Source organism: Paenibacillus oryziterrae (assembly GCF_042610485.1).
In the GTDB taxonomy this organism is placed as follows: Bacteria; Bacillota; Bacilli; order Paenibacillales; family Paenibacillaceae; genus Paenibacillus_AQ.
In genome coordinates this window covers 1-55,400 of record NZ_JBGJZO010000006.1, presented here as the reverse complement: position 1 = coordinate 55,400, position 55,400 = coordinate 1, and the positions used below count along the sequence as shown (strand labels likewise).

Sequence of the window (55,400 nt, the reverse complement as noted above, 5' to 3'; positions counted from 1 at the left end):
TCTTATCCAGCAGTACCTGGATATTTCTCATCATGTGGCTCGAAGGAAGCAGCGAAATGCCGCTTTGGATTTCCGGTGTAGACCGTGTGGCGTTTATAAACATGATCCAAAAGGGAAGGATGCTCAGCAGCGCCAAAGAGATACAGACGATATAGATGATGGTCTTGTTTATTCTACGGTTAATGGTTCCACTTTCCTTGACTTTTTGCATGTCTTACACCTCCCGCACGGCTGCTTTGGCAGCTTTTTCATTTCTTTTTTTCATTTTTAGTGCTTTTTTCAATTTAGCCGCGTCCCGGTCACGCATCAGGTAGAACACGAGTCCGGACAATATCCCAGCGATCACGAACATGATCATGCTTGCTGCTGCGGCACGATTATACATATAACTTCCCTTAAATGCTTGCCCGTAGATAAACATGGAGGTGGTAAGCGTCGAATCGTCCGGTCCACCTGCCAGGAATAGCTGTGGAATATCGAACATCGTCAAGCCACCGATCATCGATGTAATCAGCGTGAACAGCATTATCGTACGAAGACTCGGCAGTGTGATGCGGAAGAAGGTTTGAAACCCGTTCGCACCATCAATCGCTGCAGATTCGAAGAGCGCCGGATTGATACCCATAACCCCTGCGATCAGGATGATCATGGTGTTCCCGTACCACATCCAGAACTGGATGAACGCCACAATGCCCCGCGCCGTCGTCTTGTCCTGCAGGAAGAATATCGGAGCATCGGTCCATCCCAGCGCTTGAAACAAACTGTTTACCGGACCCATAGGGTAGGCAAATAATGTACTGAACAACACAGCGATTGTACTGGCTGTGATAATATTCGGCATGTAGAGTAAAACTTTGAATAAGCCTTGCCCCTTGATATTGAGGCGCCGGTTCGTGAACCATGCGGTGAGCAAGAGCGCGAGAAGGATCTGGGGAACAAAGTTGGTAATCCAGAGAAGCCCGGTGTTAATTAGAGACTTACGGAATGATTCATTTTCAAAAATGAGTTGTTTAAAGTTCTGGAATGGGTCATCCAGGATATGAATCGGTTTAGGTATGAGTCCCTGCATATTGGTGAATCCGATGACCGCTGTGTATAGAATGGGATACAGCGAGAAGATCAGAAATGCCAGGACAAATGGAAAGGTAAAAATATAGCCGTATTTCGAATAGTTGACACCTTTGCGGCGCATGCTCTCACCTCATTAGTTGATATGAAGGGGCGGGATAACTCACCCGCCCCTTCTGCTACTTCTTATTCGCTATCGATGTTAAGCTGGTCTTTAACTTGTTGCTTGAAGGTTTTGATCGCATCTTCACGGGATTTGTTGCCCGCAGTGTATTCACGGGTTTGATCACGCCAGAGCTTGTTGATTGTTTCATCGTATTGAGTCAAGTTCTTACCGGAAGCGTTAGCGTTAGCCGGAACGAACACGTCGAACATGTTTTGTCCACCAAGCAGTGGAACTTCACCGTTAGATTTACCCATAACAACAGAGGATGCAACGCTATCTTTCGTGCCTTGCTCGCCTTCCTTCATAGTGCCGTTAGCCCAGTAGTACTGGAGGCCTGTTTCGGAAGTATCGAGTGTAACCCATTTGATAAAGTCGGCAACAGCTTGTTTCTTGGCCTCATCCTGAACTACGTCTTTGTGAGCCAGCAACCAAGTGCCTCCCCAGAAGAAGCCTGTTGGTGGTTCAGTAACAGCCCAGTCACCATTGGTGTCTTTCACTTGACCGTTCATAACATAGTTAATCAGCCAAGCAGGACCGAAGAATCCGAAGACCGGTTGTGCGCCAGTACCGGACATATCCGCGTACCATGCTTCAGTCCAGTCAGTCGTATCGTTGTGATAGTTATTGTCTTTCAGCTTTTTGGAAAGATCAAGGAACGCTTCACGCTTCGGATCGATATGAAGCTTACCATCAACAATCCAGCCTTTGTCGGAACTGTTCTCGATCGGGTGCCAAATATCTCCGTCACCGGAAACGATACCGTATCCTTTAGCTTTCAGCTTCGTAGCTGCTTCGAAGAACTTATCCCAGCCTGGTCCAACTTCAGCTTTGATTGCGGCCGGATCATCTGTACCGAATACATCCTTGGCAATCGAACGGCGATAGATAAAGGATCCGCCAGTCGCTTGATAGCCGAGGCCTTTAAGCTGGCCGTCTAAGCTACCGATATCAACGGAGTATTGGGCAATGCCTGCGTCCTTAACCATTTGATCGTCAAGGCCGAGATCAGCATAGTTGGCAGCATAACTGGATGCGTCGCCTTGTGTATACTTGAGTACGAATGCAGATTCAGCTGCATAAATGTCCGGAGCATCTTTGCCGCCAGCGGCCAGTGCTTGGTCAAGAGCTGGCTGATAAGCACCATCTGTGGTTGCGATAACTGTTGTTTTGAACTCAACATTCGCGTCGGGATGAGTTTCGATATACTTTTTGGTCATGTTCGGAATCTCGTCCGTGAAACTCCAGAGATTGATCGTCACTTTCTCAGTGCTTTTAGCTGGAGCCTCTGTTGCGTTTGCTGCTGGGGCATTAGTTGGGCTTGATGCGTTTGAGTTTGAGTTTGAATTGTTCCCCCCACACGCTGCGAGAGCAGATGACATCACGAGCAATGCAGAGATCCCTACTAAACTACGTTTCATACTTTTCATACTTTGCCTCCCCTTTTTATTTATTCCTCGGTTTTTTGTAACCGCATACATAGTATAAATGGAATAAACCGCTTACATAAGTAACCGCTCATTGGGAGAAACTCCACTTTTATTGGATTTTGAATGGAAGAAAGGCATAAAAAAGACACCAAGGATACTACCTGGCGTCCAATATCTCTTTCATGGATTACCCGCTTCATTGCCTATTCGAGACTGACTTTCAGCGGGTCTTTCTAGTAATTTTCACCGTTATAATAACGAACAAGCTTATGCTCTAAGTGAACGAGCTGCGCTTTTTTCTCTTCAATATCATCCAAAAGCCTTTGCTTCTGATCCTGAATAAGCTTAATTCTCTCAGGCAGAGTCGCGGTTCCGGCTTTAACCATCTCATAGTATTGTTTAATGTCCTCCACACTCATCCCGGTCTCACGAAGACATTTGATGAATACCAGCCAGCCCAGCTCATGGTTGGTATACAGACGATTATTCTGCTCGCTCCGTGCAGCCGGTTCTAACAAACCTTTTCTTTCATAGAAACGAATCGCTCCTATATTTAATCCGGCTTCCTTTGCCACTTGTCCGATCGTAAGCATGGTATCCCCACTTATTAAAAATATATTATTGACCTACACTAAGTGTAGCATAGTAACTTATAAATTGTTAAACGAAAATATACCCGAAAAGAGGAACTTATATGAACAAGACCGCATTTGTAACCGGTGCTAATAAAGGAATTGGATTTGAAATTGCCAAACAGCTTGGTGAAGCAGGCTGGAAAGTAGTTGTTGGTGCCCGTAGCCGCGAACGGGGTGAGGCTGCCGTTTCTGAACTAGCTGCCCAGGGATTAGACGTGGAATTCGTACAAGTAGATATGGCTGATTTGGAACAAATTGAGCAGGCTGCGGACATGATTAAGAAGAACTATCCGGACCTGATGCTTTTAATCAATAACGCCGGTATGCCGGGCGCTTTCTCTCGCTCTTTTACAGAAACTAAGGAAAAAGACCTGCGTAACGCCTTTGAGGTTAATTTCTTCGGAACCTTCCGTTTAAACCAGCGTTTGTTCCCGTTAATCAAGAATAACGAAGGCACTATCGTCAATGTATCGACCGACATGGCCTCCCTGGATCATATGCAAAATGCAGAATTCACGTTAAACGCCTTCGACTATAATTCGTCTAAAACAGCCAACAACGCCATGACCCTTTCGATGGCTTATGAACTAAGAAACAGCAACGCTCAAGTGTTTGCAGTAACGCCGGGTTTCACCACAACGGATCTAAACGGCAATGCTCAAGGTGGTAAATCGAAAGCAGACGCCGCTGCTATTATCGTAGGATACGCAACGGATGGTAAGGGGCACAACGGTGAATTTCTGGACGAAAATGGAGTATATGCGTGGTAATCCCTTAACAACGTTACTGCAATACAGGCAGATCACGTTTAACAATAGCACAAGAAGACAAACCGCCCATCCATACCGGATGAGCGGTTTTTTACATACTACTTCTCCTGCTCCTTTATGACCAGTTCAATCCCGAGCAGAATCAGCTTCAGGCCATTCTCAAACGCCGCGTCGCTCCCCATCAGCTGAAACGTTCCGCTCTTGTACATTCTCCCGAACAGTCCTGCGTCCGTCTCACTCATGGAATCCAGAAGGCGGATCATCTCCCATCCCGGATGCACCTCGTGGTCCTCAAGAATCGCGGAGAAACTCCGCTGATTCTGATAATCGTCCAGAACGAAGTAGAAGACATAGTTCACAAGTGTAAGAACCGCTTGCAATTTCTGTTCTTCCGCAAGCGGCGTCGATTCCACGCAGAGCAGCATACGGTTGGTGAACCGGATAATATCCGGCTCCATGGGCAGCGTCAGCATCATGATCTGAGTAGAGCAGGAATATCGGCGGAGTACATTCCGTACCGTTGTGGCAAGCTCTGCCAGCTGCTCCTTCCAGGAGCCCTCGGAGTGGAACTCTTCCAGGATGATTTTCGATACCTGGTTGGCCAGACGCTGATAGAGTTTCTGCTTGCTCTTGAAATACCAGTACAGGGAAGGAGCCTGAATGCCCAGCCGGTCGGCCAATCGTCTCATACTGAATTTCTCAATGCCCTCCTCCTCCAGAAGCGCCCACGAGGCTTCCAGAATCTTATCCTCCGAAATCTGAGGCTGCTGCTTTTTCATTGATCTCCGCCCTCTATCTAACAGTGTAAGTTTATGCTTTACAGGTTCATAGGTTCATGATATCATCTAACACTGTAAGGTTCAACCTAACACCGTTAGATTATGAGATCCCAGAAGATTAGAAGACCAAATTAAAAGAAGAAAGTAGTGATCCACATGGATACAGAAAACCTCCATTACTTTGAAAAAGCACCTGTCGCAAAAGCTATAGCCCACTTCGCTATACCGATGATGTTAGGCACATCAATGAGTGTCATATATTCCATTTTGAACGCCTTTTTTATTGGTACACTAGGCAACACTGCCATGTTAACCGCCCTCGCGCTAACCTTGCCATTATTCGCGATTATTATGGCGCTAGGCAACTTGATTGGCATGGGTAGCGGTACATTCATCTCCCGTTTGCTGGGAGAGAAAAAGCTGGATGATGTAAAGCATGTGTCTTCCTTCGCCTTTTACAGCAGTTTAGTTCTAGGAATTATTGTCATGGCTGTTGGCCTACCGCTCATCGATCCAATCGTTCATAGCCTGGGGGCAACGCCTGACTCCTTCGGATATACAAAAGACTACGTCACGATTATGCTTATGGGTTCACCAATCGTCGTATTATTCTTCACACTGGAGAATATCGTGCGCTCGGAGGGTGCAGCGATCACGTCAATGACCGGGATGATTCTCAGTGTTATCGTAAATATTATTCTTGATGCGTTAGTCATCTTCGTCTTCCATTGGGGTGTGACTGGTGTTGCGTCTGCTACGGTCATTTCTAATTTGGTTGCGAGTGTATTCTACGCCTTCCATATCGGATATAAGATCCAAGTATTAACTTTCTCTGTAAAATGGTTTAAGGTTACCAAGGACATTCTGAGCAATGTATTCAAAATCGGTGTTCCTGTCTTTATTATGAGTATCTTCATGGGGGCAATGTCGCTCATATTCAACCGTTTCCTTGTCGAATATGGGGAGCAGGCCGTGGCGGGGTTCGGGATTTCATCACGTTTATTGCAATTTCCGGAGTTTATTCTGATGGGCTTATGCGAGGGAGTCGTGCCGCTCATTGCCTTCTCTTTTACAGCGAATAAATTACGCATGAAGCATACCATTGGATTTACAATCAAAACGATTGTGGCGTTAGCAGTCGTGTTCGGCGTTATCGTCTATCTGATTTCCGATCACTTAATTGGTTTATTTACGAATGATCCGCAATTAATTGAAATGGGCAGCTACATTCTTCATGTGACGTTCCTATCCTTGTTCATTACAGGAATGACCTCTTTGTTTACCGGGATCTTCCAAGCAACAGCGCAAGGAACCGCCGCGTTTATTATGTCAATTATTCAAGGAACTACTTTGATTCCTGTCCTGTATATCGCCAATCGCATGAACGGCTTCCACGGGGTGGTCTGGTCACTCGTCATTTCGGATGCGGCCGCATTCCTTGTCGGTGCCACTATGCTGTATATTCTGCGAACCAAATTGCAGCCGGATTTGGATCATTTAGCACAGTAAACCATTTGGTCGATTAACACAAAATATAAGCCATGCGGGGGAAATCGGCGCATGGCTTATATTATATGTATTATTAATAATTAAAACTAATTGGCGGGCAGTTGGATGCCGCGCCAGCCGCTTACATGACATTGGCCATATTCATTATCGCCTACAGCAACTACTGTACCGTCCGATTTAAGTCCGAGAGTATGTGCGCAACCCGCCGCGACCGCTACAATATCCCGCCAGTCACTTACATTGCATTGTCCATGCTCATTCCAACCGACAGCCGCTACCGTACCGTTCGATTGAAGCCCGACGGTATGGTGACTGCCTGCCGCTATCGCCACAACACTGTGCCAGCCGCTAACCTCGCATTGGCCACGCTTATTCCCACCCACAGCCTCTACCGTGCCATCCGATTTAAGTCCGACTGTATGGAGGTAACCCGCCGCAACCGCCACAATGTCGTACCAGCCGCTTACCTTGCATTGACCATACCGATCATTACCTACAGCCGCCACCGTACCGCCCGATTGAAGCCCGACGGTATGCCAGTCACCCGCTGCCACCGCCACTATATCACGCCAGCCGCTTACCTCGCATTGGCCTTCATTATTCCGACCCACAGCTACCACCGTGCCATCCATTTTAACCCCGACCGTGCGACGCCAACCCGCCGCAACCGCCATAATGTTGCGCCAGCCGTTAACCTCGCATTGGTCATGCTTATTCCAACCCGCAGCCGCAACCGTGCCATCCGATTTAAGCCCGATGGTATGCGCATTGCCCGTATTCGTCGCCATATGGACGTTACCAGCCGCAACCGCCACAATATCGCGCCAGCCACTTACATCACATTGGCCACATTTATTATCACCCGCTGCCGTCACCGTACCGTCCGATTTAAGCCCAACGGTGTGACGACGACCGGCCGCTATCGTATCATTAGACCACCCTTTCAACATGTCGTTCCTCCTCGTATTCTACTCTGTCCATCTGCTCCTATTCGATCATTTCAACATTGAAACCGTTATTTGAAGCCTTAAAGACGTCATCATAACCATTTCACTACTTCCAGTTGATTCGAATTCAATATGTTGTTGCAATACCCTATATGATGTTGAACATGTCGGATCTGCATTAGGATTACATCAGTTTTGGTTAGTTCTTCGTAGAGTACACAGGGTTCCAATAATCTGTCGTCAGTAAGTTCATCAAAAAACTCACCAGCCACACTCATTATATCCTCTACGTACTTCGTCATTTCCTCTTTGGAAGGGTAGTCAGAGCACTCCTTATCTAAATCTTCTGTTACATCTTTACCGAAGTCAGGGATGTTGAATTCTTCATCCTTCTGCTGCCTAAACCAAAATTTCATACTGGTTGTAGCATGAAATATATGCTTCCAGTATTTTTGCCTGGCATCCATCCAAAAATCATCAGGACATACTTCGATAAGGTTCTTCAACATTTCTACTGTCGGTTCAAACTGTCTTCTTAAGACAGCTACCAACTTTTCACTCATATTCATCAACTCGATTCTAGTAATTTATAATTGTAACTTATTCTTGTTCTCAACAAACAAAACCTTCCCAATCTCAGTAATGCACTTGAAAAAATTGTGAATTTATGGATGGTCGAATGGAATATTTTAGGTATATATGCTCATGGAAAAATGATACGTTATTGGGGGATCAATAGCGCAGAGTGTTCGTGTTCGATATGTGTTATTGGGATAACGCGCAAACCGGGATATACGTCTAGGTTCATATTTTTCTATGGGGGATGGTTCAGGCATGGGCAACACTTCAGTTTATAGAACAAACATTATAGGGGCAGGCGAGGTTGGTAGCGCTATCTCGGTCGACATGGACAAGAATGCTATACATCAAACTAACAGCATTTTTTGGGATACAAAAGGAAATGAGGTCTTAGGCGCAACCTCACTTCCTCTCTATGGAGCATTTGTCTCAGAAGAAACATGCCGGCTTTTTGGCGATGTCTCCGGGAAAAAGCTGCTGGAAATCGGCTGTGGAAGCGGACAATCTCTGCAGTATCACGGGGAACGCAAAGCATCTGAACTATGGGGTATGGATCTGTCAGAGCAACAAATCGAAAAGACAACCGAGCTATTAACGTCATGCGGTCTTTCAGCACATTTGATCTGTTCTCCCATGGAAGAAGAATGTGGTATACCGGAGAATTATTTCGACTTCGTATATTCGGTTTATGCCATAGGCTGGACCACCGACCTTGAGGGTACCTTTTGCCGGATCGCTTCTTACCTGAAACAAGACGGCGTATTTATTTTCAGCTGGTCTCATCCTATACACAAATGCGTGGTTTCAGAGAATAATATCCTTGCCTTTAAAAAAAGTTATTTCGATGAATCCTGGTATTCGGTATCTCTTGATGAAGCTACGCTAACCTTATCAGACCGTAAGCTATCCACCTATGTGAATGCACTCGCAAAAGCGGGATTTGTCATTGAGCAAATGGTTGAGCAATCCGATGAGGAGCTGCTGCAATCGTTGGGCGATCACAGTGATTTTGCCAAAAAAGCACAGATGCTTCCTGTAACGTTTGTAATCAAAGCAAGAAAACTATAGTTTCCGGTTAGCTGAACGGCTACCACGATTTAACGCATACCCTCACTTCACCGCGACGGCCTTGAAACTGCTGAAGACGGCCCTTTGACAAATAAGTAACGCCGTCGCTAATGAAGGGACTTTAATTTGATGTTTAAGCGGCTTTCCGTTTGAACACGCGCATCGCAAAGATATAAGCCACAAGCATAATTCCGACGCACCACGCAAGTGCAATCCATATATCATTGCCCACAGGCTGATCTGACAGCAGCGCGCGGATCGTTTCCACAATTGAAGTCACTGGCTGGTTATTAGCAAAAGCGCGAACGACCCTCGGCATGGAGTCGGTCGGTACAAAGGCCGAGCTGATAAAGGGCAGGAAGATCAGCGGATAGGAAAATGCGCTTGCCCCTTCTACCGACTTCGCGGACAATCCGGCAATCGCTGCAACCCAAGTCAATGCCAGCGTAAACAGCACAAGTATACCGGCTACGGCGAGCCATGGCAGGATCCCTGCCGACGAGCGAAAACCCATAATGAGTGCTACGAGTATGATGACGACAAGAGAAATGATGTTAGATACCAGTGAGGTCAGCACATGCCCCCACAGCACGGCGGAACGCGCAATCGGCATGGATTGGAACCGCTCAATGATGCCCCGTTGTTTATCCATGAACAGACGGTAAGCCGTATAGGCTATACCACTTGCAATCGCAATCAGCAGGATACCGGGCAACAGGTAATTCACATAGTTATCTGTACCAGATTGAATCGCGCCGCCAAACACATAGACGAACAGCAGCATCATCGCAATGGGAGTGATGCAGACCGTGATAATGGTGTCCATGCTGCGGAACACATGGCGCATCGAACGCCCAAGCATCACGTTCATGTCGGTGAAAAAGTATCTATTCATGGTTAATCCCCTCCTTTTTACCAATGATTGCGAGGAAGATTTCCTCAAGTGTTGGTTGTTTTTCCACATACTCCACTTTTGCGGGCGGGAACAGCTTTTTCAGTTCCTCGAGCGTGCCACCTGCAATAATTCTGCCTTCATGCAAAATAGAAATTCGATCGGCAAGCTGTTCAGCCTCATCCAGATACTGCGTGGTTAGAAATATCGTCGTGCCGCCATCGGCAAGCTCCTTGACGGTCTTCCACACCTCAATGCGGGCCTCGGGATCAAGCCCGGTAGTCGGCTCGTCGAGGAAAATAATCTGCGGTTTACCCACAAGGCTCAAGGCAATGTCGAGCCTGCGGCGCATACCGCCCGAATAAGTAGCTGCCTTTCGGTCCGCGGCATCTGTCAAGCCGAAGCGTGTAAGCATATCATCAGCAACCTGACGCGGATTTTTAAGATGCCGCAGCTTGGCGATCATAATCAGATTTTCCCGACCGGTCAATATCTCATCCACGGCGGCAAATTGCCCGGTCAAACTGATCGCCTGCCGCACATGATCCGGCTTTGACGCAACGTCAAAACCATCTACGGTAGCGGAGCCTCCGTCTTGTTCCAGCAGGGTGGTGAGGATTCTGACAATCGTTGTTTTGCCCGCGCCGTTGGAGCCAAGCAGGGCGAAAATCTCACCCCGCTTCACTTCAAAATCGACGCCCTTTAGGACTTCGGTAGCCTTGAAAGACTTTCGCAGACCTTTCACTTCAATTGCTTTTTGCATCCCCATATCCCCCTTTTACTTTGTTTTATCACTCCACTTTTTCATGGCCTTGTTCACATCACGGTTCACAGATTCCTGATAGAGGTCGGCATACGTTTTGGAATCCTTGATTAGTTCGTCGCAGAAAGCCGCTACGTCACTGCCTGTTACTTCAAGAACGCCTTTCCCCAAGGCCGCGCCCTCCTCAAAAAGATCGACAATCCCCGAGAGCAAACCCGTTCCCTCTGTTAGTTCAACAGGACCAACCTTAAAAAGATATTTTTGAATTTCTTTGTACACAATCTGATAATCCTGCGGAAGTCCTTTCACACGAGCCACATGTGCTCTCCACTCTTTTTTGCCTTCAATAATATCTCGAATATTCATTGTATCTCCTCCTATTTCCCTAATTTTTTAGCGATATTAGTGTTGAGCTGCTCACGCCACTTGTCGCGGTAAGTCTTTGCCCCTTCTTCTCCGGCCAGTGCTGAACAGAAGCCTTTGATGTCGTCACCCAGCGCCTCCTGGACACTCTGACCGTCCGCCGCTGTTTCTTCCAGAAGCCCAAGCACACCGTCAAAGATAGGCATGAGGTTGCGACCGGTGAAATCAGAATTCTGCCAAAGATTGGCTTTAATTTGTTCCCATGCCGCTTGATAATCAGCCGGCAGCTTATGAGCCCTCGATTCAAAAAGTTTAAATTCTTTAGTCATGTCGCTGCCGGTGATTTTTTCCCAAAAGTTCATTACATTCTCTCCTTTAACTCGTTAATTTTTGAGGATACGAACTCCCACTTTTCCCAGAACTTCCGCAGCTCCTCGCGTCCCGCGTCGTTGATTGCGAAAAATTTTCGCGGCGGTCCCATATCGGAAGGCTTCTTGGTGATCTCCACCAGCTTATTTTTTTCAAGCCGGATCAGGATGGTATACACGGTTCCCTCCACAACATCTGTGAAGCCAAGGGCGTTCAGCTGCCGTGTAATTTCGTAGCCGTAGGTTTCTTGGCGACTTATAATTTCAAGGACGCAGCCCTCAAGCGACCCTTTGAGCATCTCCGTTAAGTTTTCCAGCTTAATCACTCCTCGCTATTCTGTATCACTGGTATCAAGTAATACTTACTACTGCTATAAATTAACACGTAGTAGTTGGATTGTCAACAGCATTTGCCAAGAAATGAACCATAAATTTTAATTTATAAAGTCCCGGACTGCTGCTGTTTGATTGATCAACATTACTCTTCCCATTGGGAATGAAGGACGTGATGGCAAAAGCTCGGGCGTTTATATCCCGGAAGCAGCAGTTCGCACACGTCGGCGTTAATCGTTCCGTATGTGGTTTCCGGTTTATGTTTGAAGCCTTCCAAGAAGGTATGCAGGATGTTGTGCTTGAACTGGTTGCGGGGAAAAGCCTCAATGACTTGCTGCCGTACTTCTGCTGAAATAAGATCGAAGTTCTTCCCGACCACATCATAACCGACGCCAAAATTCATAAGCGCCGCTTCGTTTTCCTTATATTCGACGATTCCGATGCTTGTATGCAGGGCAACCGTATCCCATACAAGCCTAATGGAATCTTCCGGAATACCGTGACTTTGAAGAAAATAGCGTGCAGCATTCGCCCCGTCGACCTCAAAGCGTTTGTCCGGGCTTCGGAATGCGGGAGTGAGGCCAATATCGTGGAATAGTGAACTGATATACAGCAATTCAGCATCGTATTTCATTTGATTCAGGTTCCCCTTCATGGCCGCGAACAAAAATACCCGATTCGAGTGGTTCCACAGCAGGTCGTCACCATGCTCACGCAATAATTCAGCAGCCTCAACGGCTAGTTTACTATCTGGAATCTTTATATCAGCGATTACATTAGTCATCAATAACTTCCCCTTCATTCGTTACGTTTGATCGTTCGATATCCATAAAGAAGACAACGGAAGGAACGTATTTGTGACAATGAACAATAACGCAAGACCATCATGGGCGTAGTGTTCCCTGAGAAATAGGTTTCATCAGCCGTTGCCTATGATTGAAAGCAATTTATCACTTATTAATAAATAAAGCGACTGATTAGGTGGTTCACCCCGTCAGTCGCTCTACCTGTTTAACTATATTTTTATATCCCTCTTTTATGATTAAAGCAGTTTAATCAGCTCTTCGAGCTCATCAACCAAACCTTTTGCACGTTCAAAATCAGTATTTTTTAAAGCCAATTCTATTTCCGTTTCAACTGCTTTCTTCTTCTGTTCGGTTTCTAAATAGTCTTTATCAAAATGACTGGCATAAATCATCTTTCTAAATTTACGCATACTCATTTTTCGAATCGTCTTATCGTCAAAGATTAACACATAATCCATCCCATTTACCACAGAATAGAAATCATGGGAAATCATTAGAATCGCACCTTTATAGTCCTGGATGGCTTTCTCCAGTGCGATTTGTGTATAGGTGTCTAAATGGCTCGTCGGTTCATCAAGAAGCAACACGTTTGCTTTGCTGGCAGAAACCTTAGCCAATTGAAGCACATTTTTCTCTCCACCCGATAAAGATTCTATTCTTTGATTAACGATTTCTCCTTCAAAGCCATAGTTGGATAGATGGGATCTGATCTCATCATACGTTGTAAGCCCGGCATCGATGAATTCTTCCAGGATGGTATTAGAATCCTTTAACATTTCACCTTGAAGCTGGGATAGGTAAGTCACTTTAGCATCAGGATTGATTTCAATGGAATCATGATTATTCTTAAAAATTTCCCGGAGTAACGTCGTTTTCCCTGTACCGTTTGGACCAATAAGAGCTACTTTATCCGTAGATTTGATCTCAAAGTTAACATTTTCTAAAAGCAGCTCATCAAAAGCGACACTATAATTATTGACATTTATAACAGTGGTGTCTTCAATTAGTTCATTATCCATACCTAAACTGATATTCGGTTGTTTAATATCTACGAATGGCGCTTTAATTCTACGGGCTTCCAGTCGCTCTTGAAATCTAACTCTGGCTTTTAACGCTCTTCCTCTGGAAGCTTCTGAATTATAAGTTGCGATAGCTCTAAGATTATTGACGATGTTCTCGTTTCTCGCAATTTCTTCCTCTTCAGCAACTGTGAGTTCTTGCAACTCAATCTTGGTTTGAAGCAATGAGAAGTTGTAATCAATATACCGCCCATCAAACTCTTGGATCTCCATGTTCTCCAGGTGAATGATTTTGTTGAAGCAATGATTCAATAGATAACGGTTGTGCGTAACAACCAGCAGCATGCCTTTGTGGGAATTAATAAGATTCTTAAGCGCATTTAGGTTCTCGAAGTCTAAAAATACATCGGGCTCGTCCATAATCATTAAGTCTGGATTACGAAGCATTTCCTTCATCACTTGAACAAGTTTGAATTCCCCGCCACTCAGGTCGGATACCCTAGTATCTTTTCGCTTCATGAGGTTTGCCAGATTTAGCTTCTTATTAATGTTGCTTTCAAAATCCTCCCCACCCATTGAATCAAAGGCGTCTAGAGCTAATTGATACTGCTCCAGTAGCGAGTCAATATCCGATGATGTTTCCATTTCAGTGCAGATCGATTGTATTTCATTTTGAATCTTAATAAATTCTTCGCCTACATATTCGAATACCGTTGTTTCTTTCGATTTGTCTGGTTGTGAGAACTGACTTACGAACCCGATTTTGCAAGTTGGGTCCATCTCTAACACGCCATCAAACAAATATCTTTCCGGGTCCATCAGTATATCGATCAGTGTACTTTTCCCACTGCCACTTGTTCCAATAAAAGCGCAATGCTGTGCTTCTTCAAGCGTAAATGAAATGTTTGTATATAGTTCTTTTTGCGGAAACGAGAAGGATAGGTTATCAACTTTTATCATAGTATTACCTTTCTTTATAACTAAAATGGTGACTATTATCAGCTGTATTTATGAGCATAGAATTGAGTATACCGTCAATAGATCAGAATAACACTTTTAATCACCAACTTCAATCCTTTTACAATAAAGTTGTTCGTAAAAGTGATTTGATTCAGTTTCTCTTCATTTCGCTGTAAGCATAAAAAAGCCGCTCAAAAACATGAGCGACTTAACGTAGCAGTGGAACACCTTGTATGGCACGGCTATTTCTCCAACTCATAGCGGGCCGCGATAATGCCCGACTTGAACGTTCGGCTGGACAGCAGCTTGAGCCTGATTTTTTCACCTTCGCCGTGGAATGCCGATATCCCGCCGCCTAAGATAACCGGACAAATCGTCAGCAGGAATTCGTCGATCAGGCCGAGCTCAAGTAACGTCTTCGCCGCTCCCGGGCTGCCGAAGATAACGAGATTTTTGCCAGACTGCTCCTTTAGCGCCTTGATTTCCTCTGCGATATTATCCTTGATCAGCATCGTATTGTTCCATTCCACAATGTCCATCGAGCCAGAAATGACGATCTTCTTAACATCCTGCAGCCATTTGGCATGCTCCATTTCGTGCCTCGATGCATTCGGATCGTCCAGCACCGTGGGCCAGTAGCTCTCCATCATCCGATACGTCGTGCGTCCATATACGGGAGAGCCGACTTCGGCTACGACCTCCTCGGCGTACTTCTCTAATTCCTCGTTGTACGGAATCCAATCCAGTCCCCCGTTCGAATCCGACGCATACCCGTCCAGCGACACATGCATGAACAATATAAGTTTTCTCACGTTTGCTTCTCCTCCGATTTCGAATTTAAATGTTCGATTTGTTCGTAGTAGCTATCATTCGATAATAATGTGTGAGACTAAATCTGTTTAAATAGTATTATTAATTGCTGCACGTATACTAGTGTAACATACACACCCGGAGGATATAATATCGTTATGAACCAGCTACGAAGGGGGATTTCCTCATGACCGTTGAACGCTTCCGCATTCATATCTCTGATCATATTCTTGACGATCTGCAAGAACGGCTCCACCGCGTCCGCTGGCCTGATCAATTAGTAGGCTCAGGCTGGGAGCGAGGAACTGAATTAGTTGAATTGCAGTCACTGGTCTCCTATTGGCGCGATCAGTACGATTGGCGCGCGCAGGAAGCCGAGTTGAACCGCTTGTCCCAGTATCGTTGTACGATTGACGGCATTGACGTGCATTTCGTCCATGAGCGCGGCAAAGGGCCAAACCCCATCCCTATTATTCTTACCCATGGATGGCCAGATAGTTATCTTCGTTATCAGAAAATCATTCCACTGCTGACCGATCCGGCGAGTTACGGCGGTCGTCCGGAGGACGCGTTTGATGTCATTGTCCCTTCACTTCCGGGCTTTGGCTTCTCCGGCCGCCCAACCCGGCCTGGCTTCAACAATTTGACCGTCTCTGAAATATGGGCAGAGCTCATGACATCCGTATTAGGCTACAGCAGCTTTGTCGCTGCAGGCGGGGATATCGGCTCGGGGGTTACCCGCTATCTGGCTGCCAATCATCCAGAGCTTCTATACGGCATCCATTTAACGGATGTTGGTATAATTAGAGATCTTCTGTCGGCTCCCGATGCGGAGACACTTACGGAAGAGGAACGACAGTACAAAATCGGTGCTTCCCGCTGGATTGCTGAAGAGGGAGGCTATATGTCGCTTCAGTCGACGAAGCCTCAGACGCTTGCTTATGGTCTTTCGGATTCTCCGGTAGGCTTAGCAAGCTGGATTCTCGAGAAATTTCGCGCATGGAGCGACTGTAAGGGTAACCTTCTGCAGAAATTTAGCGAGGATGAACTGCTGAATTATATTATGATCTATTGGGTGACGAACACGGTTGGCTCGTCCACGCGCATCTATTACGAGAACTCCCATACGCTGCCGCCGCTTGGACGAATAGAGGTCCCCGCCGGCATCGCCATGTTCCCAGCAGATATCGCGCCTCCGCCCAAGTCATGGATCATGCGTAATCTGAATGTGACCCGCTGGACGGAAATGTCTTCCGGTGGCCATTTCACGGCAATGGAAGAACCTGAGCAGATGGCCGATGACATTCGCGCCTTTTGCAGGCCCTTCAGGAACATTTCTTTGGACTAAGCCCTTCCCTAACGGAAGAAGCCCCATGCGTCGTCCGGCGCATGGGGCTTTGCTATAGTGGTGGCGATGGCTGTTCACAACTTTCTTAACTCATACAGAATATCCTCCGGCTCCAGACGCTTCATGAAATCCGGGTTGACGTACGCGGAACGGATAATGCCAGACTCGTCGATCATAAAGGTGGACGGAATGGGGAGTATCCACCGCTCGGTCGCGTTGTATTCCGCCAGATTCAGATTGAACTTGCTGGTCATAATCTCCTGAAAGTACGGCGGTACGTCATATAAAATATTGTAAAAGGCAGCCACCAGACCGTTCGTATCGCTCAGCACCTGGAACTGCAATCCTTCCTTCTCCTGATTGGAAAGCGTGTTGTCTGGGCTTTGCGGGCTAACGGCGATGAGTCTGGCGCCCAGCGCCTCAATCTCCGGCAGCACTTTCTGATATGCCCGGAGCTGCGAGTTGCAGTAAGGGCACCAGCCGCCGCGGTAGAAGGTGAGAACGACAGCCCCTTTGGCAAGTTCGTTGTACAAGTGAACAGGGCTGCCTAACGAATTATTCAGCTTAAAATCTTTCGCCTTCTGCCCTTCCTGCAGGCCATACTGCACTCCCGACTCCAGCTGCTCACGGATCGAACGGAACATCGCAGCCTGGACTTCTACGGGCGAATAGGAGATAAGCTGTTGTTTCATTTCTTCCAGCGTTTGATTTAATGACATGAATGATTTCCCCCGTAAATTAATATTTCATAAACGCAATAATTAGAAATACAACACCAAGCACGAGTGAAAAGTAGCCGGCAATTTTTTTCACACGTCCCTCCCATTTAGCAAATTTGCGCAGGATGGAAATGGAAAAGACTGCAACAGCCGTGAGTATCACTCCTTTACCTAACGTGTAGGTAGTCAAGAGCAGCGCTCCATGAACCGGATTTCCTTGAAGAGCAATATAGCTAATCAGCGCGAAAAAGATTGGGATTGCACAGGGCGAAATGACAAGTCCATAAGGAATTCCCAGTTTAAAAGCGGCCCACGTGCTTGGCGGAGTGTCAGGCCGGCTAAGCGACTTGTTGAACGTTGGCATTGCGAATGAAATGACACCCAGCAGCTGCAGCCCGGCAAATATGTCAAAGAAAGGCGGAATCCAGTTTTGCAGACGATATTTCTCAACAAAAGGCAGGAACTGCTGGCCGAGCAGCGCGAATACTAACCCAATCAGCAGTGAAGTGACAACCATCCCCAGGATAAAATTAATCGATATCCGAATGGCTTTTCTTCTATCGCCCGCTGCGCCTCTCTGGACATACCCCGCAAACATCGCAAGCACAGGTAAATAGCATGCCAATACCGCGCTGACAATTCCGCCGACGAACACAAGAATGTAGACAGAGGCCGAAATTCCGCCTGAGATCGTGAATTGATATAAATCTTCCATAGGTTTCTCCTTTTATTTAGCGGATTATTTAGCGGATTTTATTATTTCTGGAGCAATTCATACACACGTTCACGAAGCTTAGGCAGTGAGGGTACCGAGCCAAATTCTGCTTTCCCATTGATGAGAATCGCTCCGGCGCTGAAAATGTTCAGTTCCTGAAGACGTTCAAACTGATCAATTACACTAACCTCCTGAGACTCGATTTGCGGAAATTCCTCCGCTACTTGCTTGACTAACTTTAGCGCTTTTTGACATATGGAACACCCTGGTCCAGCTGTTACAACCTCTATTAACAAAAGAACTCCTCCTCCTTCTTCTCTATCCAGTTTGACATCCTCCACTCAATTGGGAAGATTTGATTTTGATTATAAAGCCCGGGCTGTTAAATCCTTGTTAAGTTCGCTCCGAAGAATGCTTTATTTTTCTCGTATCCCGGAGGTGTGATATGCTGTTGTCATTGAAGGAAGGAGTGGTGTTATGCGAATCCTCATTGTTGAAGATGAGGAAGACCTTTCGCGCGCATTAGCCAAGGGTTTGAAACGGGAAGGTTATGCAGTGGACAGCGCTGCTGACGGGCTAACCGGGTGGGAGCTCGCGGATACCAATGAATATGATGTGATACTCCTCGACATCAATCTTCCGGAGCTGGATGGCATTTCACTTTGTCAACGGATTCGCCAGTCATCACATCATAACGATGTGTTTATCCTCATGCTGACAGCGCGCAGCCATCCGGACGAGGTGGAAGAAGGGCTCGATTCAGGTGCAGATGACTACCTCCGTAAACCCTTTGTGTTCAATGAATTGCTTGCCCGCATCCGGGCCCTCCTCCGCCGGAGTTCATCAGCAAAAAGCCCCGTCCTGCAGTTCGATCAGCTTACCCTTGATTCGAAAACTAAGGAAGTCTGGTTCGGGAATGTTCTTATTTCATTGACGAGAAAAGAATTCGGTCTGCTCGAATATCTGATGCTGCATCCCGGCGAAGTCATTTCGTCTGAAAGACTTCTTGAGCACGTTTGGGATATCCATGCGGATCCTTTTACCTCAACGGTCCGGGTTCACATTAATTCCTTGCGCAAAAAGCTTTCACACCACGATCCGGAGGCAGGGGAAAAATATATTCAGACCGTTCAAGGCTATGGATATAAATGGGTTCTGCTCTCAGAAGGAAAGAAAGAGGAAGCGAAATGAGACCATGGAACCGTCTTTCACTGCGTGTACGATTGACCCTGTATGAAATTCTTTTTCTGGCAATACTGATTACTCTTTATACGATTATAGAGTTCTTTTTCGGCCGAATCATAAGCTTGCTTGTTGTTACAACAGGCATGGTTTTAAGCGCGCAATGGCTCGCAATGATTGTCCTGAAGCCTGTAAAACGGATGAGTGAAACAGCTGCCGGGATAACCGCAACCACCCTGAACAACCGACTGGAGATTGACGAGCTTCATGATGAATTAAAGAAGCTTGGGATCGTAATCAATACGATGTTGGATGGGCTGGAGCACTCTTTTGATCAGCAGGCCCGTTTTGTATCCGCGGCTGCGCATGAATTAAGAACACCGCTTACCATCCTGCGTACGAATCTTGAAGTGGCGGGAGACAGCAATGGTATTGATCCAGACGACTGGATAGATTACAGGGAGACAACGGAGCGGACGCTTTCGCGGCTGGAGTCATTAACGGAGGATTTGCTACTGCTGGCTGACGGAACGTACGACCCTAGTAATCAAGAGCACAATGTTGTAGATCTCGCCAACGTTCTCGCAGACATAACTTCATTCATGGAACCGCTGGCTGCCAAATATGGAGTGACGCTCCAGCCTATGGAGCCATGCACTGCTCTGGTTAAAGGGGAAGAAGGCCTCTTATTCCTGGTCTTTCGAAACTTGCTGGACAACGCCATCCGGTATAATCGGCCCAACGGGAAAGTTACGCTGCAGGTTTCGCATGAAGATGGACAGGTTGTGGTTCGGGTTTCGGACACAGGGAATGGAATATCCCTTCCATCCAAGGAGCTGGTGTTTGAGCGATTTTATCGCGTCGATTCTTCCCGGGCACGCAGGAGCGGCGGGGCTGGTCTAGGCCTGTCCATTGTTCGCCATTTGCTTGCATTCTTCCAGGGAACCGTTGAACTGGAGACGAGCTCCGAGTTAGGAAGTGTGTTTAAGGTAACGTTGATTTCAGGTTAAGAAGCTAGACTTCATGTTTATACAAGAGTTGCTTATAGAACAGTCCTACCAGTTAACGGAGAACAAGCGCGAGCAGATCCTTGACGATTGCCGATGCATTCAATTCAGCCAGTGTTCTCCGTTAACTGAATTAGGAGTTAATCCTCTAAAATTTGTACATTCTTTGCTGTTCTACGTTGAGAGTCATCTACACTCAGGAAATCGAATAAGTCGAAAGCAACCTTTTGCCCCTCTTTAAGAAACCTCATTCCATTCTGCATTCTAGCAGGGTCTGGCAGTATTTCCCTAAAGTGAACAAAAACATGATTTCCATCCTGCCCGTCCAGCCTTATCCGACCGTAACCCTTATCTTCTTTGAACCATTTGACAATCTCCCATCTTCTTTCCGCCATTTCCGGACCTCCTTTGCATTTTATTAAAGATCATGAAGAGTAAGCCTATCGATAATATCGGAGCATTAAGAGAGCTGAGAATAAGCTAGTTTTAATGCAATTTGGCAGATTAATTTACGGTTAGCAGAATCCTTCATTGATTTTTTTACCAAAAAAGGGTATTTTATAAACAGCTTAGCGATAAGCTAGTTTCTGACACGAAGGGGGATGTATTTAATGGCAACTACTTATATGGTGGTTTCGTCTTAAAAACTGAATAGCAGGCATACGCGAAAAAAAAACGGGATTACGCCCGTATTATTTGCTATGCCATCCAAAGTAACCTTTCGTGAATATTGCTGTCTGCAGATACGATGAAGGTCGTATCTTTTTTGCGTCCTGATGCCGCGCGACAGCAGCTTCTTAAGAGGCTGCTTGTCCGTGGCATTTTTGCGTCCAAAAAACAACATTAAAGGTTACACAGAAATAGAACGATGTCCATGTGGAACAATCAAACGAAGAAAAATGGAGGTTGAAAAATATTAACATTAAAATCGAAACGCTGATATATGTCTTAGGCCGATGCTTCAAGAAGGATATCATCTCGGCGGACTGCCAAACCATGCCGCTACAGGGCGGGACTGTGGGAAATGTGCATCTCGTAACGGGGATCGCCGAAACCGCAGAAGGTGAAAGAATGCCGTACCGTATCGCGTTGAAAATTCAAAAGAAATGGGAACGTTACAATGATCCGAATTCCTGGCGTCGGGAATATGATCTCTATAGGTCTGACTTGGGAACGACGTTCTCGGATACCTTCCGCTGGCCAACATGCTATCATGCGGAGATGAATGCCGAAGAAAATGAATTCCAGCTGTGGCTGGAATATATCGATGGCGTAACCGGTTTAGACTTGACCGGTGACATGTATGAACAGGCCGCGCTGGAGTTAGGACGTTATCAAGGCAAGCTGTATGCGGAGCAGCCCGCTGTGCTGCAGAGCCTGACTAACCTGAGCCATGCTGATCTCATGAAGAACACGTATCTGCATTACCGGTCATGGCCGGCTGTTTACGATTATATCCGCTCGGACGAATGCGAATTCCCGCAACACGTGCGGCAAATGCTTATCGACATCGACGAACACTCGGTCGAGATACTCTCGCGCATTGAGCAATTACCCCTCGTGCTATGCCACCGGGACTTCTGGGTGACCAACCTGATTTATGCCAACGGGACAATCGCGCTCATCGACTGGGATACATCCGGATGGGGCTACCTAGGCGAGGATCTCGCAAGCCTGATTGCAGATGAAGCGGATATCGATCTCATGGTCGAATACTACCAGCGGTGTGTTCCCGCGTATTACAAAGGCTTTTCGGAATATGCAGATGCCCCCCCTATTGCCGACCATTGCGTCTACGAGATGATCCTTCTCGTATTCGGATACAGACTTGTGGAGGGGTATCTCCACACAGAGGATGATGACGAGAAGACGAAGCAAGTCCATATGCTCCTGAAAATCTATGAAATGAAGAACAGCCCTGCGCAGGGTTGACTCTAAAAAAGACTCCGAAAACCCTTGAATGTCATGGTTCAGCAGGATGCTAACACATATTTTAATAAGGATAACGGTTTGGAGAAATATTATTTATGGTTAACACAGGAGGTGAACATAATGAGCACTAAAACCAAGCCCGAAAAAAGCACTCCAAAGAGTAACCCGTCACGGTCTGACGACCCGAGCGATCAAGGAAAACCTAGAGTGCAAAAATAATTCACAGTAAAGCAGATAGACCCAGTAACATATTATGAAAGCACCGAACCCGGTCATTTAGGCCGGGTTCTTTTATTTCGCTCATTTAGTTGATCGAAGTCTGCCAGATTCCGCGGCAGCCTCATTTTACTTCTGTATTGAGCTAACGTTTCCCGTTTGCATAGTAACCCCTTTGCCAAAAAATCGACCTTCTGATTTAACTAATTACTCCTGGAGTGTCATTGTATATGTCGGTTGCATCTATTCCGAGTGAGGTAAGAACTGTATACATCATTGCACTCAATTGTTTATTCGAATTAAGTTTTCCATTATTTCTTTTTAAGAAATCATGAAACAAAAGAACCCTTTTTCCACCCATCAAGTAAAGTGAATATCCCTTATCGTCTTTGTAATCAATTACCTTTTCCAACTTTTTATTCTCTATGTTTAACATCATCAAAAACGCTTCGCAAACGTTCTGTCCATTGCAAATGATCCATGCATTATCTTCTGTCTTTGTGAGTATGTAATGGGTTAACTTATGAAAATATTTGTCCATTCGATTCTCAATCGATAATAGCTCATGCATCTTCTCATTTGTAATCGTCAAAATCTTCTTGGATGCAAATGGGATCATTTCTATAACTGCCATCGGACTATTTTCGATCATCTTTAAGTATTTCAGTTTTTTTTGCTTATTGTTTCCTTTATTCCACTCTGACCAAGCGACATATCCATTGTTCTCTAATCCATTAACAATAGATCCTATGTTTCGGTAATAATGACCAAGTAAAACTTCGTCAAATACATTGTTTTCGTCATATATGTTTGATGGAACATGGTATTCTGCAAGTTGCCCCCAGGTATACCCATTTAACCCCTCATCAGCATGTGGGTTTAAACCCCAAATTACATACTTTGGCCTGTCTCCAGAAGAAACAACCGGACAAAACTTTGTTGAGTCCATCTTGAAGTCATCTGAATTTCTCGGGTTAAATATAGACTCGATTTTCTTAACAACTTCTTCAAAGTCCTGGTTTTGATCCACTGGTCCTATTAATTCACTAATTGTAAAGACACTCATCAAGTCTATGAAATCATTTTTCACTTTAAAGCCCCCATAATTTATGTGGTTTTTGATGAAAATTAAACACAATTCTTGTTATCATTTTAACACAAATAAATTAAACAATTCTGCCAGTTAGCTTAATGAAGCGACTGCCAGTCTAATACTTTATTTTCTCAGTCTACAACTTTATTTTCCGAGTTTAACACTTTATTTTTCAGTCTACTACATTAATTTCTTTCTACATTAAGAGTCTTTTATATGATGTACGATCGCATCTTGTACTGGTTTATCCCGTATTTTTGCAAAGCTCTTGTAGTCACCTAGGAAATATAAAAAAAGCCGAACATCTTAGGAACTATCCCAGACATTCGGCTCAAAGTTTATAGTAGGTTCCACACTTTTTTCACTGGTTCCATACTTTTAACATTGGTTACACACATTCTTTACTAGTTCCCTACTTTTTTATCATCTGACAACATTCGAATACTTCTTCTTCCCTTACTCCACCGTAACACTCTTCGCCAAGTTACGTGGTTTATCCACGTCATGGCCGAGGGCCAGTGAAGCGTAGTAAGCCAACAGCTGTGTAACTACTACGGACAGCGTTGCAGTCAGCAGCGGAATGGTCTTTGGAATTACGAATGCTTGATCGACCGATCTGAGCAGATCGTTCACATGCTCTTCATGAGTGATTGCCAGTACGTCAGCGCCGCGTGCTTTCACTTCTTTGATGTTGCTTACGGTCTTCTCCAGCACGGACTCTTGAGTTGCCAGTGCGATAACTGGAACGCCCTCTTCGATCAGAGCCAGGGTACCGTGTTTCAATTCGCCCGCAGCATAAGCCTCGGAGTGAATGTAGGAGATTTCTTTCAGCTTCAGCGATCCTTCTTGAGCTACTGCGTAGTCTACGCCGCGGCCGATGAAGAACAGGTGCTTGTGCTTGGAGATTTGCTCTGCATAGTTCTTGATAGCTTCCTTCTGTTCCAGGATCTCTTCCACTTGTTCCGGAAGGGATTGCATAGCAGCCAGAATCTCAGCAACTTCAGCTTCGGATTTAGTACCGCGCACTTCAGCCATGTACAAGCCGAGAAGTGTGAAGGCAATCAGTTGCGAAGTATATGCTTTGGTGGAAGCAACTGCGATTTCCGGTCCAGCCAAGGTAACCAGGACATCATTAGCTTCGCGGGCAATGGAGCTGCCTACAACGTTCGTGATCGCCATAACATGAGCACCGTTCGCTTGGCCTTCACGCAGGGCAGCAAGGGTATCAGCAGTTTCACCGGATTGGCTGACTACGATAACCAGCGTTTCAGGCGTCACGATTGGAGCACGGTAACGGTATTCCGAAGCGATATCATTCTCAACCGGAATACGTACCAGGGACTCGATCAGGCTGCGTCCTACAAGACCCGCATTATATGCAGTTCCGCAAGCCACGATTTGAATGTTGCGGATGTTCTTGATTTGTTCTACGGTCAGGTTCAGCTCAGGCAGAATGACTTTGTTGCCTTCAGCGTTCATACGGCCGCGCATAGTGTCGCGGTAAGCCTTAGGCTGCTCGTGAATTTCTTTCAACATGAAATGCTCGTAGCCGCCTTTTTCCGCTGTTACCGCATCCCAATCGACAGTAATCATTTCCCGAGAAATAAAGTTACCTTCAATCGTCATCAGTTCGACAGCATCCCGTGTCAGGACAGCCATTTCGCCGTCGTTCAGGATGTATACGTTGCGGGTATATTCGAGCAAAGCCGGAATATCGGATCCGATAAAGTTCTCGCCTTCACCAAGACCGATAATCAGCGGACTTGCTTGACGCACAGCCACAAGTTTATCCGGCTCGTATTCTGTAAGCACGCCCAGTGCGAATGCACCGCGCATGTAGGTAATTGCTTTTTGTACTGCTTTGACAATATCTCCGTCATATTCGCGAGCGATCAAGTGGGAGATAACTTCAGTGTCGGTTTCCGACGAGAAATGGCATCCTTCTCTCATCAGTTCTTCTTTCAGATCCAGATAGTTCTCGACAATACCGTTATGCACGACCGAGAATTTCTGGCTCTCATCCGTATGCGGGTGGGAGTTAGCATCCGAAGGTTTGCCGTGAGTGGCCCAACGTGTGTGTCCAATTCCCGCGCTGCCGGACAGCGGAGTTGTCTCTAAACGGGCTTCCAGGTTCGCAAGACGACCTTGAGCCTTAACAACTTGCAATCCTTCTTTCGTAAATACAGCAATACCTGCGGAATCATACCCACGATACTCCAGCTTCTTCAAACCTTCAACCAAGATCCCCTGCGAATTCTGACTTCCAATATATCCCACAATACCACACATATAATTGCCCCCGTCCATTTTATCGAAATGTAGATGGCAAGAGGAAAGAAACGTGCCCTAGGCATGTTTATGAGAATAGGCAAATATTCTGTTGGTCTTCACTCAACAAAATAAACTGAATTATATGAATCATATTCATGTAATGTACAGCCCTCTTCTCTGCCGGGCAGACTGCTCCTAAACCCTGTTGCACATCCATGAATAATATTTACTTGGCACCCACGAGAGCGTTGTGTGGAAGGTCGCCCTGCCATTTTCCGCTTTCGTTTACGGCTCTGGTGCATCACCGGGAGGTCCCCGCCGAACATTTCGAACACCTCCACCTCGTCAGCTTACGTCTGCCGTGATCCGGTTCAGCTTACGCCCATTCAAGCCTATTTCAAGCTGTTCCTTCTCCCCCGCGCAAGACCAAGCTCTGGCGCTTGTATTACGGTAACCTTACGATCCTCACTTTCCTTCTGGAATGACACTTAATCTATTATATGCACCTGACACGACTTTGGCAATCCTAAGCAGGTTTTTACCATATAAAAAGCCGATGGACGGAGAAGAGTTCTCCGTACCACCGGCCGTATAATAATCAAATTAGACCAATTCCCGTTGCACAACCTCAACGATTTGTCCTACAAAATAATCAAGCTCTTCTTTATCTGGACCTTCTGCCATTACACGGATTAAAGGCTCTGTCCCGGACGGACGTACAAGTACACGGCCATTGTCGCCAAGCTTGCCCTCTACTTCCATAATCGCCGCCTCGATCGCCGGATTGTTCGGATAATTGGTTTTATCTAGTACCCGTACATTTACAAGCACCTGCGGATATTTGGTCATCATAGACTTCAGCTCGCTTAGCTTCTTACCTGAAGCTTTAAGGGTGTCCACCAGTTGGATCGCTGTCAGAATACCATCACCTGTTGTGTTGTAATCCAGGAAAATCACGTGGCCGGACTGCTCGCCGCCCAGGTTATAACCCCCACGCCGCATTTCTTCCATAACATAACGGTCACCAACCGCTGTCTTGGCTGTGTTCAGTGACAATTTCTTCGTGGCTTTGTAGAAACCGATATTACTCATTACCGTCGATACAATGGTACCGTCTTTGAGTTTACCTGCGCGGTTCATGGCATCGCCGCAAATGCACAGAATGAAATCACCATCAACCTCGTCACCGTTGTTGTCGATAGCAATTAGGCGGTCAGCGTCGCCGTCGAAGGCCAGTCCCAGATCCGCATGATGGCGAAGTACCTCTTCGCGCAGTGTCTCCGGATGTGTGGATCCGAATCCGTCGTTAATATTAAGGCCATTAGGTTCTGCACCAATTGCAATAACCTCTGCACCGAGTTCTCTGAACAAACGTGGAGCCAGCTCATAAGCCGCGCCGTGGGCGCAGTCGAGCACGATTTTGACACCTTCAAAGTTTTGGGAAATGGTTGTCTTCAAGTACTCCAGATACAGATACTTGGAGTCATTATCCACAGTGACTGTACCCAGCCCTGATCCTACTGGACGGGGGAGTTCATCAACAGGTGCGTCCATCAGTTCTTCGATCCGCAGTTCTGTTTCATCTGTTAATTTGAAACCGTCTCCGCCAAAGAACTTAATTCCGTTATCTTCTACCGGATTGTGTGAAGCCGAAATCATGACACCAGCATCCGCTTTTAATAGACGTGTAATATAAGCAACTGCTGGAGTGCTCACAACCCCCAGACGGATGACCTCAGCACCAATGGACAGCATTCCTGCAACCAATGCCGATTCCAGCAATGGACCAGAAATACGAGTATCCATTCCGATGACTACCTTTGGCTTCTCCACGTTGCCAGTCAATACATATCCTCCACAGCGGCCAATGCTATATGCCATTTCTGCAGTCAATTCCCGGTTAGCGACTCCGCGCACTCCGTCAGTTCCAAAATACTTCCCCATATCAAATCAAATCTCCCTTTATCGTATGTTATCCTGAAGCTTAATGTATTATTGTATGAATCATGTTCTGCTCTGTGTCAGAGTTGCCTACGTACCTGTTTTATTGCTGGCATTACCTGAGTTACCGCTTGTACCCAAAGCTTCGCTATTCCCAGTGGAAGAAGAAGGCTCCGGCGTACCCGCACCATGGCTCGGCTGCACACTGGACGAACTGCCTTCACCGTTCACTGGCTCCGATCCGGACTCAGGGGTACTGCCGCTCTCTGTAGATGGACCTGGTGAAGGTGTTGGTAGGATAGACGTCTGCAGATTCACCGTAACAACCAGGCGCTCACTGGATTGATTCAATGTAATGAATCTAGGCAGTGAGACAAGCAGTGGCACCTCATGCGTTCCAGCGGTCAGACCGCTGACATCTGCTACTACCGTGATCTGATCCCGGTCCATTTGATCCAGCAGCGTGGAAGCTCCTGACAGTGTCAGGTTCACCGTTCCACCGGGCGGATTGTTCACCTGGGCATTAAGCCCGCTCCCCAGCCCCTGCAGAGTTACCGGAATCCCCTCGAAGGTTCGTTCGGCAATCTCAGAGGCGGATAAGGTGACTGCAACCTTGCCAGGGTCCATTTTTTCCACTCCAGCCGGAGGGGTTAAGTCAAGTTCAATCCGTTTGGTACCTGCAGACTCAATTGTACTAAGATCAATAACTGCCTCATAAGAGGTAATTGACTCCAAATTCTCTTTATACCCGTACACCACGACACTGTCGACTTCCGGCAGCACACTGGAGATCACGAGCGAATCCGGGAGCTGTCCTTTGAAGCCGATGTCGAGCGGAACGCTTTTATATGGCAGGGTAATCGGCAATTCCACCGCTACGGTAGCCGGCTCAATCACCGCACCCTTGACCTCATTACCGGCACTGTCATAGGCGACAAGCTTCAGCTTCTTCTCTTTAATCGTGTCACTCTCGCCCTCAAGCTCAATTGTTCCCTGAACCTTCTCTACCTTGCTGAGTTCACTTGCGGGCAAAGTCACCTCTGCAGCTCCGATCGGCTGGATCACTGGTGTTCCTAGCTGATAACCTTCGGCAGGCTCACCTTTGGTAGCGATCGATATCGGAAAAGATTTGGTATTCCGCAGCTCTACATGAACATTAACCTCACGAGGTGTCATGGAGATCAGCGATACGCCATCAGGCAACTCTTCATGAAGCGGCAGTCTTACCGTCCCGGGCTGAACATTGCTTAGATCCAGCGTAACCTTGTAATCATCCGAGAACACAAACTTGATATCGCTGCTCTTCCCGCCAACTTCCAATCTTACGCTATCCGTATCTACGGTAACCTCATACTTGTCCTGGTCATAACCCAGAACCTCGATCTTTACATTCTCTATAATTTTCGAGCTCATATTCGCTGCCGTCTGCGCCGTTGGCGCACTGTCGATATGAACCATCGTCCACAGTATAACACCAATAGCCAGCGCCAGGATTTTGTTGAAATTATTATTCTTCATCCATTTATCCATTGCGGCTATCCCCCTTCCGTTTCCAGAAAGCGGCGCTTTTGTCCTTGAGCTTGGAGCCGGCACTTAGTTCCTCATGAAGCTTCGAGATCAGAGATTCTTCCTTAATATCACGGACAATTTGTCCATTAAATGCGAGTGAGATCTGTCCAGTCTCCTCCGATACAACTACCGATACAGAGTCCGCTACTTCACTAATTCCGATCGCCGCACGGTGACGTGTCCCCAGCTCTTTGCTAATGAACGGATTCTCTGATAAAGGTAAATAACAGGCTGCTGCTGCAATCTGATTCCCCTGCATAATAAGCGCGCCGTCATGGAGCGGTGTGTTCGGAATAAAAATATTGATCAACAGCTCGGAGCTGACGACCGACTGCATCGGAATCCCGGATTCGGTATAATCGTTAAGACCCGTTTCTCTTTCAAAAACGATTAATGCCCCAATTTTTCTGCGTGCTAAATAATTAACCGCTTTAATGACTTCGCCGATTAATTTGTTGATCTCCTCATCATTCTCTGCCGAGCGCCCAAAGAATCGTCCCCGGCCGAGCTGCTCTAGCCCACGCCTCAGTTCCGGCTGAAAAATAATAAACACAGCCAGAACCCCAAAGGTAAACACCTGATTCATCAACCATTTGAGGGTGTATAAATCCAAGAGGGTACTCAGCGCCCAAATGACAACCAGCACTAAAATACCCTTGAGCAGCTGAATCGCCCGGGTGCCGCGAACCATATTGAGCACCTTATAAATGATGTAACTTACGATAAGAATATCGATTATATCTTTAATGGACTCTTTCCATGTCAGGTCGGTAAAATAACTCATCCAGTCGAACCCCCGTCATTTCATATTAGCTGGGTTTATGTAGCGGTTCTATTTATGTGTATCGTAACTAGGTTATAACGTTCACGCTCAGAGTGCAAGTATAGCTGCTGAAGATCATAGGAATCGGCTTCATGAACGACAAAAAAGCGCCATCTTTCCGGAAAAAGAGGCGCAGATGATATTCCGGTTAACCCATACCTGGTGCTTAACGGTAGGCGACTTCAGAGAACATATTCGTCACTTTATACCAGAGCCAGCTTACGGCTTGGTCTATGCTTTTCACTTGCCCGGAAATATGGGCGGTTGAAGCTTGGTAGAGCGATCCATCGATGATGGTTACATTCCCGTTCACATCCCCGTATACCTCCGCTTCACCGTTCTCCACGGTAAGATCGCCGGAAATGGTCTTGCCTGAAGGGACAATAACCGTATCCCCCTTAATCACAACCTGCTCCAAATCACTACCTTTAACAACGAGTTGTCCGTCCGGACTCCAAAATGTAACGGTGCTCATCAGCATAACCACAAGAAATAATGAGGCTGCTGTAAGCGCAGGATGTACTCGGATCCACGTAATCAGCCGGCGCTCCTTCTTGGCTTTCGGCAGAGCATTCATAATTCGCTCGGCCAGCGCATCCGAAGGAACCGGACTCTTATGCATCAGCGAGAACATCAGCATATCTGTCTGTTCCAATTCATTGAACTTAGCACGGCAATCCGGACAGGATATAAGATGCTCCTTCAATTCCCGTTGCTGCAGATCGGGCAAGTCGTCATCCAGGTAGTCATGCATCATAGAGACGGCCAGTTTGCATTCCATAGGAGCCAATCCTTTCATATGTGCTATTTAATTATCGTAATACATGTCAGAGTAAATCTTGCACACCATATATACGATCTTAACGAAAAGACGTTTCAGTTTAAAGAATAAAATTTTTACATTTTCGAGGACAGCTTTTTACGCAGGAATTCACGGCCCCGGTGTACTCTGGTTTTGATGGTCGTAACCGGCATGTCCAGTACATCACTGATCTCCTGAAGGGATAGATCCTGCAAATAACGTAAAATCATGACGGACCTATACTTAACAGGAAGACCATCAATCGCCTCATGAAGCAAGGCTTGGGTTTCTGACAGCAATAGCTCAGTTTCAGGAGTCACATTATCACTTGGAATCATGGAATAGCCGTCAATGCCCTCTTGATCGTTCAGCTCCGCATCCAGCGAATACACAGGTTTGCGCTTCCTCAGCCGATCGATGCACAGGTTGGTTGCAATCCGGTAAATCCATGTCGAGAATTTCTGTTTGTCATCATACCGGTCCAGGTTCCTGTAGACACGCAAAAACGTCTCCTGAACGATATCCTCCGCCTCATGGCGGTTATTCAGCATCCGGTACGCCAGATGGTATATTTTGTCTTTATATAGTTCCACAAGTTCGGCAAATGCCCGCTGATCGCCTTTTAAGGCGAGTTTTGTCAGTCTGCCTTCCACGTTCTCCACCTGTTAACTCCCCCAGACTTGCCGTCCTTGGTATACTCTTGCATACATATCCACGGTAAGCTATTAAAGCGTAAATCAAGTACGGTCAAAAATCAAGGTATGTATTGTTACCTTCTATATAAAATGGTTGAAAATTACTGGCTCGGAAAAAGAGTGGTGAATGGGTCGCTATTACGAAGAATGTTGGACTTTCGGTCGCTGTTGTACTCAGATTTCCTGATTGCAAACCGCTCTCGCGGTTGAAATCTGAGTACAAAGGCGAGCGCTTCGCTCCTACAGTTCCAAAATTCTTCTCCATGGCTCCTTCACCTATCGGTGGGAGCGGGGGTTTCTGTCACCGGAAATCATCCGGTAACAATATGGGGGGAAAGTAACTTTGTTGAAGCTGCTGCGTTGCGGCAGCTTCTTAGAACAAACCAACACAAATATAAGAGATTTAGCGTCGTAAGTCCTGCGGACTTGCCCGACACGCGGAAGGACTAGCGAATGCATCGCTGTCCTTCCTTTTTCAATATTTACTACTTTAGTGAATATCCTTGGGGTTATAGGCGATGCCGTCGATCATAAGTAGACAATCGGAGTCAAAGAACTCAGTGGTTGTGGTCATACGGGCGGGATATTTATCGGGTTCGAAATAATCCAGGAATACTTTCTCCATCTCGGGCAGGTCTGCGATGTTTTTTAGGTGTACATTGACTTTAACAATCTGCTCTAAGGAGATACTACATTGTTCCAGTGTCTTCTTGAGTTCGGCAAAAGCAGAATGAATCTGCTGGGTGAAATTATCGCCGAATCCCCGGTGCAAGCCGATAAACACATATTCCCCTGCAACCACTGCTGAAGAATAGCTAAACGGAGTCGTTACTCTTGTAATCATCCGATCTTCTCCTAACATAATGAATTAATTAACCGATCATATTCATCTTAGAACAAATGTTCGATATATTCAAGCAACTTCCATTTCAATGCATATGAGTGTTCAGGTCGGCTAATGAGGCCATTTAAATAAAAAAATGACGTATAAGCTGCTGCCAGCTATACGTCATTTTTGATGATGTTCCTATGTTATTGCCAGACAGAGTAACGACAGGGCATCAGCCCGTATTACGAAGTCCTGCGGCAATGCCGTTGATGGTCAAGAGCACCTCACGCAGAAGTTCCGGGTCATCCCCGTCACCGTCACGGATCGTGCGGAGTTCGGACAGCAGCTGCACCTGCAGATAGCTGAGCGGATCGACATAAGGATTACGCAGCCGGATGGATTCCTGAATGACAGGCACATTGTCCAGGATATCCTGCTGACCTGTGATTTTCAGGATCAGCTCTGCAGTCAGCTTGAACTCTTCTTTAATCTGGCCGAAGATCCGCAGTCGTGCTTCCTCGTTCTTGCCCATTCCCGCGTATTCCTCGGCAATGACCAAATCCGCCTTCGCGATAGCCATTTGCAGAGTATCTACCAGCGAGGAGAAGAAGGAGAAGTTCTCGTACATGTGGCGCATGATCTCCAGATTCTCTTCTTTACCGTCATAGAAGCTTTGCAGCCCTGTACCGGCAGCATACCAGGCAGGAAGCAGATAACGGCTCTGCGTCCAGGCGAATACCCACGGAATCGCCCGAAGGTCTTCGAAGCGGTCGCTGTTCTTGCGTTTGGAAGGACGGGAGCCGATGTTCAGTTCTCCCACTTCCGGCAGTGGTGTAGATTCTTTGAAATAGGTCAAGAAATCCGGATCACGGAAGATCAGATCCTGATATTTATTCCGCGAGATTTCGGAAATGCGGGCGATAATGCCTTCCCACTTGGCTTCGTACAGATCCGTTGAAGGGGTTCTGGCATGAATCGCCGCTGTTACCAGCGCAGAGGTTGCCTGCTCTAGGCTTCGGTAAGCAATGCCGCGCATGGAATACCGGGAAGAGATAACCTCACCCTGCTCGGTAATTTTGATTCCTCCTCCGATGGTCGAAGCCGGCTGCGCCAGAATGCTGCGGTTCAGCGGCATCCCGCCTCGGCCCAGTGCTCCACCGCGGCCATGGAAGAATTTCAGCTTAATGCCGAACTTATCCGCTGTAGCTGTCAGTTCCTTCAAGGCAACACGCAGCTCCCAGTTCGCGGTAACCACTCCACCGTCCTTATTGCTATCCGAGTATCCAAGCATGATTTCCTGCAGATCGTTCATCGCAGTTACAGCCTGACGGTAGATTGGCAGGTTAAGCAGCGTCTCCATAATATGCGGAGCTTCATGGAGATCGTCAATAGTCTCAAAGAGCGGCACAGCCTGCAGAGTGCAGACAACTGTTCCATCTTTGTCCTTACGGAACAAGCCTACTTCTTTGGCAAATACCATAACCTCAAGAATATCACTTGGGGCTTCTGCCATACTGATCAGGTAGCTGGTAATGCAATGCTTGCCGTACTCTTCCTGCGCCTTGAACACCGTACGGTATACTTCAAGGCATTCCTCCGTAGTCTCCGTATAGGATTGATAAGGAGAAGTAAGAGGACGTGGATCATTGAGCAAGCCTTCAAGCAGGACGATTTTATCCGCTTCACCCATACTGGAATAGTCGTCCGTAATGTTCATTTTGGCCAGGATTTCTGCCATCGCATTCTCATGCTCTTTGCTGTGCTGGCGAATGTCGAGTGTCGCGGTATGGAATCCGAACAGTTCTACCTGGCGGATCAGCTTCTTAATATAGGTATCAGCCACATAATCCGCATAATGGAAGCGCAGACTGCGGTCGATTACATCTAAGTCATGAATAAACTCTTCCGGTGAAGAATACCGTTCTGGAGTACCCTTTTTCTCATCGTCGAGAACGTTTTGAATTTTGGAGATCATATAGCTCAGCTTGATCCGGTACGGCTCGTTGTCGTTGCGCCAAGAGTCTACCCGAGTCAGGTTGATAATATCGCGGTCGGCTGAGATAGAATCCGCCAGTTCTGGCGTGATCTCTATAATGCTTGTGCTGAAGCTGAGATAACGCATGAGATCTCTCATGATGCGCTGATATTCCCGTATGACCATCTTGCGTTGCATCCGCAGAGTTTCCATGGTTACCGAAGCAGTTACCGAAGGATTACCATCCCGGTCACCACCGATCCAGGAACCGAAACGCAGATAAGTAGGTACATGCCAGTTCTGGCCCGGATAATATTTGCTCAAACACCGCTCAAGCTCCTGATAAACATCAGGCAGCACATGAAAAATCGTCTCATGGAAATAGTACATCCCGTTACGCACTTCATCGAGTACGGTTGGTTTCCGGTCACGAAGTTCGTCGGTCTGCCATAGGGTAATAACCTCATTTAACAGCTTCTCACGCAGCTGCTCGCGTTCCCGGAAGGTTAGGGTAGGATTATCCAGACCCATGACGTCCTCAGAAATCCGCTTGTGAATATCCAGAATAACACGGCGCATGGCTTCCGTTGGATGTGCTGTCATGACCAGTTCAAGGGACAAGCCTTTGATAATCTCGCGGACCTCCTCATGTGAGAAGTCACGTTCCCGAAGCTCCTGGATGGCACTCTCTATGGATCCTGGTTGAACCGTTTCCCCGGCGGACCGTTCATAATCCCGTTTTCTGCGAATACGGTGATTCTGCTCGGCGATATTCACCAATTGAAAATAAATGGCGAATGCCCGTATAACCTGATGACGGTTATCCGGATCCAGTGAACTGATCAACTCTTTGAATTCTTTGTGCAGTTCAGGCAAAAACAATGAGCGAAGCGATTTACTGGTCTCGCGGATCTTCTCCACGATATCCAGCAGTTCGTTCCCGCCTTGGTGAACCAAGACTTCGCCCAAGATATTCCCCAAGAACCGTACGTCACGCCGCAGCAGATTGTTTGAATTATTTTTGCTGACAGCAGTCGTAAGTTCGGTCATGATGCTCCCCCCATCCTCTTCCGGATCAATGTCTAAACATTGTCTATTAAAGCTTTCCTCATATCATACAATAAAACAAAACGAAAATCTAAAGCTTTATTGCGCGGTAAAGCGTTAGAGCACTTAAAGATTATACAACATTTTGGCTATTTATGTAGTTGTTAAAATTTATCTCCGTGAAAAGTTAAATTAATGGCTTAAAACAGGGGTTACTGTTCACGAAAATAATCCGGGGAGTGGATATTTATGAGTAGTATGCGGAGAGGTGACGGATTGGAACTAGGGCGGGAAGTTATTTTTATGCTGATTTGAGCGGTTTGGAGGCACAAAGACCTCCTTATTTTCTTTTAGTATGGAAGGAATTACGATTTCAAAAACCAAACGGATACTTCTTTATAATGAAGAAATACCTCCAGATGCCGAACCTTTGGCTCGTATATAAGCACCCGTTTGGACTAGTTAGCACATTATTATTTACCCCCGCCCGAGCCGGAACGGTCTTGAAAAGCCAGCTCAAATAATCCGGTTGCCGACAACCCGGCTAAAGCGCCTGACCACAATCGAAGTGTTAATCCCAAGTCGGTAAAAGGGTACGCAGCCGCTCCCACCAGCAGCCCGATAAGCAGCCCAACCGAAGGAACCGCGTTCCGCGGAATAGCAACACTGTTCTTGACCAGTTGCACAAGAGCCAACACGAACACAGCCAGTACAGAGGCAAAAGCCAACACGTGATTCAGGATATCGCTATACACTATTTCTCCTCCTCGATTTTTATTTCATTAGGTTGTAAGCATGAGGCATCTAAGAAACACAGTCCTCGGCATAAGCTTTATTGCAGCCATCCCATTTATGATTCTTACTCCGCTCTTGCTCATGGCATCTCGCTTACATTGCAGCAATAACCACTGCAGTCCTCTTACCTGTTTTCAGCCTGTCTCGTGGTTATATTGACTGTACGGGTTGCGGGGTCATAGCTGAGCTTCGCTCCAAAAGCCGTGGCCAACACCCGGATAGGCGCATAGGTTACTCCCTCCTCTGGATTCAGCAAGCCGTCAGCCACTTTAATGCCGTTCACCTGTACTGCTGCGGGCAGATATTTTGCAGCAGTTTTCATTTCGTTGTTCTTCCGGATGATTGCCTCTGCGGCTGCAATGGCGGTTTGGGAGGGCTTAGCCCCAGCTCTCAACTGATCGATCGACAAACCAAAAGTCAGCTGTAGATGCGGATAGTCCTTGAAGCCAGTCCAGTCTCCACCCCATTCGAACCCAAGCGCCTTAGCGTGCCGGACCACCTCCAGCCAATCCGCCTCCCGGTCGTTGTCGTCATCCCGTTTCATGTCCCAGGACACCGCCTTCCCGTCAGGCAGCAAGAGAGCAAAATCCACAGCCAGCCCATAGTTATGGTAGCTGCAACCGCCCTTGGCGTTGGTAACGATGCTACCTGGGGCGGTGCGCCCTTGAGCATACAGAGCATTTTGCTCGGCGATGGTTCTCAGCCCTTGCGTGATCAGAATCGGCACGCCGCTTGTATAGCAACGCTCGATCAAGAGCGTAGCAGCGTTTAGGACTACGGGGTGGAGGCCTGAGAGGCGAGTCGATGATCTACTTATTACTTGATCTTGTGTCAACATCTTTAGAAGCCTCCTCCATTTTTCGATCCAGACGCCGGAGTACGATGAACTGGTCATATCGTCCCGTCCACGTAAGTCGGGCCAGCGCGATCAATCCTACCGTTGTACCCATCTGCGCCAGCGTCCAGCCTTCCAACAGCCAATTCATAAATTCCGTACTGTTAAACCCAAAAACCTCTGAAACCCGGATCAGACAAACGATTAGCATCTTAAACAGGTATGCCGCCAAAAAAAAGAGCATCGCCAACATAAAAACGCTGACAGTACCCTTTTGAAATCGTTCGTGGTAATAACTTCGATGATGATGAATGATAAATCCAGAACACCCGATGGCCGTCAAATACAAAGCAATGAGCAAAATATTAATGAACATGAGGATTCCCCCTATCATACAGGAGATACCGCGCGAATTTGTTTCGATCAATCTCTTCTTGGATCTCCTGCGACATATCCTGATAAAGCCGGATCGCTACCGTTACCCTGCCAGATGCTTGTGCCAGCGCCTTCTCTCTCTTTTTGTGCTGGGGTGATAGACGTTTAATCAAATTACTGAGCACGTTATCCTCCCCTATCCTCATCACTACCACCACTTCCGGCAGCATGATCGATTTTGAGTCTTTGTAGTACCTCAAGCGTAGGCGCCATAAAATCAGCCCGCTCTTTGTCTAAGATGGCCTGCAACCGATCCCGGTCCTCTTCCGCAAGGTCCAGTAGCTCCCGGGGTACCAACTGCCCTTTCACAATAGCCCGTACCAACACGATGACGACCAGCAGCAATATAAGAGACACAACATAAGCCAGGCCGTATTTGTCTGCCAGTGGCAGCAATTTTTCTAGATTAGTAACATCGTTACTGTCCATTCCCCCGCTCCTTTCTTTTTATTTTTGATTGAATTTATATTTGAGGCAGCCAAAGCCGCCTCTAAGACCGCTATCTGTGTTGACATGGGTGGTTCAGGAGGCGGTGATATATGAGCATCCAGCAAATCAAGCATTTTATGTCCTCTCTGCGCGTGTCATAGATTAACTGCATAAAAAGATGCTCCTTCAATTAAGTGAAAGATACTTGACCGTTCAGTTGTGTTTCAAGCGACCGAAATCCGAAAGGGACGTTCCGGGGTTAATTTACTCAGCTACGTTCCAACCTCTTAAGTGAAGGGCCGGTTAAAAGGTTCATGTCAAATGCACACCCTGAGGAATTTTTTCCTTAACTAATAAATACAACCCCCGGATCGGCTCCGAGGGCAAAATAAAAACGCCTCTCTAGGCGCTCCCGGTTAAAGCTATGCTTTTGGAGTAATTACAATAAGTTCCTGCCATTGCGTTTCTTTCAAAGAGCCTCTTTCGTATGCTGCATCTACCTGTGCAAGCGTAAAGTTAGCCACAATATAAACTTTGATTTCTTCGTGATAAGCAGCGGGGATATCGGCAAAAGTACGGGTTCCGTCAAGGATAATCATATTTGCGTATCCTCTGACCATGCGTTGACGGGCTGTTAATATTTCGGACAAATTTTCCTACCTCCTTCCATGCGATTTATATGACATTATTTTCGCTATAGCAAGCAAGCGTTTGCCAGTACCTCAAAAACAAACATTTGGTCATCCTGCATGGTTGCGTCACGCTGCGAAAGTCTGACAACTTCCGCGCGTAAAGACTCGTTATCCGCTTCTAACATTTCCTCTCTCGTTAGCGCTCTCGGGGTTTCAGTGTAATAAACGGTGTTATTGTCAGGGTCAAACATCTGCACAAATCGAATGCCTCTCTTTTGCGGAGGCCATTCAGGAATATAGTTAACCTTTACCGCTGTTTCATCTGTATTCGGAAATACCCCAATATCTTCAGAGCATATTTTGCCTATTTCTTTTGTGTCATTTTTATAAACTACAAACATGTAAATCACTCCAGTCCATAAGTTAATTGAAATACTATAAAGTAATTTTGGTAATTGTAGAGATAAGCGCGTTTCCTACCTAGTTTGAACATGGAACGAACTTGTGGAGTAGGGATGTAGCTACTAATTCCATTGAGTTGCGTAGAGATAGGCGTCCACTCATTTAGTGTTGTAGGCATATTGTCAGCCTGAGCCGCATACATACCGTAGGTGTAAACGCCAACTAAGAGGTTTCCAAATATGTCTATCTGGAAATTGTTAGGCGCAGCCGCGAAAGTCATTGTAGCTATTATTGTTCCGGTGCTGGCATCTATTTTATATAAGCTGTTCCCTGCTGATAAGAATAAACAGCTCTTATACAAAATCAACTCCATACTAACACCGGAGCCGTGGCTTGTGTTCCAAACAGTAGTGCCAGTGCTTACATTTATTTTAGAGATACTAGAGTTACTTAGCCATACATATATCATGTTTGGATCGGAAGGGTCTGCGCACATTAGCCCGTTAGCCCAGATACTAGTACCTGTATTTATGGTTTTAACGAATGCGCCAGATGCGCTTGTTATCTCTATTACTGTTGAGTTATTAGAACCCGACACGCAAGAACCATCAGCTAAGATAATATTTTTGGCACCACTCGAAGCAGTATTAAAGACTTTAGACCACACTTGAGTGGGGTTAGCATTCCCATTCAACTTATACTTATAAAGTGTGGTGCTACTGTTAAACCAGATATAATCACCCATCCTTACAAGACCATACATCTGGCCACTGAGCGGCATTGAGAATATCTGTGTCATACCTACATAGGCTCTTAGGAAATATTGCGGACTGGTATCATGCGAAAGAGTTATGCAAAGTTCATCTAGTTCGTCATTAAATTCCAGCTGGTCTAGATAAATTAACTGGGCGGATTGCATAGCGCCGAGGTTTACATTCGAACCGCTCACCGCAGGAGCTGCTTTAAGTGCTGATAACATAGTGTCCCATGAAGCGTCATTACGAACGCTACCATTGCGAGAACGTATAGCTGCACCTATCTTAGCTTTTATACTAGGCAAAAACGTGCTATTAGTATCTTGCGCTGCCTTTGCTGTACCAACCAATGAATCACCTGCGGCGGGTATCTTGCTGAATCTATAGGTCCAAGTGTCGTCTCCCATAGTTATAGTTATTTCATTATTAAGGCGCACTTTCGAAAGCTCGGGCGCGAACACTATAACATCAGCCGGGACTATTGACATAGATGGGTTAAGTGTCAGGTTAATATAGATACGTGTGGTATTTGCGGCTGTTCTAAACTTAGTACCGGGAAGCGCCGAGAGGGTGGCAACCGTCCGCAAGCCACTACTGTCTGCTTCCATGATTGAGCTAGCTATTAGCTCTTTCTTAGTGTTGGTGGCTTTGAAGATATATTCGGTGTTAGGTTCAACTACTATTGGCGTCTTGTATCTAACAGTTAAACTACTAGCAACGGTAGTAACAGCAGTACCCACAGCACTGCCTGCATGCATTCCCTGTTCCCAATCTACAGGAAGCTGGGAGAGAAGTTGTTCAACTGCATTGTATTTACCATACTTGATAGCGTCCCACTGCTCGGCAGACAGATTGACCGCAGTACTCTCGCCGCTTGCGATATTCTTAGTGGCTACTATAACCCCGTTCACAGCTTCTGTTATCGCAGTCATAGCGGCATCGCTAGTTATGCTGTAGGTCAAAAGATTAGATTTATTAGCACCTGTCTTTGTACCAATTGAACCGGGCGCTACAGAGATGCTATTCTTTGTCCATGAACCTTTAAATCCGATGTGTAATGTTGAATTGGCGTTAAGGAAGATGTACAACGGATTGTTAAATTTAAAATTGAATAAACGATCGAAAAGTAAATGTGGCCAACGTTGACCAGACACCAGAGCTGTATGAGCAGACCACGTACCGGCATCATTTACCAAAGCTACACAGCCTGTATTACCGTCCTGATAAACTAAGAATATTCTATTCTTATGATTAGCCGTTATTGATGGGTATCTCTTGTTAGTGGCTGTCGTAGTTGAGTTGGTGATTCTAGTAACTGTCCATGATACACCTAAATTGTCGGAATAGGCCACAAAGACATTGTCGTACGTTGTTTCTACATTGTCCCTGCCATGGAAAGTAACCCAGATACGACCAAATTGTAATCCGTTGATGCTAGCAGGAACATACATGACATCATCTACTGCTTGCGCATATGAAGTACCGCTGACCCCTCCGTATACTTGGTAAACACCCCAGTATTGATCTGTTGATTGTGGTCCGCTCACTCTAAACGTGCTGTTGTTGGTGTACATCATTACGCGAATATCAGAAGTACTGATTTGTGCCATGACGAATATGCCCACATGACCATTAGGCAGAATTACTATTCTCGGGTATTGTATATGGCGTCCTATGGTATTTTCTGTTGTGACGGGGACAAAATTATTCCAAACAATCATATTGTCTTTGATAGTTCCCTTTACATAGCCAATATTTATGCTATTCGGTGTCTGGTTATTGATATTAGTGAAGGCCACGTGTAGTTCCTTGCCATCATCACTTATTTCAATAGATACATCAATAGCGCCTCCATTGACAGCATAACCTGTACCTGCTGCTAGGTCCTTATTAGCGCCTATCTGAGTACCGTCCTTTTTGTACCTTGCGAATAGGATGCTGTTTGCCTGAGACCAAACTATACCCACATCGTTACCGATAGGTACGATACTTACGTCAGCTATTGATGATAGGCCAAGTGTTGATTTTATTAAGCTCCAAGTACTACCATCTGTCGATGACTTTATTTCCCAACCGGCGTTCCCCACAGATTGTCTATAAACAGCTACAAGAGTGCCGTCTTGCAAAACGATCTGTTTGCGACCCCCTAAATTTTGGTTGGCACTGGCCGTGTTAAAGTCAGGACTTGTTATAAGCGTTGCGTCTGTAATTACTGGCATTTATTTCACCTCTCTCTATGAACCTAAAGTGTTAGCGATAGCTGTAGCTAGTGGACCCTGAACGCCTACAAAAGCCGCTCCTATCTCTTGCAGTACGTCCTCGGCATTAGCCCCAGCGTAGTAATTCCCGGCGTCCGCTACCGTGATACTAGCAGCGTTGCTACTTATGCCTGTCAGCGCATTATCCAGAGCAGTTTTGACAAAAGCCGTATTCGCTGCCCGTGTGTTATTGCTTCCCGCTGCCTCCGTAGGTACGGTAACAACTCCTGTAAAAGCTGGCGAATCCGTGGTCGCTATCTTTTTCCAGGCGGTCCACGTTGCACCATGGTATCTCCACTGAATGGACGCACCATTTTTTTCATAATAGAGCTGAAGAACTGTCGTACTGTTATACGCCATGACGTAAACAAAGCCATCCCCCGCCCCAGAAGGCTTACCACTTGTTACTGTACTCCCAGCGTAATACCACCCTACAGTCAACCAATCATCCAGGTTAGTAGTGGGAGGATCGAGTAGATACCCACTGTCCTTTGTCAGCTTTACACGCTGCGCTAGGCCCACCGCGGCATCCACCTTATCCCAGTTCTCATTCAACATCGTTTGAATATTGAACGTTTCGTTTCCATCCGTTGCCGGATTCTTTTTAAGCAAATTCAGGTTCGGCGTGTTAGTGGCCAAATCCCTCACCTCCTGCAAATTTAGATAATGGTATGTGTTCTAATTGCTTCAGCGTCATGACGCCGTGAATCTCGTTGAGCAGCAGGAAGCGGAACTCGTACGCGAGCGTCATATGTGCCGGCTTGATTTCCTCCAGTGCCCGCTTCACATCGTCCAGATTCGCGGGAATCCCGAGCGTATCTACAAACGTGATGATGATTTTGTACTCTGCGTGCGATACGCCCACTTCAATGGTTCCTTCGTCAAAAGCCTGGACAACGTTATGAATCATCGCCCCTGACACCTTGCCGTAACCGCGCATTTTGGACAAAATAACAGAACGGCGCTGATCCACAGGCTTGCTCCGGTCCACAGCAATTTGAAGCTCTTTCTCGTACCGCTCCAGCGCCCAGGTGGCGGATGCCGGGTAAGCCTGATTCAACAGATCCAGCACTCTCGATTCCAAAAGAGCAAGTTCCGGTTCCTCGGCCCCCAGCAGCTTCTCCATTTCCAGCACACCGCTGTAGTACTCGGGAAGATAACGCGCTAATCGTTCCGCATTCATGACAGGGTCACCGTCCCGAGCACCGCTACACTGCCATCGGGAATGACAATATTACCGGTGCCACCGTTAACAACGAGATTGCTATAATCCACAACTGAGGGAATATCCAGAATAACGTTCTGAATGCGGGTATACCGGATAAGCGGCTCTGTAAAAGCCAACCGGGACAAGTACTCTTCTGCCCCAGCCTCCAACTGCGTCTTCACCTGCTGCAGCGTCGCACCGCCTGTCAAAGTCACCTGTGCGGTAATATTAATCGCCACTTCTTCAGCTCCTGCTACCGTTACGACTGCCCCAATTGGAGCCACACCGCTGCCCATTCCATCCTGGGTCGGATCAATATAATCCTGCACCTCTTGGACCACGGCCGGAGTTGGCGCCCGCATATCATTACCGAGCAGCACCAGCTTTACAGTTCCCGGCCCATTCCACAAGGGAAAAGCCTTCGCCCGGCCGATCCCCGTGATCTCGCGTGCCCATTGCTCATACTGATACAGATTACCGCTCGTTACCGGCTTCGAAACCCGCTCCTGATACCGTGCATACAGCTCAGTGTCGTTCTCCCGGTCAATACCGGGCGATAGTACTTCAGTAATATCTCCCCTGGAGAGACCCGTGATATAGTCAATCGGAAGAAGCTGTCCGAAATAACGGTTGCCTTCCGCGCCGGACGTTTCGCTCTCCAGACGGAAGTTCCCTGGAGACAGCCGCTCCATGACTTTATAGTTAAGCTTATCCAGCGAAAATCGGCTGCCGATGGGCACATCCAGCAGCTGCCCATTCTCCGCTTTAAACACACCACGAAGCTGAGCCTTCGTCGCCTCATGCCGGGTCATCCCTGACCAGGCGATGCTGCGGTCGAGATATTCATCCCCTGCGGTATCGGCAAAACGCAGATTATTGTTGATATCCATCTCCACGTACATCTGCGCCATCTCCGCCGCTGCTGGAGCCAATGCATCATAAATAATGCTGCCTTCCCGCTTATCGATTCCTTCCGGAACCCGGGCCAGCATCCGTTCCAGCAGCGCTTCAAAGGTCTGATCCTCATACATTCCCGTCCATCTCCTTTCTCATCTGAAAATTGCCGTATAACGTCTCCACCGTAAAATCAACCGTCAGCGCATCCCCTTCGAACAGCACCGTCATGTCCTGGATTCCGGTAATCCGGTCATCCTGCAGCAGCGCCTCCGTCAGGACCCGTTTGATCTCTGACCGGACCAGAAGCCGGTCTGCTCCAAGCACAAGACCCCACTCCGTTCCGTAGTTGAAGCTGTAGATCAGGTGCTCGAAGCGGTCGGTCTGCAAAATTTTAATCGCAGCCTGCCGCACAGCTTCGAGCCCGTCGATGCTGCCGGAGATCCGTTTCTTATCCAAGTCCACACGATAGGTAAGGCTTGGAACCTCCACAGCCCCGCTGTCTTCCTGCCCTTGAAGCTGGCTCGTAATCGGGCCTTCTTTTCCAATTGCCGGGATCATAATGGACTCACCACCCTATCCAGCACCACATAGCTCTGACCGCCCTGCATCCGCGCCATTAGCACCCGATCGCCTGCTTCAAGCCCGCGCCGCAGAATTACTTCTGCCCCGGCAACCTGAAGCTTGCTCTCCATGACCGATTCCGGAAGTACGAGCGCATGCGAGGATAAGGTGAATCGCTGATCCACCTGAATTTGCAGCGGCTCCGCCGCAGTCACCACGCCATACGAAAAAGCCACGGGATTCGTATTCGATACCGCCCCGAGGCTCGCTTTTTTAATAATATCGAGCATTTCTGCTACACCACCTTAATATCGAGAGACATCGTATGCTCACCGCCGGCCAGCTTGTGGCTGCACTGATCTACCAGAAACAGCTGCGCCTCGGAGCCATCCAGCAGCACATAAATGAAATTGCCCGCACGCACCCGGATATCGCCGATCGCCTGGAGAGACAGACTGACCTTCTCCCGGTTATGCAGCTTCAGGAGATTTCTCGCTTTCTCCACGATTTGACCTTCATTCGCCTGATCGTCGGCCTTCTGATACAGATGAAGAATCCCCCAGCGTGCCACATTCTCCTTGTCACTGACGGGATAGAACTCGCGTTTGCCACTCTTCTTATTATCCTGATAGAGAAAAATCGAGTTATACGTTTCGTCGTCGATGCTCTTTTTCTGCGAAAATTCATACAGGTCATGACCCGCCCCGATAATCAGGTTCAGGATCATGGACTTTGGACTCTTCAGCGTCAGCTTGCCGAAATCATCATAGAACGCCATCAGCCGTCCTTTGTTCTGCAGTTCGCTGCCCACAGCTCCCATAATGATATCCAGCAGCTTCTTATTATCCTCGATCAGGGAAGGCGTCTTGTACTCGGCCTCCTCCAGCACCCCGGTCTGCAGCCCGTAATCCTTGGCGATTTTGCGGATCACATCAGTTGCTGACACATCGCTTAGCACATAACTGCCATTGCCCAACAGATAGCGGATCTGGTCGTACGCCGTCAGCTTGATCTGCTGATCTGAGCCTGTGTCAATGCTGAAGACAAAGCCGTAGAATACATTCACCCCATCCTTGCGAAAATGCAAAATATCCCCGTTGTTGATAGCGAACTTCGGATGCTGATAAATCCCGCTGTTCACCAATGTAACGTCCAGGGTTGACGGCTTACCTGAGCGCGAGGTCTTCCAGCCAATATCCGTGGCAATCCCAGAAATATCCCAGATTAACCCTTCCTTGTTCTTCACCAGCAACTCCATCGGTTATCCCCCTTGCGGCAGCTTGAGGACTTTTCCGACGGGAAGCTTGCTTAGCTGGCTGTCAGAAATGCCGTTCAGCTTCTGAATAACTTTGTATTTGCTGCCGTCGCCAAGGACTTTTTTGGCTATGCTCCATAGGGTATCGCCGGCTTTCAGCTTGTATGTGGCAGGAGCGGCTTTGTCGGTTGGCCTCTTGGTTTCAGTCTTGACTTTACCATCCGCTACCTTGACGGCCACGGCTTGGTAGAACTCATATTTTTTCAGAGACAACGAATATTCAATATCTCCTGAGTTCCCGGCACTAAGCTTCCAGCTGAAGCTCTCGATGCTTGCAGGCATGTTGATGGTGACAATATCGAATAACCCCTTAAACGTGTCGGTACTGCTGGACCTGTCCTCCCTGGACTCCTTAATCCAATCTTGCTTATTCGACTTCACATAGGAAGGACTTTTTACCCCCGCAATCACTAATCGAATCGGCTTACGGCTCTCCATCCAGCGCTTGATGATCTGCACATACTCAAACGGTTTTTTCCGCTTTCCATTCTCCGAATCATTCGTAAGTACAAAAGGATACATTTGAGCAGGGAAAATACTCTCCAGCGTGAGCTCCGTCAGTTTCGGCGCTGATATGGCGTTGATTTCGCCCACATCAATAACGGAGTAACTCTTGCTATCACCGCTCTCCTTGATGTCCAGACTCTCCGGATTGACTGGCAGCCTGAAGACTTCCTGAAGATTATTGAAGCTTAAAAATATTCCGTATTCCTCCACCTAGGTGTACACCCCCTGAGCCGCAGAAATAAACTCCTCGTTCAGCTTTTGACCAATTTTATTGATGATGGTGTCGATGTCTCCAGCATTGTTAATATTGCCTGTAGTCACCTGAACCGTTGGAGTAAGCTCTACAAAATTCTGAATCGCCTGAATTTCCGCCAAATCACGCAACAATTTAAGATCGTCGCTGGAGATGTTGACTGTATCGTTGATTGATCCGACTTCGTTGACTTTGTTAATATTAGTAGCAGTACCTGTACCTTCTCCGCTACCTTTCTTTTTGAAATTGACCGAAGATCCGAATTTGTCGACAAGAGCTTGGCCCTTTTTCGTATATTCATCAACGGAGTCGGTATAATCCACAAACTCTTTCTTTTTGGTGTTATACACTTCTTTGTCACTGGTAGGCTCCGGAATCATTCCCTTGACTTTGCTGATGGTATCGCTGAACACATGAGGGTTGGCGGTATCCAATAGATTGGGACTGATGTTGGCCAAGAACTCAAAACCCGGAATTTTACTTAAAAAATCTGTAAGACTCTTGAATTTCTTCAATACAAAGTTAATCGCTTCAGCCATAACCTTAATAAATCCGCCGGCGAAGTTCTCGATACCTATAGCAATTTGAAAAATGAAATTCAGTGCATTCATAGCCAGATCATAAAATAACTTCTTTACAGCAAACGCTGGATCAATAAACAGATTACGGAAGAAATCCGCAAAAATAATGAATGTATTATAGAGTGAAATAACAATATTCGTTATGAAGGCTTTCAGCCATCCAAAAACTGCAGCTATGGCTACTACCGCCTCCCCAACAGATACACCTGATTGCTGCAAGCAGTAAATAAGCAGCCCGATTGCCGCAACAATCAGCAGGATAGGCCAGTTCGCTGCAAGCCATGCCACAGCCAAGGCATATACCTGGACGATCATCGCAGCCAATAAGACAAAAGCTATCGCCGCCAAAATAGGGCCTACCACATCCCAGTTTTGCTGAATGACTCCCATCATGAAGAATAGTCCCTGAACGACTAAACCTATCACTGTGGCAATGACAAGGAATATATTGGCCATAAAATTAAGCACTTGCGTCATTTGTCCTGACTTGAATGCATTATTCAGCATATTCAGTACCGGTGTTAACGCTGCCGTCGCCTTCTGGCCCATAGCCTCAAGCGCGCCGTTCATATTGCCTTGAAGATCTTCCATACTCTTCTTATATTTAGTATCCTCGCTCTGCGCGAGAATCTTTTCACCCAGCGATTTCACGCCGCCAAATATTCCGCCGAGGTCTAATGAGCCTAACGAATCCATCGTCTTCGAGAGAACTCCCGACTTCCTCTCTTTGCCCTTGGCAGGTTCTGACGAGGCAGCTTCCCTTCCAGCACCGGACGCTACTGCTACTGCCGCTGCTCCGCCTCCCGCTCCTCCAGCCGCAACCGCCGCGGCAGCTTCTTTTCGCCTGGAAAGAATACAGCCGACGGCCTTCTCACCGATATAGGTGATGACCTCAAATGCGCTGACATCCAGAGCTTTTAGAATTTTGTCAGCCTTGCCCAGGAATCCCTTCTTTACATTGGAGCCTCCTTCATCATCTGACCCTCCCGTTCGTGAGGACATTTTCTGGGCAGCTTCATTAGCGCGTGTAAAACCCTCCATAAATGACTTATTCTTTTCCTCATAAATCCTCTCCAGTACCTTCTGAAGTCCATTCAGCGTATTGCTCGCTCTGTTGAAATTCTGATTCAGATGATCCCATTGTGAATTTACATCCTGCCACACTGTTACAGCCGTTACCGGAACCAATGCAGTACTTGTTACCGGACTTTCCATCCATTCACCCCCTTCATCTCTTCTTCCCCTTGCTCCTCGCCCGCTCCCGCTTCTCCTTATCCACACGGACCGAGATCATCGCATAGATCGCAGCGCGCTCGCGGGAGGATAGCTTCATCAGCTCATGGGGCAGAATGTGCAGTTCGTGGAGGGCGTAGTAAGCGAGGTTCGCTTCACTGTCGCCCTCGTTGATCAGTTTTTTACTTCATCCACCAGCTCGTTCATATCGGTGCCGAAGCCGTTCAGCGCCTGAACCCTTTCGCCAAGAGCGGCGAACTCGCCGGGAAGGAGCATTTTACGCAGCAGTGTTTCCGCGCCAAGCACACCGTAGGAGCGCTGCAACTCGGCATTCTTCAGATCGGGATGCACCACGCTTGAGGTCATCAGCTTCGCCATGTAATCGTTGGGATCGATCTCCTGCGTGTAAGCGCCATTTTTCCCCTTCACCTTACGGGTAGCCGCTTTCCGGCATTCCTGGTTCTCGTCTTCGGTCATGCTGCGCAGCTTCCAGGCCACGGCATTGCCTTCCTTATCTTTAAAGCGCTGGGACACCACAAATTCCTCGGTCGTATCACAGACTGCATTTTGCGCAAAAAACATACTTAATTCGCTCATTCTCATATCCTCCTGATTTTTAAATGTCCATACCGGCAGAGAAGAGACCCGCCGCTCTACTGCGCTCGGGCCTGTCTGCTCATATCATTAGTGATCCATCACCGAACTTAAGCCTGGGCAACCGCCGGCTGATTGAACGCTTTCTCAATCTCCACATCCTCGAACGTGAAGCTCACTTCTTCCTCCAGCGCATCCGATTCTGTATCCAGCGACGCCATAATGACACTGTCCAGATTCACGCCTTTCAGCATAATACGCTGCGCGCCGATACTGGAGGAAGGGTCCTCGTTCGTTACCACAATATCGAAGTACGTATCTATGCCGGTGTGCATGTAATCCAGCATCATCTGGCGGAATTCCGTCGTCATATAAAAAATCGTCATCGAGCCGCTCCCCGACCAGCCGGTAGCCTTATGCTGCACGCCGCGGCGTCCGAGCGTCTTCACTTCTGCCTTCTGCTTCTCTACCGTTGCTTCCAGCGTCTTCACGTAGAACATCTCCACCGCACGGGTTCCAATCTGCGCATAAGCGCGGCCTTCCTGGCCGGAAATCGTATCACTTGCTTTCAAAAATGCCATCTTAAACCACCTTCACTTTCATATATACTTTTTCTACGGAATCCACAGGCTTCACGGCTACCTCAAGCACAATGCTGTCACTGTCCCCGCCTGCCACGACAATGATATCGGTTTGGGCATTGAAGCCCTCAATCGCGCCAAGGTTCTGCAGGTCATTCAGATACGTCACGCATTGTGACCAGAACAGCGCCCGGCCGTCCTCGTTGTTGGCCACTTTGCCGACATAATAGGCTTCAAAAATACGCTTCAGATCGTTCGCCACGCCATCCAGCACACGCAGAACCCGGTTTTTGGCAAAAGCTCGGCCCTTCTCCGGCGAGAAGTCCCTAAACGTATTAATATCCTGCTCCACCACGGCTTTGCCGCCGCTGTACGTAAAGACCAGCTTGCCCGCCAGCAGCGCGGCTGTTGTATCGGTGTGGCTCAGGCGGATATCCGCGTCCACCGCATCGTCGTATGCCTGATAGGTCAGCGACTCGTTCACCGCAGCAGCAGCCGTTGCGCCTGCTACCCAGGCTACGGCGTTATTTTTATCCACAACGGTTCCGTCACTCAGGATAACGCCATTGTTCACGCTGATGACACCTTCATGATTCGCCGCAGCGTAATCCGCCAGAATAGCCTGAATCTTCTTGCCCTCCGTATCGCGCAGACGCTTGACGAAAGATGTATACAGCGCCTTCAACTGGCTGTCCGTCGAGATCAGTCCCACCGTTTGGAAGTCCTGCACTTCAAGCGCGCTGAGGAACTGGGTATGCTCCAGATTCGTCACCGTACCGTTCGTCCCGCCAGTCAGCGACATACCAGCTGTGACCAACAGCCCTTCACTGCCGTTCGCTTGAAACTGTACATAAGGATTTGCCACCAACCCCGCAGCGGAAGCAACAGTTTGCTTATCGACCTCGGCGCCTTCCAGCAGCGTTTTGACGTCAAAACGTGTATTGTCTTCGATATTCTTCTCAATGACGATCGCGAGATTATTCCCCCGCACCCCGCCGTATGCCGCAGTCACCTGCAGACCGTTATTCGTTACCGCAGCCTTGACTCCGGTATTCAGACGGTATAGCAGCAGCGTTCCCGCCCGTTTCAGCGCTTCGCGCACCGGGAGCAGGGTACTGTGGGTCAGATCATAGCCGAGCAGCTTGTACATGTCGTTCTGAGTCGTCAGCTTCAGGATCGTTCCAGAGGGTCCCCAAGGGAGTGCCAGCGCAAGTGCCGCCGTACCCCGGTCCCCCATTTTACCAACCGCCTGTCCGGTCGATGCTATATTTACGTATACGCCGGGGCGTACCTTGTTTTGCGTTGTCCATGTTCCTCCAGCCATTAAATAACCTCCTTATTTAGAAAAAGCTCCATGTATTGTTTGGCTTCCGCCAGTGTGTAACGCTTATCATCCTGCAGAACCACCTGCAGCACATCCTTAACCTGGGGTGAAAAAAGTGTAGACTGCATGATCTGCACCTTCCCGAAGCTACTATCTTTCTCATCTCTTGTCTTCATTTCAGCCTTCCTCCTCCGCTTACCTGGGCCATACTCACAGCTTCCGGCTTCTCGCTCATTAGGTGCAGATTATATTCCACCGTGAAAAAAGGATCCTCTCCCTCTTTCCCCGCCGACCAGATCTGCTTAGAACCGCGGAAGAGACTCCCCTCCACTTCGATGAGCGCCAGCGCTTCAAGTAATCTGTCCGCCATGTCCTCCGCCTCCAGAAGAGTACCTCCCCTGTAATGAATTCCAAAACGGTAGACCACAGCGTATCTGCCCTCGCGCTGCCGTTCATAAGTTGCCGAGATCAGCATGGGCTGAAAAAAAGCGCCCTGCGGTTCTTCGCCCTCCGTATACACGGGTACACCCGTAAAATGCTGCGAAAGCGCGGCTGCAATGCCTGTCCGCAATTGCTGTACTGACATGGCTACCTTCCTCTCTTCACCGCATAATTAGCGGCTTCTACTTGACGGCATTAAACGTTAATCCGATTAAGCTTGATTGCTGCCACCACCTCCTCAACAGATGTTCCATACGCTCCATGGACTAAGTCACCCTCTTTTCGAGAGCCAGTCCAGCCGTACAAACACAAACGGATATCATCCATAAGGACAATATCCGTTATATAGGTTTGGCGAATGCCGGAAGGAGCTTTGCACCGCATCGGGTGGATTCCTACGGATCATACCGCCGAATCCTTATGCGGGGCATCCATGCCCCCGCGGTGTCCTTCTGCTTCATTTGCCATGGTATAATCTTACCGCTTTTTTTCATGCATAGAGGCGGTGATACGGCTGAGTTAAGATTGGCTTTCGGCGGGTCTGCGGATAGGAAAAGACGACCTGTGGGCGGGTCAAAGGAGCTTTTGCGATGATGCTCTTCAGGCCATCCCGTATAACCATATGCTTTTAAAAGAAAAAGGCCGTATCTCCTATTCGGAGACACAGCCCGCATACTCTCTATAATCTTAATTTCATATTCCAGTCTTGCACGCCGTCAAACAATCAGCAGTATCATCCGTATATTTCACTTAGCAAAAGCCGTTTACGTATCACTTAGCAGACTTCCTTTCACCTCACACCAGTCAGCAGAAGCCCTTCTCTCCCCGCTTAACAGGAACTCCCTACCTCCTGCTTAGGAGCCACTCCCCCTGCCTTTACCAACGAAGTTATGGACAGAATGTTTAAATCCATCAGTGCCAGGGCCATTTTATAAAAAGCGCGCGTCCGGATCTTTACATACGTATCCTTGCTTACCGGCGGGTCAAACACATGATTATAAATCGTATAATCGAACATCTCATCTCTCTTAAGATAACGTTCCCGAACAAGCTGCTGCTCTCTAGGATCCAAACGTTCCACAACCGAGTCGATACATTCACAATATGCGCGTCTTGCAGCCGGTACATCAACATTGTGGGTGGCAATCGAAGCCGTCTGGTCAGTGATCTTGTTTGTTGGCCCGTGGAACCTCTCCATATATGAGTAAGTGGTCGCCGCCTCTCTGGCTTCAAAGGTCACCGTCTTAAAAATACGGTATTTCTCCAGCAGCCCTTCAATAGCAATCTGTGTCCGCCGGCGGTCCAGCTCAGGTAGTATAGATATATTCATAGATATAACTCTCCTTTAAATGAAATATTAAGTGATTATTTGTTGCAGATAAATGCGACGAGGTGTGGTAAAATCCTAGTGTTCGTATTTTGTTCGCCTTTTATTACAATATACCACTTTTTTCCGATTATCGAAAATCGCATATTCATGTGTTTTGTGCGGATAATAGCCTAAATACCCTGATTATCTTGCCTTTTGGCATAATTATCCCGCTTTATGTTTACCTCTTGGCAATAATGGCTTATATTAATATCAAGAGGCAAACTGTGATTAAGGAGTGTAGCGAAATGGAACAGCAATTTGGTATCTACCTAAGACAGCTTCGGGAACACAAGGGACTTACAATTAACCAACTGGCCGAAGCAGCCGGTATCAGCGGCTCACAAATTTCCAGAATTGAAAATGGGGTTAGAGGCATTCCCAAACCTTCGACCCTACGGAAGATTGCCGACGCTACGGGTACCTCGTATGAATTACTGATGGAGGAAGCCGGTTATTTACAGGATGCCGGAGCACCTACGGAGGAGATTATTCCTGAATGGGCCACTAGTAAGGATAAGCGGGATTTCCGAAAAATGCTGGAGGATGACGGAGAGCTAATGTTTGATGGTATTCCTCTCAACAAGGAGGATAAACAGCGGATCAAGGATGTGCTCACAGGACTCTTCTGGGAAGCCAAACAGATGAATAAGAGGAACGGAACGAAGGGCAGTCCTAAATCACAGAAATAAGCAATACTACTACTCTAATAATGCTGCAGGTGAATAACATGGATGAACTGATTAATAGTCTGATTAAAAAATATAAAACCAACTGCCCGTTTGAGCTTTCCAGAGCACTTGGCATTCATATTCGTTATATGGACCTGGGTGAGGGTACGAAGGGGTTATATTACCGTAAATTAAGAAGAAGATTTATCGTCATTCATAATGAGCTGTCTTTGGAATGGCAGCGGTTTGTTTGTGCGCATGAACTGGGGCACGATCGTCTGCATAAAGGCATCAACCGTTTTTTTCTGGAGGAAAGCTCTTATTTCTGTCCGGGGAAATTGGAACGCCAAGCTAATTCATTCGCAGTGAAGCTGCTGATGAGCAACTCCTCTCCTGAACAGGGTGAATCCCTGGAAGTATACTATTCCCGTATAGGTATCCCCTCTGAAATACAGCTTCCATAGATTCCGTACAACTTATAATCACAACAAAAAACTCTTACCGGAGTAAGAGTTAATGTCAGTCGATAAACTGCGTATCGGGATGACACGATTTGAACATGCGACCCCCTGGTCCCAAACCAGGTGCTCTACCAAGCTGAGCTACATCCCGAAACTATAAAATTATTGGAGCGGGTGATGGGAATCGAACCCACGCTATTAGCTTGGAAGGCTAAAGTTCTACCATTGAACTACACCCGCAAAGATGTAAAATCGGGATGACACGATTTGAACATGCGACCCCCTGGTCCCAAACCAGGTGCTCTACCAAGCTGAGCTACATCCCGAAACTATAAAATTATTGGAGCGGGTGATGGGAATCGAACCCACGCTATTAGCTTGGAAGGCTAAAGTTCTACCATTGAACTACACCCGCAAAGATGTAAAATCGGGATGACACGATTTGAACATGCGACCCCCTGGTCCCAAACCAGGTGCTCTACCAAGCTGAGCTACATCCCGAAACTATAAAATTAAAATGGCGCGCCCTGAGAGATTCGAACTCCCGACCTTTTGATTCGTAGTCAAACGCTCTATCCAGCTGAGCTAAGGGCGCAAAACATATGGAGCGGACGACGGGAATCGAACCCGCGACCCTCGCCTTGGCAAGGCGATGCTCTACCGCTGAGCCACGTCCGCATAAAAGTGGTGCGCGTGAAGGGACTTGAACCCCCACGTCGTAAGACGCCAGATCCTAAGTCTGGTGCGTCTGCCATTCCGCCACACGCGCATGAAACTGATAAAAGTGAGCCATGAAGGACTCGAACCTTCGACACCCTGATTAAAAGTCAGGTGCTCTACCAACTGAGCTAATGGCTCGCAATAAAAATGGCTGGGGATATAGGATTTGAACCTATGCATGACGGAGTCAAAGTCCGTTGCCTTACCGCTTGGCTAATCCCCAATGGATACCTATATATTTCCCATAATATTCTCAAACATATGAGGGCATTATGGTGGAGGCTGAGGGGTTCGAACCCCCGACCCTCTGCTTGTAAGGCAGATGCTCTCCCAGCTGAGCTAAGCCTCCATATTATGGTGACCCTCTTGGGGCAATGATAAGGTAAATGGTGACCCGTAGGGGATTCGAACCCCTGTTACCTCCGTGAAAGGGAGGTGTCTTAACCCCTTGACCAACGGGCCATCTTAGGAAATCTGTGGAGCTCTCAACCGGATTCGAACCGGTGACCTCTTCCTTACCATGGAAGCACTCTACCTACTGAGCTATGAGAGCATGGCTCCCCGAACAGGACTCGAACCTGTGACAACTCGATTAACAGTCGAGTGCTCTACCAACTGAGCTATCAGGGAATATCCGCTTGGCGGCGTCCTACTCTCCCAGGACCCTTCGGTCCAAGTACCATCGGCGCTGGAGGTCTTAACGGTCGTGTTCGGGATG

At 47.3% G+C, this 55,400-nt stretch carries 60 protein-coding genes, 14 tRNA genes and 1 rRNA gene (1 of these 75 running past the window's edge); 9 read left to right on the top strand and 66 right to left on the bottom strand.

What is annotated here, in order from left to right; all coding sequences use genetic code 11:
* The 4 genes from ACAN55_RS09080 to ACAN55_RS09065 form a co-directional block, all read right to left on the bottom strand.
* Positions 1-211 carry the 5' end (the start) of a carbohydrate ABC transporter permease gene (locus ACAN55_RS09080; protein ID WP_379131063.1) on the bottom strand. Its footprint begins 644 nt before the window's first position, so only the first 211 of its 855 coding nucleotides appear in the window; the start codon lies at positions 209-211; its stop codon lies beyond the left edge, outside the window.
* 3 nt (positions 212-214) lie between these two features.
* Complete coding sequence (locus tag ACAN55_RS09075) at positions 215-1,192, bottom strand: carbohydrate ABC transporter permease (protein ID WP_379131061.1); 978 nt, start codon at positions 1,190-1,192, stop codon at positions 215-217.
* 62 nt (positions 1,193-1,254) lie between these two features.
* Positions 1,255-2,661 carry an ABC transporter substrate-binding protein gene (locus ACAN55_RS09070; protein WP_379131059.1) on the bottom strand — a complete coding sequence of 469 codons (1,407 nt, stop codon included), beginning with the start codon at positions 2,659-2,661 and terminating at the stop codon, positions 1,255-1,257.
* 233 nt (positions 2,662-2,894) lie between these two features.
* Positions 2,895-3,254 (bottom strand): MerR family transcriptional regulator, encoded by a 360-nt coding sequence (locus ACAN55_RS09065; protein WP_379131056.1) that lies wholly within the window; start codon positions 3,252-3,254, stop codon positions 2,895-2,897.
* A gap of 101 nt (positions 3,255-3,355) precedes the next feature.
* On the opposite strand from ACAN55_RS09065, the gene ACAN55_RS09060 reads away from it, so the two are divergent.
* Positions 3,356-4,066: an SDR family NAD(P)-dependent oxidoreductase gene (locus ACAN55_RS09060; RefSeq protein ID WP_379131053.1), complete on the top strand. Its 711-nt coding sequence runs from the start codon at positions 3,356-3,358 to the stop codon at positions 4,064-4,066.
* Between the two features lie 98 nt (positions 4,067-4,164).
* Here the strand turns inward: ACAN55_RS09060 and ACAN55_RS09055 are convergent, their stop codons facing one another.
* Positions 4,165-4,845 (bottom strand): TetR/AcrR family transcriptional regulator, encoded by a 681-nt coding sequence (locus ACAN55_RS09055; RefSeq protein WP_379131050.1) that lies wholly within the window; start codon positions 4,843-4,845, stop codon positions 4,165-4,167.
* Between the two features lie 156 nt (positions 4,846-5,001).
* Here ACAN55_RS09055 and ACAN55_RS09050 point away from each other — a divergent pair, with 156 nt between their 5' ends.
* Positions 5,002-6,354 (top strand): MATE family efflux transporter, encoded by a 1,353-nt coding sequence (locus tag ACAN55_RS09050; RefSeq protein WP_379131048.1) that lies wholly within the window; start codon positions 5,002-5,004, stop codon positions 6,352-6,354.
* Positions 6,355-6,440: 86 nt separating this feature from the next.
* On the opposite strand, the gene ACAN55_RS09045 is transcribed toward ACAN55_RS09050, so the two are convergent.
* Positions 6,441-7,304 carry an RCC1 domain-containing protein gene (locus ACAN55_RS09045; protein ID WP_379131045.1) on the bottom strand — a complete coding sequence of 288 codons (864 nt, stop codon included), beginning with the start codon at positions 7,302-7,304 and terminating at the stop codon, positions 6,441-6,443.
* A gap of 89 nt (positions 7,305-7,393) precedes the next feature.
* The gene (locus ACAN55_RS09040; protein WP_379131043.1) at positions 7,394-7,864 is read right to left on the bottom strand and encodes a DinB family protein; all 471 of its coding nucleotides are present in this window, start codon (positions 7,862-7,864) and stop codon (positions 7,394-7,396) included.
* Positions 7,865-8,135: 271 nt separating this feature from the next.
* On the opposite strand from ACAN55_RS09040, the gene ACAN55_RS09035 reads away from it, so the two are divergent.
* Positions 8,136-8,948 carry a class I SAM-dependent methyltransferase gene (locus tag ACAN55_RS09035; protein ID WP_379131040.1) on the top strand — a complete coding sequence of 271 codons (813 nt, stop codon included), beginning with the start codon at positions 8,136-8,138 and terminating at the stop codon, positions 8,946-8,948.
* 133 nt (positions 8,949-9,081) lie between these two features.
* On the opposite strand, the gene ACAN55_RS09030 is transcribed toward ACAN55_RS09035, so the two are convergent.
* The 8 genes from ACAN55_RS09030 to ACAN55_RS08995 all read right to left on the bottom strand — a co-directional run bounded on the left by ACAN55_RS09030 (position 9,082) and on the right by ACAN55_RS08995 (position 15,264).
* On the bottom strand, positions 9,082-9,843 hold the full coding sequence (locus tag ACAN55_RS09030) for an ABC transporter permease (protein ID WP_379131037.1): 762 nt from the start codon (positions 9,841-9,843) through the stop codon (positions 9,082-9,084).
* Positions 9,836-10,603, bottom strand: coding sequence for an ABC transporter ATP-binding protein (locus tag ACAN55_RS09025; protein WP_379131035.1), 768 nt, complete (start codon positions 10,601-10,603; stop codon positions 9,836-9,838). The genes ACAN55_RS09030 and ACAN55_RS09025 overlap by 8 nt, the downstream gene beginning before the upstream one ends.
* A gap of 15 nt (positions 10,604-10,618) precedes the next feature.
* A complete protein-coding gene (locus ACAN55_RS09020) occupies positions 10,619-10,969 on the bottom strand; it encodes a DUF1048 domain-containing protein (protein ID WP_379131033.1) in 351 nt (116 codons plus the stop codon).
* Positions 10,970-10,980: 11 nt separating this feature from the next.
* Complete coding sequence (locus ACAN55_RS09015; protein WP_379131031.1) at positions 10,981-11,328, bottom strand: DUF1048 domain-containing protein; 348 nt, start codon at positions 11,326-11,328, stop codon at positions 10,981-10,983.
* Positions 11,328-11,633, bottom strand: a complete 306-nt coding sequence (locus ACAN55_RS09010) for a PadR family transcriptional regulator (RefSeq protein WP_379131448.1) — start codon at positions 11,631-11,633, stop codon at positions 11,328-11,330. Before ACAN55_RS09010 ends, ACAN55_RS09015 begins: the two co-directional genes overlap by 1 nt.
* A 179-nt stretch (positions 11,634-11,812) precedes the next feature.
* Positions 11,813-12,451: an HD domain-containing protein gene (locus tag ACAN55_RS09005; protein ID WP_379131028.1), complete on the bottom strand. Its 639-nt coding sequence runs from the start codon at positions 12,449-12,451 to the stop codon at positions 11,813-11,815.
* 258 nt (positions 12,452-12,709) lie between these two features.
* Positions 12,710-14,452, bottom strand: coding sequence for an ABC-F family ATP-binding cassette domain-containing protein (locus ACAN55_RS09000; RefSeq protein ID WP_379131025.1), 1,743 nt, complete (start codon positions 14,450-14,452; stop codon positions 12,710-12,712).
* 242 nt (positions 14,453-14,694) lie between these two features.
* Positions 14,695-15,264 (bottom strand): dihydrofolate reductase family protein, encoded by a 570-nt coding sequence (locus tag ACAN55_RS08995; RefSeq protein WP_379131023.1) that lies wholly within the window; start codon positions 15,262-15,264, stop codon positions 14,695-14,697.
* A gap of 185 nt (positions 15,265-15,449) precedes the next feature.
* Between ACAN55_RS08995 and ACAN55_RS08990 the strand changes: the two genes are divergently transcribed.
* Entirely contained in the window at positions 15,450-16,610 is a 1,161-nt protein-coding gene (locus ACAN55_RS08990; RefSeq protein ID WP_379131020.1) for an epoxide hydrolase family protein, read from the top strand.
* 74 nt (positions 16,611-16,684) lie between these two features.
* Here ACAN55_RS08990 and ACAN55_RS08985 read toward each other — a convergent pair whose 3' ends face one another.
* Genes ACAN55_RS08985 through ACAN55_RS08975 form a run of 3 tightly spaced genes read right to left on the bottom strand, consistent with a single transcriptional unit; the run spans position 16,685 to position 18,340 of the window.
* Positions 16,685-17,329 (bottom strand): peroxiredoxin-like family protein, encoded by a 645-nt coding sequence (locus ACAN55_RS08985; RefSeq protein WP_379131017.1) that lies wholly within the window; start codon positions 17,327-17,329, stop codon positions 16,685-16,687.
* Between the two features lie 19 nt (positions 17,330-17,348).
* Positions 17,349-18,044, bottom strand: a complete 696-nt coding sequence (locus ACAN55_RS08980; protein WP_379131014.1) for a cytochrome c biogenesis CcdA family protein — start codon at positions 18,042-18,044, stop codon at positions 17,349-17,351.
* A gap of 41 nt (positions 18,045-18,085) precedes the next feature.
* On the bottom strand, positions 18,086-18,340 hold the full coding sequence (locus tag ACAN55_RS08975; RefSeq protein ID WP_379131011.1) for a thioredoxin family protein: 255 nt from the start codon (positions 18,338-18,340) through the stop codon (positions 18,086-18,088).
* A 181-nt stretch (positions 18,341-18,521) separates the two neighbouring features.
* On the opposite strand from ACAN55_RS08975, the gene ACAN55_RS08970 reads away from it, so the two are divergent.
* Together ACAN55_RS08970 and ACAN55_RS08965 are read left to right on the top strand one after the other, a co-directional pair.
* The gene (locus ACAN55_RS08970) at positions 18,522-19,235 is read left to right on the top strand and encodes a response regulator transcription factor (protein WP_379131008.1); all 714 of its coding nucleotides are present in this window, start codon (positions 18,522-18,524) and stop codon (positions 19,233-19,235) included.
* Positions 19,232-20,236 (top strand): sensor histidine kinase, encoded by a 1,005-nt coding sequence (locus tag ACAN55_RS08965; RefSeq protein ID WP_379131005.1) that lies wholly within the window; start codon positions 19,232-19,234, stop codon positions 20,234-20,236. Before ACAN55_RS08970 ends, ACAN55_RS08965 begins: the two co-directional genes overlap by 4 nt.
* Before the next feature lie 137 nt (positions 20,237-20,373).
* On the opposite strand, the gene ACAN55_RS08960 is transcribed toward ACAN55_RS08965, so the two are convergent.
* Positions 20,374-20,628 carry a cold-shock protein gene (locus ACAN55_RS08960; RefSeq protein ID WP_379131002.1) on the bottom strand — a complete coding sequence of 85 codons (255 nt, stop codon included), beginning with the start codon at positions 20,626-20,628 and terminating at the stop codon, positions 20,374-20,376.
* A 520-nt stretch (positions 20,629-21,148) separates the two neighbouring features.
* On the opposite strand from ACAN55_RS08960, the gene ACAN55_RS08955 reads away from it, so the two are divergent.
* Positions 21,149-22,165 (top strand): phosphotransferase, encoded by a 1,017-nt coding sequence (locus ACAN55_RS08955; RefSeq protein WP_379131446.1) that lies wholly within the window; start codon positions 21,149-21,151, stop codon positions 22,163-22,165.
* 415 nt (positions 22,166-22,580) lie between these two features.
* Here the strand turns inward: ACAN55_RS08955 and ACAN55_RS08950 are convergent, their stop codons facing one another.
* The 32 genes from ACAN55_RS08950 to ACAN55_RS08795 form a co-directional block, all read right to left on the bottom strand.
* Positions 22,581-23,471: a hypothetical protein gene (locus ACAN55_RS08950; RefSeq protein ID WP_379130999.1), complete on the bottom strand. Its 891-nt coding sequence runs from the start codon at positions 23,469-23,471 to the stop codon at positions 22,581-22,583.
* 459 nt (positions 23,472-23,930) lie between these two features.
* The gene (glmS, locus tag ACAN55_RS08945) at positions 23,931-25,763 is read right to left on the bottom strand and encodes a glutamine--fructose-6-phosphate transaminase (isomerizing) (RefSeq protein WP_379130997.1); all 1,833 of its coding nucleotides are present in this window, start codon (positions 25,761-25,763) and stop codon (positions 23,931-23,933) included.
* 585 nt (positions 25,764-26,348) lie between these two features.
* Positions 26,349-27,689 (bottom strand): phosphoglucosamine mutase, encoded by a 1,341-nt coding sequence (gene glmM, locus ACAN55_RS08940; protein WP_379130994.1) that lies wholly within the window; start codon positions 27,687-27,689, stop codon positions 26,349-26,351.
* Positions 27,690-27,776: 87 nt separating this feature from the next.
* Positions 27,777-29,216 (bottom strand): CdaR family protein, encoded by a 1,440-nt coding sequence (locus ACAN55_RS08935; RefSeq protein WP_379130992.1) that lies wholly within the window; start codon positions 29,214-29,216, stop codon positions 27,777-27,779.
* Positions 29,209-30,039 (bottom strand): diadenylate cyclase CdaA, encoded by an 831-nt coding sequence (cdaA, locus tag ACAN55_RS08930; RefSeq protein WP_379130989.1) that lies wholly within the window; start codon positions 30,037-30,039, stop codon positions 29,209-29,211. Before cdaA ends, ACAN55_RS08935 begins: the two co-directional genes overlap by 8 nt.
* Positions 30,040-30,244: 205 nt before the next feature.
* Positions 30,245-30,859, bottom strand: coding sequence for a zf-HC2 domain-containing protein (locus ACAN55_RS08925; RefSeq protein WP_379130986.1), 615 nt, complete (start codon positions 30,857-30,859; stop codon positions 30,245-30,247).
* Between the two features lie 116 nt (positions 30,860-30,975).
* Entirely contained in the window at positions 30,976-31,542 is a 567-nt protein-coding gene (sigW, locus tag ACAN55_RS08920; RefSeq protein WP_379130984.1) for an RNA polymerase sigma factor SigW, read from the bottom strand.
* A gap of 523 nt (positions 31,543-32,065) precedes the next feature.
* Complete coding sequence (locus ACAN55_RS08915) at positions 32,066-32,419, bottom strand: RidA family protein (RefSeq protein WP_379130981.1); 354 nt, start codon at positions 32,417-32,419, stop codon at positions 32,066-32,068.
* Between the two features lie 217 nt (positions 32,420-32,636).
* Positions 32,637-35,429 (bottom strand): phosphoenolpyruvate carboxylase, encoded by a 2,793-nt coding sequence (gene ppc, locus ACAN55_RS08910; protein ID WP_379130979.1) that lies wholly within the window; start codon positions 35,427-35,429, stop codon positions 32,637-32,639.
* A 470-nt stretch (positions 35,430-35,899) separates the two neighbouring features.
* On the bottom strand, positions 35,900-36,166 hold the full coding sequence (locus tag ACAN55_RS08905; RefSeq protein ID WP_379131444.1) for a holin: 267 nt from the start codon (positions 36,164-36,166) through the stop codon (positions 35,900-35,902).
* A gap of 179 nt (positions 36,167-36,345) precedes the next feature.
* Positions 36,346-37,059 carry a M15 family metallopeptidase gene (locus ACAN55_RS08900; protein WP_379130977.1) on the bottom strand — a complete coding sequence of 238 codons (714 nt, stop codon included), beginning with the start codon at positions 37,057-37,059 and terminating at the stop codon, positions 36,346-36,348.
* Positions 37,031-37,432, bottom strand: a complete 402-nt coding sequence (locus ACAN55_RS08895; RefSeq protein ID WP_379130975.1) for a hypothetical protein — start codon at positions 37,430-37,432, stop codon at positions 37,031-37,033. The genes ACAN55_RS08900 and ACAN55_RS08895 overlap by 29 nt, the downstream gene beginning before the upstream one ends.
* Positions 37,422-37,616, bottom strand: a complete 195-nt coding sequence (locus tag ACAN55_RS08890) for a hypothetical protein (RefSeq protein WP_379130973.1) — start codon at positions 37,614-37,616, stop codon at positions 37,422-37,424. The genes ACAN55_RS08895 and ACAN55_RS08890 overlap by 11 nt, the downstream gene beginning before the upstream one ends.
* Before the next feature lies 1 nt (position 37,617).
* Positions 37,618-37,920 carry a hypothetical protein gene (locus ACAN55_RS08885; protein ID WP_379130970.1) on the bottom strand — a complete coding sequence of 101 codons (303 nt, stop codon included), beginning with the start codon at positions 37,918-37,920 and terminating at the stop codon, positions 37,618-37,620.
* A gap of 422 nt (positions 37,921-38,342) precedes the next feature.
* Positions 38,343-38,570, bottom strand: coding sequence for a hypothetical protein (locus tag ACAN55_RS08880; protein WP_379130967.1), 228 nt, complete (start codon positions 38,568-38,570; stop codon positions 38,343-38,345).
* Between the two features lie 44 nt (positions 38,571-38,614).
* A complete protein-coding gene (locus ACAN55_RS08875) occupies positions 38,615-38,953 on the bottom strand; it encodes a hypothetical protein (RefSeq protein WP_379130964.1) in 339 nt (112 codons plus the stop codon).
* Positions 38,954-38,958: 5 nt separating this feature from the next.
* A complete protein-coding gene (locus tag ACAN55_RS08870) occupies positions 38,959-41,928 on the bottom strand; it encodes a hypothetical protein (RefSeq protein ID WP_379130961.1) in 2,970 nt (989 codons plus the stop codon).
* 15 nt (positions 41,929-41,943) lie between these two features.
* Positions 41,944-42,606, bottom strand: a complete 663-nt coding sequence (locus tag ACAN55_RS08865) for a pyocin knob domain-containing protein (protein ID WP_379130959.1) — start codon at positions 42,604-42,606, stop codon at positions 41,944-41,946.
* A complete protein-coding gene (locus ACAN55_RS08860; RefSeq protein WP_379130956.1) occupies positions 42,596-43,150 on the bottom strand; it encodes a putative phage tail protein in 555 nt (184 codons plus the stop codon). The genes ACAN55_RS08865 and ACAN55_RS08860 overlap by 11 nt, the downstream gene beginning before the upstream one ends.
* Positions 43,147-44,205: a baseplate J/gp47 family protein gene (locus ACAN55_RS08855; RefSeq protein WP_379130954.1), complete on the bottom strand. Its 1,059-nt coding sequence runs from the start codon at positions 44,203-44,205 to the stop codon at positions 43,147-43,149. Before ACAN55_RS08855 ends, ACAN55_RS08860 begins: the two co-directional genes overlap by 4 nt.
* Positions 44,198-44,629, bottom strand: a complete 432-nt coding sequence (locus tag ACAN55_RS08850) for a DUF2634 domain-containing protein (RefSeq protein ID WP_379130952.1) — start codon at positions 44,627-44,629, stop codon at positions 44,198-44,200. Before ACAN55_RS08850 ends, ACAN55_RS08855 begins: the two co-directional genes overlap by 8 nt.
* The gene (locus ACAN55_RS08845; protein ID WP_379130950.1) at positions 44,626-44,922 is read right to left on the bottom strand and encodes a DUF2577 domain-containing protein; all 297 of its coding nucleotides are present in this window, start codon (positions 44,920-44,922) and stop codon (positions 44,626-44,628) included. Before ACAN55_RS08845 ends, ACAN55_RS08850 begins: the two co-directional genes overlap by 4 nt.
* Positions 44,923-44,927: 5 nt before the next feature.
* Entirely contained in the window at positions 44,928-45,890 is a 963-nt protein-coding gene (locus tag ACAN55_RS08840) for an XkdQ/YqbQ family protein (RefSeq protein WP_379130947.1), read from the bottom strand.
* A 3-nt stretch (positions 45,891-45,893) separates the two neighbouring features.
* Positions 45,894-46,664, bottom strand: a complete 771-nt coding sequence (locus ACAN55_RS08835) for a LysM peptidoglycan-binding domain-containing protein (protein ID WP_379130943.1) — start codon at positions 46,662-46,664, stop codon at positions 45,894-45,896.
* A complete protein-coding gene (locus ACAN55_RS08830) occupies positions 46,665-48,503 on the bottom strand; it encodes a transporter permease (RefSeq protein WP_379130941.1) in 1,839 nt (612 codons plus the stop codon).
* A 192-nt stretch (positions 48,504-48,695) separates the two neighbouring features.
* Positions 48,696-49,118: a phage tail assembly chaperone gene (locus ACAN55_RS08825; RefSeq protein WP_379130938.1), complete on the bottom strand. Its 423-nt coding sequence runs from the start codon at positions 49,116-49,118 to the stop codon at positions 48,696-48,698.
* Between the two features lie 107 nt (positions 49,119-49,225).
* Positions 49,226-49,696 carry a phage tail tube protein gene (locus ACAN55_RS08820; RefSeq protein ID WP_379130935.1) on the bottom strand — a complete coding sequence of 157 codons (471 nt, stop codon included), beginning with the start codon at positions 49,694-49,696 and terminating at the stop codon, positions 49,226-49,228.
* A gap of 1 nt (position 49,697) precedes the next feature.
* Entirely contained in the window at positions 49,698-51,020 is a 1,323-nt protein-coding gene (locus ACAN55_RS08815) for a phage tail sheath family protein (protein WP_379130932.1), read from the bottom strand.
* Positions 51,020-51,196, bottom strand: a complete 177-nt coding sequence (locus tag ACAN55_RS08810; protein WP_379130930.1) for a hypothetical protein — start codon at positions 51,194-51,196, stop codon at positions 51,020-51,022. The genes ACAN55_RS08815 and ACAN55_RS08810 overlap by 1 nt, the downstream gene beginning before the upstream one ends.
* Positions 51,193-51,606 (bottom strand): phage tail terminator family protein, encoded by a 414-nt coding sequence (locus ACAN55_RS08805; RefSeq protein WP_379130928.1) that lies wholly within the window; start codon positions 51,604-51,606, stop codon positions 51,193-51,195. The genes ACAN55_RS08810 and ACAN55_RS08805 overlap by 4 nt, the downstream gene beginning before the upstream one ends.
* A 50-nt stretch (positions 51,607-51,656) precedes the next feature.
* Positions 51,657-51,845 carry a hypothetical protein gene (locus tag ACAN55_RS08800; RefSeq protein ID WP_379130925.1) on the bottom strand — a complete coding sequence of 63 codons (189 nt, stop codon included), beginning with the start codon at positions 51,843-51,845 and terminating at the stop codon, positions 51,657-51,659.
* Between the two features lie 445 nt (positions 51,846-52,290).
* On the bottom strand, positions 52,291-52,791 hold the full coding sequence (locus tag ACAN55_RS08795) for an ArpU family phage packaging/lysis transcriptional regulator (RefSeq protein WP_379130923.1): 501 nt from the start codon (positions 52,789-52,791) through the stop codon (positions 52,291-52,293).
* Between the two features lie 287 nt (positions 52,792-53,078).
* On the opposite strand from ACAN55_RS08795, the gene ACAN55_RS08790 reads away from it, so the two are divergent.
* A complete protein-coding gene (locus ACAN55_RS08790) occupies positions 53,079-53,522 on the top strand; it encodes a transcriptional regulator (protein WP_379130920.1) in 444 nt (147 codons plus the stop codon).
* 38 nt (positions 53,523-53,560) lie between these two features.
* Positions 53,561-53,965 carry an ImmA/IrrE family metallo-endopeptidase gene (locus tag ACAN55_RS08785; RefSeq protein WP_379130918.1) on the top strand — a complete coding sequence of 135 codons (405 nt, stop codon included), beginning with the start codon at positions 53,561-53,563 and terminating at the stop codon, positions 53,963-53,965.
* A 74-nt stretch (positions 53,966-54,039) separates the two neighbouring features.
* Here the strand turns inward: ACAN55_RS08785 and ACAN55_RS08780 are convergent.
* The 15 genes from ACAN55_RS08780 to rrf form a co-directional block, all read right to left on the bottom strand.
* Positions 54,040-54,113: transfer RNA gene (locus ACAN55_RS08780), tRNA-Pro, on the bottom strand.
* A 15-nt stretch (positions 54,114-54,128) separates the two neighbouring features.
* Positions 54,129-54,202: transfer RNA gene (locus ACAN55_RS08775), tRNA-Gly, on the bottom strand.
* Between the two features lie 12 nt (positions 54,203-54,214).
* A tRNA-Pro gene (locus ACAN55_RS08770) sits at positions 54,215-54,288 on the bottom strand.
* 15 nt (positions 54,289-54,303) lie between these two features.
* Positions 54,304-54,377, bottom strand: a tRNA-Gly gene (locus ACAN55_RS08765).
* A 12-nt stretch (positions 54,378-54,389) separates the two neighbouring features.
* Positions 54,390-54,463: transfer RNA gene (locus tag ACAN55_RS08760), tRNA-Pro, on the bottom strand.
* Between the two features lie 17 nt (positions 54,464-54,480).
* A tRNA-Arg gene (locus ACAN55_RS08755) sits at positions 54,481-54,557 on the bottom strand.
* 8 nt (positions 54,558-54,565) lie between these two features.
* Positions 54,566-54,640: transfer RNA gene (locus tag ACAN55_RS08750), tRNA-Gly, on the bottom strand.
* A gap of 7 nt (positions 54,641-54,647) precedes the next feature.
* Positions 54,648-54,731, bottom strand: a tRNA-Leu gene (locus tag ACAN55_RS08745).
* A 16-nt stretch (positions 54,732-54,747) separates the two neighbouring features.
* Positions 54,748-54,820: transfer RNA gene (locus tag ACAN55_RS08740), tRNA-Lys, on the bottom strand.
* Between the two features lie 10 nt (positions 54,821-54,830).
* Positions 54,831-54,905, bottom strand: a tRNA-Gln gene (locus ACAN55_RS08735).
* Between the two features lie 50 nt (positions 54,906-54,955).
* Positions 54,956-55,031: transfer RNA gene (locus tag ACAN55_RS08730), tRNA-Val, on the bottom strand.
* A 38-nt stretch (positions 55,032-55,069) separates the two neighbouring features.
* Positions 55,070-55,144 (bottom strand) — tRNA-Glu (locus ACAN55_RS08725).
* 15 nt (positions 55,145-55,159) lie between these two features.
* Positions 55,160-55,235, bottom strand: a tRNA-Thr gene (locus ACAN55_RS08720).
* 1 nt (position 55,236) lies between these two features.
* Positions 55,237-55,312, bottom strand: a tRNA-Asn gene (locus ACAN55_RS08715).
* A 6-nt stretch (positions 55,313-55,318) separates the two neighbouring features.
* Positions 55,319-55,400: ribosomal RNA gene (rrf, locus tag ACAN55_RS24250) — 5S ribosomal RNA — on the bottom strand; the annotation flags it as partial.

What these genes read in the sequence shown, in the direction of transcription:
- ACAN55_RS09035 (WP_379131040.1), top strand. Translation starts at nt 8,136, where the DNA reads ATGGGCAACACTTCAGTTTATAGAACAAACATTATAGGGGCAGGCGAG.
- ACAN55_RS08820 (WP_379130935.1), bottom strand. Translation starts at nt 49,696, where the DNA reads ATGGCATTTTTGAAAGCAAGTGATACGATTTCCGGCCAGGAAGGCCGC.
- ACAN55_RS08800 (WP_379130925.1), bottom strand. Translation starts at nt 51,845, where the DNA reads ATGCGGTGCAAAGCTCCTTCCGGCATTCGCCAAACCTATATAACGGAT.
- ACAN55_RS09025 (WP_379131035.1), bottom strand. Translation starts at nt 10,603, where the DNA reads ATGCAAAAAGCAATTGAAGTGAAAGGTCTGCGAAAGTCTTTCAAGGCT.
- ACAN55_RS09070 (WP_379131059.1), bottom strand. Translation starts at nt 2,661, where the DNA reads ATGAAAAGTATGAAACGTAGTTTAGTAGGGATCTCTGCATTGCTCGTG.
- ACAN55_RS09055 (WP_379131050.1), bottom strand. Translation starts at nt 4,845, where the DNA reads ATGAAAAAGCAGCAGCCTCAGATTTCGGAGGATAAGATTCTGGAAGCC.
- ACAN55_RS08935 (WP_379130992.1), bottom strand. Translation starts at nt 29,216, where the DNA reads ATGGATAAATGGATGAAGAATAATAATTTCAACAAAATCCTGGCGCTG.
- ppc (WP_379130979.1), bottom strand. Translation starts at nt 35,429, where the DNA reads ATGACCGAACTTACGACTGCTGTCAGCAAAAATAATTCAAACAATCTG.
- ACAN55_RS08985 (WP_379131017.1), bottom strand. Translation starts at nt 17,329, where the DNA reads ATGTCATTAAATCAAACGCTGGAAGAAATGAAACAACAGCTTATCTCC.
- ACAN55_RS08825 (WP_379130938.1), bottom strand. Translation starts at nt 49,118, where the DNA reads ATGAGCGAATTAAGTATGTTTTTTGCGCAAAATGCAGTCTGTGATACG.
- ACAN55_RS09065 (WP_379131056.1), bottom strand. Translation starts at nt 3,254, where the DNA reads ATGCTTACGATCGGACAAGTGGCAAAGGAAGCCGGATTAAATATAGGA.
- ACAN55_RS09020 (WP_379131033.1), bottom strand. Translation starts at nt 10,969, where the DNA reads ATGAATATTCGAGATATTATTGAAGGCAAAAAAGAGTGGAGAGCACAT.
- ACAN55_RS08810 (WP_379130930.1), bottom strand. Translation starts at nt 51,196, where the DNA reads ATGAAGACAAGAGATGAGAAAGATAGTAGCTTCGGGAAGGTGCAGATC.
- ACAN55_RS08915 (WP_379130981.1), bottom strand. Translation starts at nt 32,419, where the DNA reads ATGATTACAAGAGTAACGACTCCGTTTAGCTATTCTTCAGCAGTGGTT.
- ACAN55_RS09000 (WP_379131025.1), bottom strand. Translation starts at nt 14,452, where the DNA reads ATGATAAAAGTTGATAACCTATCCTTCTCGTTTCCGCAAAAAGAACTA.
- ACAN55_RS08875 (WP_379130964.1), bottom strand. Translation starts at nt 38,953, where the DNA reads ATGTTTGTAGTTTATAAAAATGACACAAAAGAAATAGGCAAAATATGC.
- ACAN55_RS09015 (WP_379131031.1), bottom strand. Translation starts at nt 11,328, where the DNA reads ATGAACTTTTGGGAAAAAATCACCGGCAGCGACATGACTAAAGAATTT.
- ACAN55_RS09040 (WP_379131043.1), bottom strand. Translation starts at nt 7,864, where the DNA reads ATGAGTGAAAAGTTGGTAGCTGTCTTAAGAAGACAGTTTGAACCGACA.
- ACAN55_RS08980 (WP_379131014.1), bottom strand. Translation starts at nt 18,044, where the DNA reads ATGGAAGATTTATATCAATTCACGATCTCAGGCGGAATTTCGGCCTCT.
- ACAN55_RS09050 (WP_379131048.1), top strand. Translation starts at nt 5,002, where the DNA reads ATGGATACAGAAAACCTCCATTACTTTGAAAAAGCACCTGTCGCAAAA.
- ACAN55_RS09060 (WP_379131053.1), top strand. Translation starts at nt 3,356, where the DNA reads ATGAACAAGACCGCATTTGTAACCGGTGCTAATAAAGGAATTGGATTT.
- ACAN55_RS08960 (WP_379131002.1), bottom strand. Translation starts at nt 20,628, where the DNA reads ATGGCGGAAAGAAGATGGGAGATTGTCAAATGGTTCAAAGAAGATAAG.
- ACAN55_RS08870 (WP_379130961.1), bottom strand. Translation starts at nt 41,928, where the DNA reads ATGCCAGTAATTACAGACGCAACGCTTATAACAAGTCCTGACTTTAAC.
- ACAN55_RS08885 (WP_379130970.1), bottom strand. Translation starts at nt 37,920, where the DNA reads ATGGACAGTAACGATGTTACTAATCTAGAAAAATTGCTGCCACTGGCA.
- ACAN55_RS08925 (WP_379130986.1), bottom strand. Translation starts at nt 30,859, where the DNA reads ATGGAATGCAAACTGGCCGTCTCTATGATGCATGACTACCTGGATGAC.
- ACAN55_RS08855 (WP_379130954.1), bottom strand. Translation starts at nt 44,205, where the DNA reads ATGTATGAGGATCAGACCTTTGAAGCGCTGCTGGAACGGATGCTGGCC.
- ACAN55_RS08830 (WP_379130941.1), bottom strand. Translation starts at nt 48,503, where the DNA reads ATGGAAAGTCCGGTAACAAGTACTGCATTGGTTCCGGTAACGGCTGTA.
- ACAN55_RS08860 (WP_379130956.1), bottom strand. Translation starts at nt 43,150, where the DNA reads ATGAATGCGGAACGATTAGCGCGTTATCTTCCCGAGTACTACAGCGGT.
- ACAN55_RS08845 (WP_379130950.1), bottom strand. Translation starts at nt 44,922, where the DNA reads ATGCTCGATATTATTAAAAAAGCGAGCCTCGGGGCGGTATCGAATACG.
- ACAN55_RS09045 (WP_379131045.1), bottom strand. Translation starts at nt 7,304, where the DNA reads ATGTTGAAAGGGTGGTCTAATGATACGATAGCGGCCGGTCGTCGTCAC.
- ACAN55_RS08900 (WP_379130977.1), bottom strand. Translation starts at nt 37,059, where the DNA reads ATGTTGACACAAGATCAAGTAATAAGTAGATCATCGACTCGCCTCTCA.
- ACAN55_RS09075 (WP_379131061.1), bottom strand. Translation starts at nt 1,192, where the DNA reads ATGCGCCGCAAAGGTGTCAACTATTCGAAATACGGCTATATTTTTACC.
- ACAN55_RS08990 (WP_379131020.1), top strand. Translation starts at nt 15,450, where the DNA reads ATGACCGTTGAACGCTTCCGCATTCATATCTCTGATCATATTCTTGAC.
- cdaA (WP_379130989.1), bottom strand. Translation starts at nt 30,039, where the DNA reads ATGAGTTATTTTACCGACCTGACATGGAAAGAGTCCATTAAAGATATA.
- ACAN55_RS08785 (WP_379130918.1), top strand. Translation starts at nt 53,561, where the DNA reads ATGGATGAACTGATTAATAGTCTGATTAAAAAATATAAAACCAACTGC.
- glmM (WP_379130994.1), bottom strand. Translation starts at nt 27,689, where the DNA reads ATGGGGAAGTATTTTGGAACTGACGGAGTGCGCGGAGTCGCTAACCGG.
- glmS (WP_379130997.1), bottom strand. Translation starts at nt 25,763, where the DNA reads ATGTGTGGTATTGTGGGATATATTGGAAGTCAGAATTCGCAGGGGATC.
- ACAN55_RS08850 (WP_379130952.1), bottom strand. Translation starts at nt 44,629, where the DNA reads ATGATCCCGGCAATTGGAAAAGAAGGCCCGATTACGAGCCAGCTTCAA.
- ACAN55_RS08895 (WP_379130975.1), bottom strand. Translation starts at nt 37,432, where the DNA reads ATGTTCATTAATATTTTGCTCATTGCTTTGTATTTGACGGCCATCGGG.
- ACAN55_RS08840 (WP_379130947.1), bottom strand. Translation starts at nt 45,890, where the DNA reads ATGGAGTTGCTGGTGAAGAACAAGGAAGGGTTAATCTGGGATATTTCT.
- ACAN55_RS09005 (WP_379131028.1), bottom strand. Translation starts at nt 12,451, where the DNA reads ATGACTAATGTAATCGCTGATATAAAGATTCCAGATAGTAAACTAGCC.
- ACAN55_RS08965 (WP_379131005.1), top strand. Translation starts at nt 19,232, where the DNA reads ATGAGACCATGGAACCGTCTTTCACTGCGTGTACGATTGACCCTGTAT.
- ACAN55_RS08795 (WP_379130923.1), bottom strand. Translation starts at nt 52,791, where the DNA reads ATGAATATATCTATACTACCTGAGCTGGACCGCCGGCGGACACAGATT.
- ACAN55_RS09010 (WP_379131448.1), bottom strand. Translation starts at nt 11,633, where the DNA reads ATGCTCAAAGGGTCGCTTGAGGGCTGCGTCCTTGAAATTATAAGTCGC.
- ACAN55_RS08815 (WP_379130932.1), bottom strand. Translation starts at nt 51,020, where the DNA reads ATGGCTGGAGGAACATGGACAACGCAAAACAAGGTACGCCCCGGCGTA.
- ACAN55_RS08790 (WP_379130920.1), top strand. Translation starts at nt 53,079, where the DNA reads ATGGAACAGCAATTTGGTATCTACCTAAGACAGCTTCGGGAACACAAG.
- ACAN55_RS08970 (WP_379131008.1), top strand. Translation starts at nt 18,522, where the DNA reads ATGCGAATCCTCATTGTTGAAGATGAGGAAGACCTTTCGCGCGCATTA.
- ACAN55_RS08805 (WP_379130928.1), bottom strand. Translation starts at nt 51,606, where the DNA reads ATGTCAGTACAGCAATTGCGGACAGGCATTGCAGCCGCGCTTTCGCAG.
- ACAN55_RS09030 (WP_379131037.1), bottom strand. Translation starts at nt 9,843, where the DNA reads ATGAATAGATACTTTTTCACCGACATGAACGTGATGCTTGGGCGTTCG.